The 41,041-nt window shown below is 72.1% G+C and carries 35 protein-coding genes and 1 pseudogene; 13 read left to right on the forward strand and 23 right to left on the reverse strand.

Going from position 1 to position 41,041, the window contains the following annotated elements:
* Positions 1 to 367 precede the first annotated feature (367 nt).
* Positions 368 to 937, forward strand: coding sequence for a hypothetical protein (locus AB0C35_RS42470; protein WP_358469092.1), 570 nt, complete (start codon positions 368 to 370; stop codon positions 935 to 937).
* An 86-nt stretch (positions 938 to 1,023) separates the two neighbouring features.
* Here AB0C35_RS42470 and AB0C35_RS42475 read toward each other — a convergent pair whose 3' ends face one another.
* On the reverse strand, positions 1,024 to 1,773 hold the full coding sequence (locus AB0C35_RS42475) for a hypothetical protein (protein WP_358469095.1): 750 nt from the start codon (positions 1,771 to 1,773) through the stop codon (positions 1,024 to 1,026).
* Between the two features lie 17 nt (positions 1,774 to 1,790).
* On the reverse strand, positions 1,791 to 2,441 hold the full coding sequence (locus AB0C35_RS42480) for a hypothetical protein (protein ID WP_358469097.1): 651 nt from the start codon (positions 2,439 to 2,441) through the stop codon (positions 1,791 to 1,793).
* Between the two features lie 178 nt (positions 2,442 to 2,619).
* Here AB0C35_RS42480 and AB0C35_RS42485 point away from each other — a divergent pair, with 178 nt between their 5' ends.
* The 5 genes from AB0C35_RS42485 to AB0C35_RS42505 all read left to right on the forward strand — a co-directional run bounded on the left by AB0C35_RS42485 (position 2,620) and on the right by AB0C35_RS42505 (position 6,957).
* On the forward strand, positions 2,620 to 2,955 hold the full coding sequence (locus AB0C35_RS42485; RefSeq protein ID WP_358469190.1) for a TetR/AcrR family transcriptional regulator: 336 nt from the start codon (positions 2,620 to 2,622) through the stop codon (positions 2,953 to 2,955).
* A gap of 219 nt (positions 2,956 to 3,174) precedes the next feature.
* Positions 3,175 to 4,239 (forward strand): hypothetical protein, encoded by a 1,065-nt coding sequence (locus tag AB0C35_RS42490; protein WP_358469100.1) that lies wholly within the window; start codon positions 3,175 to 3,177, stop codon positions 4,237 to 4,239.
* Positions 4,240 to 4,325: 86 nt separating this feature from the next.
* Positions 4,326 to 5,006, forward strand: a complete 681-nt coding sequence (locus AB0C35_RS42495; protein WP_358469103.1) for a hypothetical protein — start codon at positions 4,326 to 4,328, stop codon at positions 5,004 to 5,006.
* A gap of 36 nt (positions 5,007 to 5,042) precedes the next feature.
* Positions 5,043 to 5,531 carry a hypothetical protein gene (locus AB0C35_RS42500; protein WP_358469106.1) on the forward strand — a complete coding sequence of 163 codons (489 nt, stop codon included), beginning with the start codon at positions 5,043 to 5,045 and terminating at the stop codon, positions 5,529 to 5,531.
* 169 nt (positions 5,532 to 5,700) lie between these two features.
* Positions 5,701 to 6,957: a hypothetical protein gene (locus AB0C35_RS42505; RefSeq protein WP_358469109.1), complete on the forward strand. Its 1,257-nt coding sequence runs from the start codon at positions 5,701 to 5,703 to the stop codon at positions 6,955 to 6,957.
* Between the two features lie 162 nt (positions 6,958 to 7,119).
* Here AB0C35_RS42505 and mftD read toward each other — a convergent pair whose 3' ends face one another.
* Complete coding sequence (gene mftD / locus AB0C35_RS42510) at positions 7,120 to 8,319, reverse strand: pre-mycofactocin synthase MftD (protein WP_358469112.1); 1,200 nt, start codon at positions 8,317 to 8,319, stop codon at positions 7,120 to 7,122.
* A gap of 423 nt (positions 8,320 to 8,742) precedes the next feature.
* Between mftD and AB0C35_RS42515 the strand changes: the two genes are divergently transcribed.
* Positions 8,743 to 10,353, forward strand: coding sequence for an alkaline phosphatase D family protein (locus AB0C35_RS42515; protein ID WP_358469115.1), 1,611 nt, complete (start codon positions 8,743 to 8,745; stop codon positions 10,351 to 10,353).
* Positions 10,354 to 10,690: 337 nt separating this feature from the next.
* A complete protein-coding gene (locus AB0C35_RS42520) occupies positions 10,691 to 12,082 on the forward strand; it encodes a GntP family permease (protein WP_358469118.1) in 1,392 nt (463 codons plus the stop codon).
* 11 nt (positions 12,083 to 12,093) lie between these two features.
* Here the strand turns inward: AB0C35_RS42520 and AB0C35_RS42525 are convergent, their stop codons facing one another.
* Positions 12,094 to 12,801, reverse strand: a complete 708-nt coding sequence (locus AB0C35_RS42525; protein ID WP_358469121.1) for an FCD domain-containing protein — start codon at positions 12,799 to 12,801, stop codon at positions 12,094 to 12,096.
* 33 nt (positions 12,802 to 12,834) lie between these two features.
* Here AB0C35_RS42525 and AB0C35_RS42530 point away from each other — a divergent pair, with 33 nt between their 5' ends.
* The 3 genes from AB0C35_RS42530 (at position 12,835) to AB0C35_RS42540 (ending at position 16,578) form a co-directional block, all read left to right on the forward strand.
* Positions 12,835 to 13,371 (forward strand): gluconokinase, encoded by a 537-nt coding sequence (locus AB0C35_RS42530; protein ID WP_358469124.1) that lies wholly within the window; start codon positions 12,835 to 12,837, stop codon positions 13,369 to 13,371.
* A 142-nt stretch (positions 13,372 to 13,513) separates the two neighbouring features.
* On the forward strand, positions 13,514 to 14,080 hold the full coding sequence (locus AB0C35_RS42535; RefSeq protein WP_358469127.1) for a DUF4303 domain-containing protein: 567 nt from the start codon (positions 13,514 to 13,516) through the stop codon (positions 14,078 to 14,080).
* 179 nt (positions 14,081 to 14,259) lie between these two features.
* Positions 14,260 to 16,578, forward strand: coding sequence for a hypothetical protein (locus AB0C35_RS42540; RefSeq protein WP_358469129.1), 2,319 nt, complete (start codon positions 14,260 to 14,262; stop codon positions 16,576 to 16,578).
* A 48-nt stretch (positions 16,579 to 16,626) separates the two neighbouring features.
* Here the strand turns inward: AB0C35_RS42540 and AB0C35_RS42545 are convergent, their stop codons facing one another.
* Entirely contained in the window at positions 16,627 to 17,697 is a 1,071-nt protein-coding gene (locus AB0C35_RS42545; RefSeq protein ID WP_358469132.1) for a hypothetical protein, read from the reverse strand.
* Positions 17,698 to 18,053: 356 nt separating this feature from the next.
* Here AB0C35_RS42545 and AB0C35_RS42550 point away from each other — a divergent pair, with 356 nt between their 5' ends.
* Complete coding sequence (locus AB0C35_RS42550) at positions 18,054 to 19,286, forward strand: hypothetical protein (protein WP_358469135.1); 1,233 nt, start codon at positions 18,054 to 18,056, stop codon at positions 19,284 to 19,286.
* A gap of 109 nt (positions 19,287 to 19,395) precedes the next feature.
* On the opposite strand, the gene AB0C35_RS42555 is transcribed toward AB0C35_RS42550, so the two are convergent.
* From AB0C35_RS42555 to AB0C35_RS42615, 13 genes are all read right to left on the reverse strand, one after another.
* Positions 19,396 to 22,290 carry a M36 family metallopeptidase gene (locus tag AB0C35_RS42555; protein ID WP_358469138.1) on the reverse strand — a complete coding sequence of 965 codons (2,895 nt, stop codon included), beginning with the start codon at positions 22,288 to 22,290 and terminating at the stop codon, positions 19,396 to 19,398.
* Positions 22,291 to 22,511: 221 nt separating this feature from the next.
* On the reverse strand, positions 22,512 to 23,651 hold the full coding sequence (gene alc / locus AB0C35_RS42560) for an allantoicase (protein WP_358469141.1): 1,140 nt from the start codon (positions 23,649 to 23,651) through the stop codon (positions 22,512 to 22,514).
* The gene (allB, locus tag AB0C35_RS42565; RefSeq protein ID WP_358469144.1) at positions 23,648 to 24,985 is read right to left on the reverse strand and encodes an allantoinase AllB; all 1,338 of its coding nucleotides are present in this window, start codon (positions 24,983 to 24,985) and stop codon (positions 23,648 to 23,650) included. Before allB ends, alc begins: the two co-directional genes overlap by 4 nt.
* A complete protein-coding gene (locus AB0C35_RS42570) occupies positions 24,982 to 26,124 on the reverse strand; it encodes a glycerate kinase (protein ID WP_358469147.1) in 1,143 nt (380 codons plus the stop codon). The genes allB and AB0C35_RS42570 overlap by 4 nt, the downstream gene beginning before the upstream one ends.
* Before the next feature lie 9 nt (positions 26,125 to 26,133).
* A complete protein-coding gene (gene pucL, locus AB0C35_RS42575) occupies positions 26,134 to 27,036 on the reverse strand; it encodes a factor-independent urate hydroxylase (RefSeq protein ID WP_358469150.1) in 903 nt (300 codons plus the stop codon).
* A 39-nt stretch (positions 27,037 to 27,075) separates the two neighbouring features.
* The gene (gene uraD, locus AB0C35_RS42580) at positions 27,076 to 27,603 is read right to left on the reverse strand and encodes a 2-oxo-4-hydroxy-4-carboxy-5-ureidoimidazoline decarboxylase (RefSeq protein ID WP_358469152.1); all 528 of its coding nucleotides are present in this window, start codon (positions 27,601 to 27,603) and stop codon (positions 27,076 to 27,078) included.
* Positions 27,604 to 27,644: 41 nt separating this feature from the next.
* Positions 27,645 to 29,171: an NADH-quinone oxidoreductase subunit C gene (locus tag AB0C35_RS42585; RefSeq protein ID WP_358469155.1), complete on the reverse strand. Its 1,527-nt coding sequence runs from the start codon at positions 29,169 to 29,171 to the stop codon at positions 27,645 to 27,647.
* Between the two features lie 13 nt (positions 29,172 to 29,184).
* A complete protein-coding gene (locus AB0C35_RS42590; RefSeq protein ID WP_358469158.1) occupies positions 29,185 to 30,672 on the reverse strand; it encodes a proton-conducting transporter membrane subunit in 1,488 nt (495 codons plus the stop codon).
* Complete coding sequence (locus AB0C35_RS42595) at positions 30,672 to 31,331, reverse strand: hypothetical protein (protein WP_358469160.1); 660 nt, start codon at positions 31,329 to 31,331, stop codon at positions 30,672 to 30,674. Before AB0C35_RS42595 ends, AB0C35_RS42590 begins: the two co-directional genes overlap by 1 nt.
* A complete protein-coding gene (locus AB0C35_RS42600; RefSeq protein ID WP_358469163.1) occupies positions 31,328 to 32,278 on the reverse strand; it encodes an NADH-quinone oxidoreductase subunit H in 951 nt (316 codons plus the stop codon). The genes AB0C35_RS42595 and AB0C35_RS42600 overlap by 4 nt, the downstream gene beginning before the upstream one ends.
* On the reverse strand, positions 32,275 to 34,329 hold the full coding sequence (locus tag AB0C35_RS42605) for a proton-conducting transporter membrane subunit (protein ID WP_358469166.1): 2,055 nt from the start codon (positions 34,327 to 34,329) through the stop codon (positions 32,275 to 32,277). Before AB0C35_RS42605 ends, AB0C35_RS42600 begins: the two co-directional genes overlap by 4 nt.
* Positions 34,326 to 34,874: an NADH-quinone oxidoreductase subunit B family protein gene (locus tag AB0C35_RS42610; protein ID WP_358469169.1), complete on the reverse strand. Its 549-nt coding sequence runs from the start codon at positions 34,872 to 34,874 to the stop codon at positions 34,326 to 34,328. Before AB0C35_RS42610 ends, AB0C35_RS42605 begins: the two co-directional genes overlap by 4 nt.
* Positions 34,875 to 34,957: 83 nt before the next feature.
* Positions 34,958 to 35,317, reverse strand: coding sequence for a metalloregulator ArsR/SmtB family transcription factor (locus AB0C35_RS42615; protein ID WP_358469172.1), 360 nt, complete (start codon positions 35,315 to 35,317; stop codon positions 34,958 to 34,960).
* Between the two features lie 188 nt (positions 35,318 to 35,505).
* On the opposite strand from AB0C35_RS42615, the gene AB0C35_RS42620 reads away from it, so the two are divergent.
* Positions 35,506 to 36,324 (forward strand): NAD-dependent epimerase/dehydratase family protein, encoded by an 819-nt coding sequence (locus tag AB0C35_RS42620; protein ID WP_358469175.1) that lies wholly within the window; start codon positions 35,506 to 35,508, stop codon positions 36,322 to 36,324.
* A 64-nt stretch (positions 36,325 to 36,388) separates the two neighbouring features.
* On the opposite strand, the gene AB0C35_RS42625 is transcribed toward AB0C35_RS42620, so the two are convergent.
* The 5 genes and pseudogenes from AB0C35_RS42625 to AB0C35_RS42645 all read right to left on the reverse strand — a co-directional run.
* Complete coding sequence (locus AB0C35_RS42625; RefSeq protein ID WP_358469178.1) at positions 36,389 to 37,459, reverse strand: C45 family peptidase; 1,071 nt, start codon at positions 37,457 to 37,459, stop codon at positions 36,389 to 36,391.
* A complete protein-coding gene (locus tag AB0C35_RS42630) occupies positions 37,456 to 38,574 on the reverse strand; it encodes a hypothetical protein (protein ID WP_358469181.1) in 1,119 nt (372 codons plus the stop codon). The genes AB0C35_RS42625 and AB0C35_RS42630 overlap by 4 nt, the downstream gene beginning before the upstream one ends.
* Positions 38,571 to 39,614 carry a DUF916 domain-containing protein gene (locus tag AB0C35_RS42635; protein WP_358469184.1) on the reverse strand — a complete coding sequence of 348 codons (1,044 nt, stop codon included), beginning with the start codon at positions 39,612 to 39,614 and terminating at the stop codon, positions 38,571 to 38,573. The genes AB0C35_RS42630 and AB0C35_RS42635 overlap by 4 nt, the downstream gene beginning before the upstream one ends.
* 97 nt (positions 39,615 to 39,711) lie before the next feature.
* Positions 39,712 to 40,713, reverse strand: coding sequence for a WxL domain-containing protein (locus AB0C35_RS42640; RefSeq protein ID WP_358469187.1), 1,002 nt, complete (start codon positions 40,711 to 40,713; stop codon positions 39,712 to 39,714).
* A 103-nt stretch (positions 40,714 to 40,816) separates the two neighbouring features.
* Positions 40,817 to 41,041, reverse strand: a pseudogene (locus AB0C35_RS42645) (hypothetical protein); the annotation flags it as partial.

Here is a 41,041-nt window from a genome sequence, read left to right on the forward strand (position 1 = left end):
GCCTGGATCAACGAACCGCCCAAGGACGAGAACAAGGAGAACAAGCAGGCACAACCCGCAGCCTGAGCTGTCTCAACGAGTTTGACAGGCTCCGCCTGGCTGCGAAACTGCGAGATCGCCGATCGTCCGGGCCTATCACTCAACACGTCGATATTGCTGGCGCATGCGATTTCCGGGGACGGTGGCGCAGTGGAATCACTCTCGGCGCAGGCCGCCGCCCCCTCGCGCGGCAAGCGCAACGACGCTGAGCATGCCATCGAGGCGCTGATCAGGTCGCAGGGCTATTCCGCCGTTCTGACCAATGGTGGCGAGGAAGGCATACGACCTGTGCACCGAAGAGGTGGAGCCTGATCCGATACTCCTGGCGATGGTCCAGGAACGGCGGCCCGGTTACCTCTGGGCGCTGGCCGTCCTCCATGAGCTGTGCTGCGAAATCCGGCCCATGTGGGAGGAACTCGGCTCACCCCGAGTCGAGGTTCCGGGCATCCCGCCGGACGTCAGGGAGGCGATCGTCCGTCAGTACGCCCCGGGCGAACGTGACACCGACCCTCGATGGCTGATCGAGGCGGCCCTTCTCGCCCTCTCCGAAAACCGGGACGAACTCGAAGAGCAACGACTCCACCTCGCCATCCGGGCGCTCGCCGCCGCGGGACTGGAACCAGGAGAACCGCTGTCGGCGGGCGACGCCTATCGTCAAGGCGAGGGCACCTTCCACATCATCACTACCAATGCGGGCATGATCTCGGTGAGCACGCTCGGACCGTTCTTCCGCCTCCGGAACGACAACGCCCGTGGCAGGACGGCCCTACGGGACGCGGGCTTCCGCCACATCGGCGCGGAACTCGGCGCCACCGAGTTCACCGGGCTGCACGTCTACTTCTTCGGTAGGCGCGACCCTCTTCCAGTCAATGACCTGCTGTTCTACTGGCAGGACTGACCGGGCCCATCAAGATGGCGGGCGGGCCTTGCCCACCACTGGCCGATACCCGGATGTCACCAACCGCGGCCCAGGGACGAACGAACCTAGCGGTCGCCGACGGCCTCGTCCAGGTACACCACGTGGTGCGAGAGCAGGAAGTGCAAGGCGCCCAGCACCCGCGTCAACACACGTTCGGTTTTGGTCGAGTGGGATGATTCCCGCTCTGCTGGGGCGGCGGTGGCGGCGGTACCCGCCAGCAATTCGCATGCCGCCCAGAGGTCGGAGCGCGGGGAAAGCTGCCATAGCCGGTACAGGTCTCCCGAAAGCTCCACTACTGGCTCGTCGGAATAGCCGAGACCGAAACTGGACGGCCGCTCCGCGGTGTCGCCGAAGCCGACCATCAACGGGCACAGCCGGTGCCGGCGCGCGAACGCGACGGCATCCGCCCTTGCGGGGGACGCCTCAGCGAGAACGCCTCGTTCGAGAAGCCCATCGATCAGCCGGCCGGGCCGGCGATGTCCGACGGCCCGGGCCTGCTCGTCGAGCACCGTCCGAGTCCACAGCCGGTTCTCGGCACCGGACGCCGGGCCATGAGCCAGCCGCCAGATCGCGACCTCCTCGCCGGAAAGCCTGACCGACCGGCGAGCGACCCGTACCCGGTGATCATCTAGCTCGACCTCCACACGAAGCGGACGGGGGCGGGGCGCGCCCATGGGGTCGACGGACCTTGGAACAGCGGGCTCGTACTCGCGCTCAAGGTATGCGTGGGGACTCGGGCGTACCCGGTACACGGCACCCATGTCGTGGCCTACCGGGAAGATCAGTTTGACGTCGTCCCGGCCCGGTTCGCTCATGCGGACAAGGGTAGGCGTCAGGAGGCGATTCCAGATCGTCGCGCCACGTCGAGGTACGCGGCCGAGTTCGAGGTGAACAAGTGCAGCGACCCGACCAGGCGCGCGAGCACGCGCCGCGGGTCGGTGTGGTCGCGGTCCGTTCCGCCTGCTGCGACCTCCACGTCGGCGTAGGTTCGGCAGGCCTGCCATAGGTTGTCTTCGCCGTTCGCCCATTCCCAGATGCCGAACAGATCGCGCCGGACCCGCAGCACCGGCTGCTCACCGAATCCGATGCCGAACAGCCACGGTTCGTCCTTCGAGTTCCCGAGACCGAGCATCAGCGGGTGCAGCTGGTGGGCGAGGGCGAACCGGTAGGCCGCCTTCCGACCAGGAGCCACCTCAGTGATCAGGCCGGCGCTGATCAACTCGTCGACGATCGCCCCCGGCGCGGTGACACCGAGCCGGCGCGCCTCCTGCACCACCGCACCGCGGGTCCACCTGCGCCGATCGAGTGCGTCCTTCACGCCCCGCGCCGTCGTCCACACGTGGAACTGCCGGCGAGTGACCTCGACCAGGTCGCCGTCCCGCCGGATGAAGTGTGAGCGGCCATGGCCGGCCCCCGGCGCACTGGTCTCGCCCAGGTCGTGGCCGATCGGAAAAAGGAGAGGCTGCCCGAACCCGATGTGCATGTAGGCATTTCACATCAGGTCGATTCCAGGTGCCACGGCCTCCGGCCAACCGGAGCGGACCAGCCGCATCCGGCCGTACGCCTTGACCCGGCGCAGGGCCGTACCTATTCTGCCTAACCGTGAGCGCTCTTCCTAATCGCGATAGGCGGGCCGAACGGCTGAGGCTGCACAACGTGAGATCGTCGACGCCGTCTGGGAAATCGCCCGGCACGAAGGGCTGGCCCAGATCACCCTCCGTGAAGTCGCGCGTCGGGTCGGGATGCGCTCACCGTCCCTGTACTCGCACTCCGATTCCAAGAACTCCATCTACGACGCGATGTTCGCAGAGGCCTACACCGATCTGCGAAGGACGTTCGATGCGATGGAGCTACCGGCGGAACCGCGGCGCTGGACCGTTCTCGTCGTGGCCGAGACGTACTTCGACTTTTGCGTGGCTGATCTCGCCCGCTACCAGCTGATGAACCAGCGGACGATCCCGGCGGCACGCGCCGGCGCCGTCAACTGTGCCGCCTGATGGACATGTACTGCGACGAGGTCGGTGTTCCCGGCCCGCGCCTGAGGAACGGTCAATGATCACGCTGGAGCGGGCGCGTGCGGCGGCACCCCATTGGGGCGGCGATGTAGCAGCCGGGAATGGATCGACACGAGCAGGACGGTCACGGCCGCCGCGAACGGGTGCTGAGCGCCCCGTCCACGGGCCGGCCAGCGGGGGCGCGCAGGTGAACGAGGCGGGGTGCTGAAAGTGCTGCGGGTTGTGTTCACACGGGACGACGTGATGCGTGTGAGGGTCGCCGACCACATCGATCCGATGTGGGAGATCGTACTAAGCCTGCACCAGTTGGTTGCGCGCCATCCCCACGACGGCCCCTACCGCACCTGGGCCGCCTGGATTCGAACCATGGTCCGCGATCGGGTGGCTCCTGCCGCGGCAGCCCTCTATGAACTGGTGCCCCCGAAACGCTACTTCCCTGACTTCGTCACCCCTGTACCACCGAGCACCAGCCTCGACCATGGCATAGACGCCGTGTTGCACGCGCCACTAACTCGTCTGCGTGATGAAATGGATCGGGCGAAGGCCCCGACCAGTGAGTCGTCCTGGTTAGCCGGCATCGCCGCCGGCGAAACCCGCCAGTTGCACCGGCTCGCGGACGTCCTGCGCGCTTACCACACCCACGCGCTGGCGCCGTTTTACGACCAGATCACAAGCCAAGTGGCGGCTCACCGGCACAGCATCATTCAACGACTCGCCGGCGGCGGCGTCCACGAACTGCTGGGGAACCTGGCCGGCTGCATCCGCTGGGAACCACCCGTGTTAACGGCCCCCTATCCCGGTGACCTCACAGTCGATCTCGCCGGCCGCGGTGTGACCCTGATCCCCTCGTTCTTCTGCCAAGGGGCCCCGGTAACGGTGGCCAACGCCGAACTCGACCCGATACTCGTCTACCCGATAGACCCGCCGCGGCAATGGATGCAACCACCGGACGGCGAAAGCGGCACCGACCGGCACCTTACCGCGCTCATCGGCACACCGCGCGCCGCCCTGCTCAGGGCATTGACGGCCCCGCTCGACACCACCCAGCTGGCCGCACGCGCCGGCCTGGCCCTATCGTCGGCAAGCGAGCACACCACGATTCTACGGAACTGCGACCTGGTGACCTCGACCCGGAAAGGCCGGGCCGTGGTGCACAGCCTCACGCCACTCGGCCGACAGCTGCTCGCCGGCGGCCACACGTGGATGTCATCGATTCAGAATCCGACGCCGGAAACAACCACACAGCGACTCTCCGCCCACCGATAGCGAGCCTCCCCCCTTCGCTTCAGCCTCGTTTCGGCTCCAGCCGAAACGACTCGACCGGTCCGAGCCCGCGATCCCACAATCGTCATATGACGACCAGCAGGACACGCATGGACTTCCCAGATTTCCTCTCCACCGCCTGGGCCACCGGCCTAGCACTTGGGGGGCTCGGCCTGCTGGCGACCTTGTTGCTGTTCCTGCTTCCCTCCCCGGCAGGATCAATCGCCGGGCGGCCGCTCGGGTACACCACGGGGACCTCCACAATGGTGGAGCTACCCGAGGAATGCGAAATCCGGGTGTCAAGCAACGGTGGGAGCAGCGCTACCTGCCCTGGGGCCACCTGGTCGGTCGACGGCCGCGAGGGCAGCGGCACCCTGTACGGACGACCCGACCAGCTATCGCAGCGGGAAACAGGCAACCAGGTCGAGGCCCGGGTGTTCAACGGCTCCGCCTATCTTCGTCCATCAGCAGCACAATACGGGGCCACTGCGGCGGCGCTGGCACTCGTCGCGATCGGCCTGCTGGCCGCCGTGCTCACCATTCCGCTTTGGACCGCCCGCTTTCTGAGCAGCGCCTGGGATGGCGACTGGGACGTTGACGACGTCATGGCATTCGGCGTCGTCGGGATCGCCTTGGCGGCGGCGGCCGGTGCCGCGGCGGGATACCTGGCGGCCGAGGACTCCACGGACCGTCTCACGGCCGGTGCGGTCGTGGCCGCCGCCGCCATAGGGGCCGTGGTGAAAGTGCGCAAATGGCATTCCGGCCCGTGACGAGGCGGAACTCGGTGTCGTGTCGAAGGATGACCAGTGGGTCTTGACCATGAGACAGGCGCCAGATCGGGGCCGGTGCTGAGCGAGCGGTCCACGGAGGGGCGGGCGAAGGAAATGGCCGCACTGGGCCGGAGTCAGGGCTGGAGGTTCACCCCGGAGAACCCGGAGCTGGTGCCGCTCGTACAACGGCTTCCCGAGGCGACAGGACACGCACGCGACGTGGTCTTGAGCGGCGTGATGAGGATGGAGCCGGCGCAGGGCACCGGAGCCGGCCGGGCGGCACTGGCGTATCTGCACACCGTCTGGGCCATCCCACTGCCTCGTCTCCCGTTCTGTGCTCAGGCGGCCAGTAGGGGACAACCCCATGACGCCTGGCGGCCCGGCCATGCATTCCGCACCGACGACGAGGCTTTCGACAAGAGATGCCTCACCACCGCCGATGACGCGGCCCACGTACACACCGGACTCTCCCCGCAGACGATCCTGCTGCCGGCCGAGGCCATCGCGCACTCCCGCGGCTCGTGATGGCGGTGCCCATGGAGAAGGGCAGGCCACGGGAGGTGGGCGCCGCGCGGCTTCTCGCCCCGCCGACCGCCAAAGCCACCGGACTGGTCGTGCCCTCCATTTTCTTGCCACCCAGGGCTGTAGGACGAGACGACGCGGTCATCAGGATCGGCAGGATCGGAGGCCTGTGGTGATCATCGATGCGCTCTGCGGCCGCACGGCCGAGCTTCCGGCCGATCCCGGACGCGCCGGCGCGCTGGCCGCACTCATGGTGAGGGAGCTGGCGCATCGGATCTTCCTCGACGACGCCGACGTGCGCATCGCGGATTTCGTCCACCGGCTGCACCGGCAGACCGGGGCGGACCCGCACCTGCTGGACGCCGTACTCCGCGGCCTGCTCGGTGCGCCCTTGCCGGCGGTAGCCGACCCGCTGACCCCACTGCTGGTACTGGGACGCGGGCTAGTGCTCGCGCTCGAACTGGACGACCAAGCGGTAGCCGAGCTGGCCGCACGTTTCGAACAGCGGCTACCCGATCGGCTGCCCACCTCGGTGGCACCGCCGAACCCGCAGGCACCTTCCGTGGCGATCCCGGCAATGTCCCCGACGCTGCAGCCACCTGTCGAAGCGACCTCGGCAGCGGACCCGAGGCCGGTGCCGTCCACCACTCCGGTGGCGCCGCGCTCAGCGAAGGCCCTCTACATCGTCGCCGGAATGGTGGCCACCTTCGGGGTGTTCACCTTGTTCGCCGGTCTCCTCGTCCTCCTTGGAACCGGCGGCGACGACGTGGGGTCCGACGACACCACTGCACCCCCGAACGGCGATCCCAGCCGGGTCATTCATGCCTTCGCCGAAGCGATCAACAGCCGGCGATTCGACCGGGCCTCCACGTTGTTGTGCGGGGAGTCCAGCAGCATGACCAGGCACGTCGCCAGGGGGCAGCTCCAGGTCAAGGGCTTCACCGTGGACAGCGTCGAAACGCGGAATTCCACGACGGCGTATCTCCTGGCGAAGGCGACCATCGGCTCCCAGTCCGAACCTCTGGTCTGGCGGGGAACTCTACGAACCAGAGGAGGAAGCTGGTGTGTGCTCGATATCCATCCGGAGGACAACTCGCCCCCGATGCAGCCGGAAAGCCGGGACGTTGCTCTGGAGAAGATGCGCAAATTCATCGCCCTGGTCGGCCAAGGCGACTCGGCCAAGGCCATGACCTATGCCTGCGGTACGCATCAGAGAACATCCATTAATACGAAGATCGGCATAGTGATCGGCACCCGGGCGCGGCTGACCGTGAAGCCTGATCACGGCCCGGAAGGCGCCTCCACCTATACCGGCGACCTTTCCGGACGCTCCCGGGTATTGGGACAAGAAATCAGCGGTAGCGTGACCGTCAGCCGTAGCGACGACGGGACCTATTGCATCAGCCACATCGAGTTCAGGTACGAATGAGACCTGACTCGCGTCACTTCAGTGCGCAGATCCGCGGTCGGCGTTGACGCTGATCGGCGGAGGCGGTGACTTCAGCCTGGCCGCGGCGCCTGTTCGCGGGCGGGGTCTTTGCGCGGAGTTGCGCCGGACCCCGCGCCGCGACCAGGAGCCTGAGCCCCATGCTCAGCTGGAGGCCATCTCAACGTCGGGGGCGGTGTTGAGGAAGTAGCCCTTGGGTGCGATGACGTCGTCCGGGGTGAGTTCGTGGATCGAGGACTTGCCCAGTCCGAGCAGCGTCCGGTCGATGCTGACCCGGTAGGCGTCGAGCACCTCGCGGACACCGCGCTCGCCGTCGGCGGCCAGCCCGAAGAACCACGACCGCCCGATCAGCGCGGCCTTCGCGCCCAGTGCCAGAGCCTTCACCACGTCCGCACCGCGCCGGATGCCGCTGTCGAACGTGATCTCGGCCTGGTCGCCGACCGCGTCGACCACGGCGGGCAGGAAGCGCAACGGTGACGGAGTGGTGTCGAGGTTGTTCCCCCCGTGGTTGGAGACGCCGATGGCGGTGGCGCCGGAATCGACCGCGCGGCGTGCGTCGTCCGCGCTCAGGATGCCCTTGACCATCAAGGGACCTCCCCAGACGTCCGCCAGCCACGCGACGTCACTCCAAGTCGGGACCGGGGTTCCCAGCCACTCGACCATTCCCTCGACCATCGACGGCACCGGCTTACCGGGGTGCTGCAGGTTGGGCACGCCCAGGTCGGGCAGCTTCCCGCTGCGGATGAAGCGCATCACCCAGGTGGGGTTGCCGATCCCCATCGGGGAGTACCGGATCAGGGTCGGCAGGTCGATCTTCTGCGGGATGACCGGGGTGCCCCAGTCGCGAGCCGTGACCCCGGCGTTGTCGAGGGTGAGGATCAGGCCCTTCGCGCCGGCGCGGCGGAATCGCTCGACCCGCTCGGCGAGCACCTCCCTGGACCCGGACCAGTAGAGCTGGACGAACGACTTCGGGTTGGCCGCGGCGACGTCCTCGAACCGTGTCGGTGCGAAGTTGCTGTGGCCGATCGCCGTGCCGGCGCTCGCCGCCGCCCTGGCCACCGCGATCTCACCCTCCGGGTGGAGCGCCTGGGCTCCCGCCGGGGAGATCACCACCGGCAGGTCGATGCTCTCGCCGAGGATCGACGTCCTCATGTCCCGCTCCGGTGCCACCTGAGCACCGATCCTCGGGACGAACTCGACCAGTTTGAACGCCTCGACGTTGGTCTTGATGGTCGTGCCGCCCTCGTTTCCGGCCACGATCGAGGTGTAGACCGCCTTGGGCAGCGTCCTCTTCGCCCGTCGCTGAGCATCCGCCACAGTCTCGATTGGCTTGCGTGAAAACATGTCGTCCTCACTCCCCCCGTCTTCGACGATTTTGTTTGCTTGCGTAGCGCTTTCGGCGCTGGGTCTCGGCTTTTATTCTGCCGACCCATGATTTGGCTAGTTTAATGTTCAACAAACTTTTTCCCGTGTTATTCCCGCGACGGAATGGGGGCCTCTCGATCGGTCGAGGGCGGGTCCTGGGCCGTCGCATCCGGTGGGACGCCGTTGGCGGGGCTTGCACGGCGTGGTCGTTCTGTGGGGCATGGGGCTGGACGGCTGATCCGTTCTCAGGTTGTTCACGCGTATCACTGGGATGTTCGCAAGACAAGACGTTATATTTCTCGCCGGTCTGGCTTATGATCAACGCTGGCCGGCCGACCACCGCCCTCCCGCCCCGGCGGCGGAGGGCTTCTTGCTCCACCCCCGAAGCAGCAGGAGGTCCGAATGTCCACGCATGCCGACCCGTTGTCGCGGCGCCGGTTCCTGGGATGGGGCGGGGCCGGCGCGGCCACCGTCCTGCTCGGCACCGGCGCGCTGGGCGCGACCGCCGCGCACGCCTACACGCTGCGCAAGTCGGGGCTGTTCACCCTGGGCATCGCGTCCGGCGACCCCTCTCCGGACGGCTTCGTGCTCTGGACCCGGCTGGCGCCCGAGCCGTTCGCCGCCGACGGCAAGGCCGGGATGCCCGGCCGCCGTATCAAGGTGGAGTACGAGGTGGCGCGGGACGAACGGTTCAGGCGGATCGCGCGGCGCGGTGAGGCCGTGGCCACGCCCGAACTCGGTCACTCGGTGCACCCCGAGATCTCCGGGCTCGCCCCCGGCCGCGAGTACTTCTACCGCTTCCGCGCCGCCGGGGAGATCTCACCGGTCGGACGTACCCGCACCATGCCCGCCGCCAGTTCGCTGCCGCGCGAGCTGAGGTTCGGCGTCGCGTCCTGCCAGGCGTGGCAGGACGGGTTCTTCACGGCCTTCGACCACATGGCCGACGAGGACTTCGACTTGATCCTCCATCTCGGCGACTACATCTATGAGTACGAGATCACCGGCAACAACCGGCGCGGGGTCAGCGTGCCGCCGCAGTTCGGCACGGAGACCTTCGACCTGGCCCGGTACCGTCTGCAGTACTCGCTGTACAAGGCCGAGGAGCCGCTGCAGAGGGCGCACGCGCAGTGCCCGTGGATCCACACTCTGGACGACCACGAGGTGGTGAACGACTGGGCCGACGACACGGTCATCATGGGCCGCGACCCGAACCCCGACCCGGCCGAGTTCGCCGCCCGCAAGGCCGCGGCCTTCCAGGCGTTCTACGAGAACCTGCCGCTGCGCCGCGCCCAGATGCCCTCGGGTCCGGACGTCCGGCTGCACCGCCGGCTGTCCTACGGCGGGCTCGCCGACATCGCGATGATCGACACCCGCGGCCACCGCGACATCCAGGCCTGCTCGTACGGCGACGGGACGGGCCGCACCGCCTCCTGCGACGAGCGTTTCGACGCCTCTCGCACCATCCTGGGCGCCGAACAGCGCCGCTGGCTGCTGGACGGCTTCGCCCGGTCGCGGGCCCGCTGGCAGATCCTCGGCAACCAGGTCCCGATGACCGAGACCGACTGGGACCCGGGCCCGGGCAAGGACGTGTGGGTCGACCCGTGGGACGGCTACGTGGCCGACCGCAACAAGGTGCTGGCCGCCGCGCACGAGCACGGCGTGCGGAATCTGGTCGTGCTCAGCGGCGACCGGCACCAGAACTACGCCGTCGACCTCAAGCGGGACTTCGACGAGCCCGGTTCACCGACCGTCGCCGCCGAGTTCGTCACGACGTCCGTCACCAGCGGCGGCGACGGCGCCGACATGGACGACCTCGGCCGCACCTTCCTGGCCGCGAACCCGCACATGCGGTTCTTCAACGCCCAGCGCGGTTACATCAGGGTCGACGTCGACCGCGAACGCTGGCGCAGCGACTTCCGCGTGCTGCCGTACGTCACGCGGCCGGGTGCTCCGGTCTCCACGCGGGCGTCGTTCGTCGTCGAGGACCGCCGCCCGGGGGTCCAGCCGGTCTGACCGGACGCGGGCCGGCCACCGCATCTGCGATGGATCGTTGCATTCCTCGTGATCATCCGCTGGATTGTGCATTCACGATGCGTTGTTATCACGCTCGGATGTTATGACGCCGATGGCAGGCTCCGCGCCGGTCACCGTCGCCCAGGCCGGGCGACCATGCCACGCAGGGCGGACGGGGGCGGATCGGTGTCACGAACGCGCGGCATCCCGCCGGCCACGCCGCAGCCGGCGGTCGCCGCGGACAACCGTCCGCGATGGGTCTTGTAAAGGTAATACCTTTGCGGCAAGGTGTGCGTACGCGCCCGAGACCGGCCGGGCGAAGAGTATCGGAGTCGCCGTGGAAGCGATCGAACCCCAGTTCGGCACCGTCACGCTGTTGCTGATAGCGGCCGGCGCCGTAGCGGTGCTGTTGTTCCTGATCATGAAGGTGAAACTGCACGCCTTCATCTCCCTGGTCCTGGTGAGCGTGCTGACGGCCATCGCCGTCGGGTTCAAGCCCGGTGACATCCCCGACGTGCTGATGTTCGGGTTCGCCGACACCATCGGCTCGGTGGCCCTGCTGGTCGCGTTCGGCGTCATGCTCGGCCGGCTGCTGGAGGTGACCGGCGGCGCGCAGACGCTGGCGGACACGCTCATCGGCCGGTTCGGCGAGAAACGGGCTCCCCTCGCGCTGGGCGTCGCGTCCCTGCTGTTCGGGTTCCCGATCTTCTTCGATGCCGGGCTCGTCGTCTTCGTCCCGATCATCCTCACCGTGGCGCGGCGCTTCGGCGGATCCGTGCTCTACTACGCGTTGCCCGCGGCGGGCGCGTTCGCCGCGATGCACGCGGTCGTCCCGCCCCACCCGGGGCCCGTCGCCGCGGCGAACCTGATCGGCGCCAACGTCGGGCTCACGCTGCTCGTCGGCATCCCGATCGCGGTGGTCGCGTGGTACGTCGGCGTCATGCTGGTCTCCCGCTTCCTCGCCGGGCGGGTCAACGTGCCGGTGTCAGACGTGATCTTCGGCGAGGTGGAGGACGGCGAGAAGGCGGAGGGGCCCGACTGGCGGAAGCCGTCCTTCGCCGCGGTCCTCACGCTGCTGCTCATCCCGCTCGTGCTGATCTCCTTCAACACGGTGCTGTCGACGCTGGTCGACAGCGGCGTGCTCGCCGAGGGGCAGGACTGGGTCGGCTTCCTCAGCCTGCTCGGCATCACGCCGGTGGCACTGATGATCACGGTCATCGCCGCGATCCTGGTGCTCGGCCGGCCCAACGCGTCGATGGCCACCGTCACCAAGATCGTCGATCAGGCGCTCGGTCCGGTGTGCGCCATCATCCTGATCACCGGCGCGGGCGGCATGTTCGGCGGGGTGCTGGAGCTCAGCGGCATCGGCGACGCGTTGAGCGGGAGCCTGTCCGATCTCGGCATCTCCCTGATCCTGCAGGCCTTCATCATCGCGACGCTGCTGCGCGTCGCGCAGGGCTCCGCCACCGTCGCGCTGACCACGACCGGCGGGCTCATCGCCGGGGCCGTCGCCGACGCCAACCTGAACGACTTCAAGCTGGCCCTCCTCGTCGTCGCCATCGCGGCGGGCGCCACCGTGCTCTCGCACGTGAACGACTCGGGCTTCTGGCTGGTGAGCCGGCTGTTCGGGATGGACGAGAAGACCACGCTGAAGACCTGGACCGTCATGGAGACGACGCTCGGTCTGTCGGTGTTCGTGATCGCCTACCTTCTGTGGCTCGTCACCTGAGTCCGTGCGGGTCAGGGGGCCGGGGCTCCGTCCCCGGCCACCTGGCCCATCTCGTCGGCGACCTCGACGCAGATCGCCGTCATCGCGGCCCTGGCGACCTCGGACTCGCGACCGGCGACGGCCTCGGCCACCACGAGATGGAGCCGGCGCGCCTCGGGCTTGGGCTGCGGCGGCATCAGATGGTGGAGCGTGCGCCCGCGCAGGACCTCCTCCACGACGTAGGCGAGGCCGGCGAACATCACGTTGCCCGAGGCTTCGAGCAGCAGCCGGTGATAGGCGATGTCGTGCTCGAGGAACGTGGTCAGGTCACCGGCCGCGCCCGTCGCCTCCATCGCCTCTCCGAGCTCCATGATCCGGTCCCGCTGGCGGTCGTCGGCGTACCGGGCGGCCAGCGCGGCGGCGGGGGGTTCGATCGCGGTGCGCAGCTGCGAGAGCTGGTGCAGCTGCGTGCCCCGCTCCGGCCCGTCGAGCCGCCACCTGATCACGGCGCGGTCGTAGGAGTCCCACTCGTCCTTCGGCAGCACCGTGACACCGGTCCGCCGGCGGCTGGCGACCAACCGCATCGACGCGAGCACCTGCACCGCCTCGCGGGCGACCGTCCGCGACACGCCGAACTCCTGCTGCACCCACTCCAGATTGACCTTCGACCCCGGCGCGAGGGAGCCCGAGATGATCAACGGCCCGAGCTTCGCGAGGACCTCCTCGTGCAGAGTCGACATGTGCGCCAGCGTACCCGCGGACGGAGCGGCTCCTTGATCACGAGCGTCCATGTCGTGGTGATGGGAGTGGCCGGCAGCGGCAAGAGCACGATCGCGCGGCACCTCCGGGACGAGTTCGGGCTGGGGATGGCCGAGGCCGACGACTTCCACCCGCCCGCGAACATCGCGAAGATGTCCGGCGGCGAACCGCTGACCGACGGCGACAGGTGGCCGTGGCTCGAGGCGCTCGCCCGGTGGACGGCCGATCGGCGGGCGTCCGGGACGTCCACGGTCCTCGCCTGCTCGGCGCTCAAGCGGTCCTACCGCGACGTGCTCCGCCGCCCGGTGCCGGACACCTACTTCCTCCACCTGCACGGTGCGGAGGACCTGCTGCACCAGCGGATGCGAGGCCGCGACCACTTCATGCCGCCTGCGTTGCTGCGCTCGCAGTTCGAGACCCTGGAGGCTCTCCAGCCGGACGAGCACGGCGCCGTGTTGGACGTCGCGCCGGCCGTCGGCGAGCTGGTCCGGCAGGCCGTGCGGCTCGTCCGGCCGCTCATCCCGGCCGGGCCCGGCACGACGCGAGGCTGAGACGCTCCCAGTCGCCCCGCCCCTGGCTCACCGTCCCCCGGAAACCGCGCCCGACGCCGCCGGCGATCACGACCGTCGTCCGACGGGCCGCCCGGGGGCGCCGCGGATCTGTGGTTGGCTTGGCCGGGTGGGCGATGATTCCGTGTCCGATCTTTCGGCGCTGCAGGAGCGGATCACGCTCTCCATCGTCTCCGCCTCCGACCAGATGCTGGGGTCCAGAGCGGCGGAGCGGCTCTACGTCGTCGCTCTCACCACCGACAGCGACGTGATGACGGTCAGCCTCGCCGCCCACACGGAGGAAGGCCTCGCCGCTCTCCTCGCCGGCCCCGGCGACGAGGACGACCCCGACTGGACCGAGTACTTCCGGTGGTGGCCGGACGAGTGGCGGATCGGCGACGACGGCGTCCCGGCGGCTGGTGCCGGTCCACTGGTCGCGCGCAGCCGGGAACTGGCGGACGCGATGGAAGCCGCGCACGACCATGCGCAGTGGCGGACGCGCGCACGCGCCATGCTCGATCGCGCCTTGGGAGACGTGCGCGTGGCCGCCGCACTCGCCGCGATCGACCCCGGGTGGCGGCCCGTGCTCTTCGTCACCGACACCGACGGCGACATGCGGCCCACCGTGCACAGCATCGACGTGCTCAACGCCGGCCACGCGAGCCCGGCTTTTGTCGCGTCAGCACGCGCGTTCTTCTCCGGCCAGGACTGACGGCGCTCGACGGTCGTGCACGGCGACGCCACCGCGATGCCGTTCGGGGCGGGGCGGTTCAGCGGCGCGCCGCGAGCTCAAGCCGACCTGACCGGGTCGACCGGGAGCCTGACGGGAGGATCACTGATCGTGCCTTCGGACGTGCAGTGGGGCGGCGATACTCTGCCTCGGAGGCGCCCATGGAGATCGGACGGTGGAGGGCCGCGCGGCTGATGCGTCAGGCGGCGGAGCCGGGTGGTGAGCCGCGGCTGGCGAAGCTGGCCCGGCGTGCCGCGGCGGGTGGCCCGGAGCTGACGCTGGTCGTCGCGGCGGCGACCAAGGAGGCATATCGCGCGCACCCGCTGCGTGCCTGGTCACGTGACGTGATCCCGCGCGTGTGGGTGCGCAACCGCGATCCCGCGCTCCGCGCCGTCGTGCGGAAGCACGGTCTCCTGCCCGCCGACGGCAGTGCGCGCTGGACGGTCGCGGCGCTGCACGACCGCCTGCTCGACCACTGGGACGAAGGCGCCGAACAGGCGTTGGCCGCGCTGCTCACCGACGCGGACGAGGACGTGCGCTCGGGTGCGCGGAACGCGTGCCGAAGCGCCGCCGAGCCCGTGCTCGGCACCCTGTGGCGGGCGCTCGGCGAGGCGCCGGGGCAGGTCCGCCCGGCGCTGCTGGACGCGCTGTTGAGCAACCCCCGTCCTCTCGGCGGCGTCTCACTCGCCCACGCCTGGCGGTGCTGGATCGACGGGCCTGTACCAGAGCTGTGGACTGTCCTCCGGGAGACCGGGCGGGAGGCACCCGAGGGCGAGGGCGAGGGCGACGAAACATGGCGGCTGAGCAGGCTGGCGCTGGGCACGGCCGCGCCGGACGAGCTGTGCCGCGCCGTCCTGGCCGACAGCACGCCCGAACATGTGCGCCAGATCGTCGTCAAAACCTGCGCGGACCGCGGGCACGTCCCCGACGATGCGGTGGAACGCGCAGCGTACCTGCTGGTCACCGGACGGTACGAGGACTACCGGGCGGCCGACCCGGACGGGGGACTGCTTGCCGCCGCGTACGCGGGCGGACCGGCCGGGCTGCGCGCCCGCGTGGGCTCCGCGGTCGCCGCCGCGGGCGAACTCGACCTGGTGCGGGTCCTGGCCGCGACGAGGCCGCCGCGGGCGATGAGCGTCCGGGAGCGCGGGTTCCTGGGCGGGCGGCTTGCCGCCGAGGAGGCGTGGCCGGAACTGTGGCGGCTCGCCCGCGACCTTCCGCTCGCCGAGGCGATCACGGCGCTCCGGCCCGTCCGGGGGTGGTGCCCGCCCGGCCTGTCCCCCGGCGCGTTCGACCGGCTGCGGACCATGCCGTCCGACCGCGTCCGGGCGGCGCTGTCCTCCCTCGACCTGCCGGGCCCCCTGCGGCCCGTGCACGACATCACCGTCGTCGAGCAGTGCGCCCTGTCACCGGACGGGACGCGCCTCGCCGTCGCGGGCCGCAGCCGCGCCACCGACGACCACCTCCTGCTCGATTACGCCCTGCCGGAGGGAACGGTCGTCGCCTCCTACACCAGCGAGGGCCGCACAGAGCAGTGGCGGAAACTGGTCCACACGGGCGACGCGGTGATCGCGATCGTGGGCCACCCGGCCGGACGGCTGGTCCGGTACGCCGGCGGTGAACGCCTGTGCCTCATCGACCCGCCGCACATCACCGGTCACGTCCGCGACGACATCTGCGCCGCCGTGCTCGCGCCCGACGGGAGCCTGGTCGCCGCGAGCATGCGCGACCTGCACGTCTTCGCACCACCCCACGACGGCACGCGGCGCACCGTCTCGTTCGGCGACCTGGGGCTGGCGGAGGTGTGGGGCTTCGCGCTGGACGTGGAGCCGCAGACCGGGCTGATCGCGGTGGGCGGCTCGATGCCGGCGGTGCTCGACGCGCAGGCCGAGCGGGTGGTCGCACGCGGTGAAGGCGGCCCCTTCAAGGTCGAGGGGCTGGTCTTCACCGCACCGTCCGGCCTGGTCACCACGGGCATGTCCGGCAACCTGCACGGCTGGCGGCTCGCCGACGGCACCCTGCGGCGCGAGGTGTCCGGAACCTACGGCCACGGCGGTTCCGCGCTGACCGCCTTGCCCGCGCACGGCCGGGTCTGGGCCAGGTCGGGGAACGTGTACGTCGACGCCGAGGACCTGCGGCGGACGAGCCCACCGGACGGGGCGCGCCCCGACCCCTTGTCCGTCTGGAGCACGCCGTCCGGCGCGCACTTCGCCGTCGCCGGACTCGACGGGCTCGACGTCCACGGGCGGTACCGGGACCCGGTGGCGCGGCTGCTCGACCGGCCGCTCGCCGACACCGCCCCGAGCGACCTCGCGCGGGCCGACGCGTTCCTCGCCGGCGGGCGCTACGACGGCGACACCGGCGAACTGCTGACCCTGCTGCACATCTGCCTGGAAGAGCGCTACGGCACCGAGATCGTGCTGGGCCCGGCCGTCTCCCCCGGCACCGACACCGACATAGCCCTCGGCCGAAAAACCTGACGGCGACGCCTCACCGGCCGGCACCGCACGCCGCGCGGACCGGGTGGGTTACGACAATTCGCGCACGACCACCCGGCGGATCAGGTGCACGTCCGTCAGGGGTCCCGTGGACGCGGCGAACCCGAACTTGACGGTGTCCGGGAGGGGTTCGGGGGCGCGGAACCTCAGCACCCGCCGGAAGCCTTCGCCGTCCTGGAAGTCGATGTCGACCGTCACCACCGGGTCCGGCTCGGGCGACACCGTGACACGGACGGTCCGTTTCACCCGTTCCAGCAGCTTCTCGGCGCGCGCGGGGGTGACGCCGGCGGGCATCCTCCGCAGATCGCCGTGGAGTCGTCCGGGAAGCGTCGAACGCCGAGTGCCCGCGGTCCTCGCGCTGCTCGCCGTGGCCGCGAGAAAGCAGTACCCTTCGACGCTGTCTCCCGGACCGCGGGCGGTGACGACGTTGGGGCCGGGAGGGGGCGGCCGGAACGCCGTCCCGGCCGGGGAACGCCGGTCACAGCCGAACCCGCGCCTTTCTCCGTCGCCGAAATATTCGCCCAGCACGTCGAGTCCGATACCGAGATATCCGCCGTCGACGCCCGGGACGGTTTGTGCGCCGATTCTGCCGCCCGGCAGCTTCTGGGCGTAGCCGAGGCTTCCGCCGAACGCGCCCGGTGTGGTGAGCCGTCCGGCGCCGTCGGTGAGGAAGAAGGAGATCCCGTCCGCCGGCGCCCGCGTGGTGTTGCCGTACTGCCACTGCTCGAAGGTCACCTCCAGCCCGTCCTCCGCCGGGATCGGCGAGTCGAACATCACGGCGCCGGTCTCTTCGGGGTGGGCGTCGGTGAGCTGGAGATGGCCGCGCGGCGCCGCACCGGCCGGCGGGACGGGGCCGGCGGGGTCCGGGTGGCACCCGCCGAGCGGGTGGTTCGCGGCCTCTTCGACGGGCCCGCCGCGCGAGGCGCCGGTCAGGCAGGCGGCCCCGTATCCGATGAAACGCGGGTCCGCGGCGGCCCCGGTGAACGACTCCTCGACCAGCACCGCGCCCGGAGCCCGGTGCGCCGCCGAGGCATGCCCGGACGACACGACGGCCGCGACGGCACCGATCGCCGCGATGCCGCGAACCATCCCACGTCTCATATCGTCTCTTTCTCGAGTTCGGGTCGAAATCCTGGCCGTTCATGTGACCACGAATTCACGACGGACATCATGCATTACGGCGCTCATGGCGGCCTGCTGGCCAGATCATTACGGAAATGCGGGCCGCGGCATGGCCGGCCCATGACGGCCACCGCCGCCACCGACGAGAGGGCGGCACCACGGTCCCCGGCCGGTGGCGGCACCGGCGATTTCACCGATTTCCATTTCCGAGATTCCGGTTTGAATCGGCATAGGCCGATTCCGGAACGGACGTCGGCGATCGAGAGCAGGACACGAACGCACTCGCCACAACGGCCAGGTCGCGGTCATCATCGCGGCCAGAAAGGATCTCGGACATGTCTCGCATCCGCAAGCGCCTGCGAATACTCGGCGCAGTGGCCCTCAGCATCGTGGCCATGGGCGGTGCCATCACGCCCGCCTCCGCCGCCACCACGATCTACAGCGAGGACTTCTCCGGAGGGCTCGGCACCTTCACCGCCTCCGGCTCCGTCACGACCGGCGCATACGGCGCCCGGATGAGCGGGTCCCCGTGGTCCGACCCGTCCATGACGTCCGCGCCCATCGACCTGACCGGGCACAGCGACGTGACGGTCTCCTACACCCGGGCGGCGTCCGGGCTGGACGTCGGCGAGTCCTTCACCGTGGCCTACTCGGTCGGCGGCGGCACGTTCACGCCGCTGGAGTCGGCGCGCACCGCCGCGGGTGCGGCGTCGTTCCGCCTGCCGGCCTCGGTCGAGGGCAGCGACCTGCGGCTGCGGTTCTCCCTGGACGCCGGCAGCTTCCTGGAGACGCTGACCGTTGACGACGTGCGCGTCGAGGCCGGCGGCGACCAGGAGCCGCCGCCCGGGTCGCTGCCCCCGGTGGACGACGTCACCGCGCCCGGGCCGTACGCGGTGACCGTCGACAGGTCCGCCGGTCCCGGCGACGACGGGTGGCTGGTGTACCCGGCCAACGCCGGCCAGAACGGTGTGGACCATCCGATCTTCGTCTGGGGCCCGGGCGCGGGGTCCGGCCCCGCCGACTACGAGGACATGCTGCGCCAGTGGGCCTCCCACGGGTTCGTCGTCTACAGCGAGGTCTCCTCCAGCAGCGGCGACTACATGGTCGACGCCCTCGACTGGCTGGAGAGCCAGAACGCCGCGCCGAGCAGCCCGCTGTACCAGGATCTCGACACCTCCGAGGTGGCCTTCGGCGGCCATTCCCGCGGGTCGATCGGAACGTTCGACGCGGCCGGCGAGCCGCGGCTCGAGACCACCATCCACGTGGCCGGCGGCTCCTTCGACGGCGACGGCCCGGAGAGTCTCCGGAACCCGACCCTCTACATCGGCGGTGACGAGGACTTCGCGACCGCGAACATGGAGCGCGACTACACCAACACCGATGTGCCGGTGTGGTTCAACATCCTCGACAACACCGACCACATCTACGCCACCCGCAATGGTCAGCACATCATCACCGCGTGGCTGCGGTGGCACCTGGCCGACGAGGAGTTCCGCCGCACGGAGGACTTCCTGAGCTCCGGCTGCACCTTCTGCGGCCTCGGCGAGGTCGAGTACAAGAACTGGTGACAGCGCGGTTGACACCGTGGTGACCGGCCGGTGCCATGTGCGACGCACAAGCGCGGCCACGAGGACGCGGGGGCGGCTTCGCCCCCGCGTCTTCGCGTCGCGGCCTCGGCTATCGGGCGAAGGCCTGGAGTTCGGCGGCTCGGACTAGGCCGGCCCGGGGGGAGGCGGTGGTGCAGTCGGTGTCGGAGCGCGGGTCGTTGTCCTGCTCGCCCGCGTAGGCGGGGGAGCCGGTGCACTGGCTGGAGACCACCTGCAGCCGCAGGTGCGTCGCGGTGAAGTCGCGGGTGTCGAACGAGCGCAGGGCGATGTCGGGTGCCGTGGGTCGCGGCCGGTCGGCGGGGAAGGCGTCGTCCGGGCTGGTGTAGACGGTGCGGTACGAGGTGTTCTGCGAGCAGTCGGCCTTGGTGGAGTCGCAGGCCAGCAGCCGGAAGGCACGCAGAGCGGTGAAGCGGTTCTGGGAAGTGTCGGGGCCCTCCGGGTCACCGGCCACCGTGGGGCGCAGCATCGCGCTGACCTGGACCCGGCCGATCCTGACCGGGCGGTCGCCGGCCAGGTCGACGGTCACCTGGCGGCCGGCGGCCGGGGCCTCGACCGACTGCCAGTTGGTCGCCTCGGTCTCGTCCAGCAGCGCCTGGTGCGACAGGCCGTCGCCGGTGGCGGTGGCGCCGTTGGCGCTCGCGGCCTGGTTGCGGTGCATCGCGACCGGCAAGGTGCGCCGTGCCCCTCTGATCGTGGCGGTGAACTTCTTGTGGCCGACGCCCTCGCCGACCGCGACGAAGGAGTAGCGGCCGGGTGCAATGGAGAAGGCGGCGCCGAGCGGGGTCGCCGGGTCGGTGTCGGCCACCGGGACGGCGCGGGCCTCGTAGTCGCCCACGTACAGCCGGACCTTCGCGTCCTCGGCGTCGCCGCGTGGTTCGAGCGTGACCCTGGTGTTGCGCGAGAGCGGGGAGGCGAAGCTCGGCGTGGGGTCGGCGTCGGCGGGGCCGTTGCTGGCGGCGGCCTCGCCCAGGCCGTGCTGGGCGAAGACCTTCCACATCATCGCCTGGTTCTTGCCGCCGAAGCGGATGTCGTCGGCGGCCAGCAGGGCGTTGCGGTGGTCGACGTAGCTGACCGCTCCGGTGGCCATCAGCAGGAGCGCGTCGAACGACAGCTGCGCCCACCGCCTGTTCCCCGGGCATTTGTCCACCGGCACCTCCCCGTCGGCGCATTTGCGCTGCAGCGCCGCGTTGCCGTCGCCGTACCGCCGGACGAAAGCCTGACGCAGGTCGAACTGGGTGGCGGTCCAGATCTCACCGTCGGCGTGGACCTGGGTGCCGGTCAGGTCGTAGCCGAGATCGCTGTAGTTGAGCGGGCTGCGGCTCATGTCGTAGTTGCGGATTCCGGCGCGCGGTTCGCCGGTGACGTACCCGCCGATGACGTACGGCGTCCGGCCGGGAGAGCGCAGCCCGTACTCGCTGAGGTACTCCATCGCGAGCAGGTCGGACGTGCTCTCGTTCATGGCCCCGGCCTGGGGCCCGTTCCATCCGGTGTCCGGCCCGGCGACCATGCGGCCGGAGATGGCGTGGCCGTACTCGTGCCCGATGACGGTCATGTCGAAGTCGCCGTCGACGCACGGCGGGTAGAACGCGCCCGCGATCGGCTGCCACAGGTACATGTTGGTGATGGCGGCGACGCCGTCGGGCGGTGTGATCTGGTTCGCGTTGTCGCGGATGGCGGGGAACCTGGCGCCGGCCTGCGCGTTGCCCTGCTCCGGGTCGCCGCCCAGGCCGCCGCGGTCGCCGTTGTCGACCTGCATGTTCCAGGCCGACTCGGTGAAGCCGAGCCGGTAGGACCAGTCGTGCATCCGGTTGTGCTGGACGAACAGGTTGGACATGGCGGCTTCGACGTCGGCCTCCTGCGGGCTGTCCAGCGTCGCCGGGTCGCATTTGCTCGTGTGCCACTGGTTGGCCCAGGGGTAGGTGTAGTTGCGGTCCGGCTTGGACGCGTTGGTGCGGGTGCCGACGGTGAAGGGGTCGTCGCTCGCGCGGTTCTCGTACGTCCTGGCCGCGTTGCCCAGGCTGGTGGTGGTGGACGCGCCGGTCGCGGGGTCGGCGTCCCACGGCAACCCGCTGGAGGGGTCGCCGCCCACGACCATGTTGCATCCCGCCGCGGGGACGAAGCACCAGGCCTGCCGGGTGTCACGGGACGAGTAGTCGCCGGGCGGGGTGGCCGGGAAGGCCGACCAGCGCGGGTCGTCGCCGTCGTGGTCGACGAGGTTCTCCCGCACGAGTACCGCGCCGGAGCGGGCGTCGACGTAGGACGTGACCGCCTTGGGCTCCGTTCCGGAGGAGTCCATGAGGACGACCTGGTAGGCGCTGCGGACGCCCTCGGGGGTGGGGACGGCGACGAGCCGCACCCTGCGGACGTCGCCTGCGGAGACGGCCATGCCCGCGTCGCGGCCGGCGGCGGCCACCGCGTCGTCCTTGGAGAGCGTCGCGGGCGCTGGGGGCTCGTCGTCACGGGACAGCGTCGAGGTGACCGAGACGACCTTGCCGCCGGTCACGCCGACCGCCACCAGCCCGTCGTGGCCGGCGGGCAGATCGCCGAAGCGCTGGCGCAGCAGCACCGCGGCGCCCTCGCCGATGGGGTTGACGGCGACCTTCTCAAGGTCGGCCACGGCGGCGGCGTCCAGGCCGAACAGGTCCCGATGGCCGGCCAGGTAGGCGCGCGCGGCCTTCTCGGGGTCGTCGGCGAGCCCGGCGGCCAGGGGGCCGGTTCCGGTCACCGAGGCGGGGGTGCCGAGCCTGTTCCAGCGCACGGTCGCGCCGCGGGCGGCGCTCTCCTGCCGGGTGGTGGGCGCCAAGCGGCCGGTGCGGGCGTCCTTGTCGGGCAGTTCGGTGTGTTCGCCCGGGGGCTGGGAGCGGGGAGTTCGTGTCTCGGCTTGTCCGGGGACCGTGAGTCCCGATGTGAGGAGTGTTCCGGCGACCGCGAGCGCGGTCGCGGCGATCCAGCGTGTCCTGGGCACCTTTGCCTCCTGGATGCGGGCGGACGACCCGTGGGGGGATCGGCCGGTTGATCACCCGCCGCTTCACGAGACAAGCACCGCACCAGGAGCACAACTATGGCGATTTAAGACACGAAGCATGCATCAGTGGGGGGCGATCCTCGCCGTTGACAGGGGCCGCTTCACATGGATGCAGTGACCACACGGCCGCGCCCGTGGGCATCGGGCCTTCGTGGGGCCCTTCAGGGGTTCTGGAGGAGGCGGTCCAGGATGTGGGCGGGGAGTGTGGCGGGGCGGCCGGTGACGAGGGCCCTGGCCTCGGCTTCGGGGAGGCCCGCGCCGGTGGTGAGGACTTCGATGGCGTGGTCGTCGGGCAGGAGGTTCAGGAAACGTGTGGTCGCGGCGGCTCGGCTTTCGGGGGTCAGGGTGCCGTGGACGCGCAGGCGGGCTATGCCGCCGTCGGGGTAGACGTCCAAGCGGACGTGGGTCACGGGGGCCGTGGCCGCCGAGCGGAGGTGATGGCGGGTGTCGGGCTGCAGGCGGGTCTTCGGGATGAGGTCCACGCGGGTGTCGTCCCGTGCGTCGATGCCCGTGAGGGAGGCCCAGCCGGGGGCGTTGCCCACGTAGTAGGACGTGTCGATCTCCACGCGGTGGACGTGGGCGCGGCCGGCGAGCGCGACGGTGACGTGGTCGTTTCCGTCGTCGCGGCGGCGGGCGTTCTCCCAGCCGTCGCCCATGAGCCGTGACCGTCCGGGCAGGAGGATGTTGCGCGGTGAGCTGTAGAACATGTTGGAGCAGTCCACGACGTCGCCGCCGGACTCCAGCGCCGCAAGGTCGACGGTGCCGTCCATGAGGCGGGGGTCGGGTACCGGCTCGCCGTGGACGCGGAACCGCGCCACGCCCCCGTCGGGATAGATGGTGAGGCGGACGTGGGTGAAGCGGTGGGGGTCGGTGACCGGGAACGGGTTCTCCGTGTCGCCCTTGATGGGTGATCTGCCGACGAGCGTCACCCAGGTCGCCCGATGCAGCTCCTCGGGTGAGGGGTAGCCCTCGGCGCTGGTCGCCTCCACGGAGGCCAGGGGCGGGTAGTTGCCCTTGAACCAGGCGGTGTCGATGACGACGCCCTTCACCACGCCGGGTACGCCGAGGCGCACGATCGCGTGGTCGCCGCCGGTGCCCGGTTCGCGGCGGCGGCGCGTCTCCCAGCCGTCGTAGGTCTTGCCCTTGTGCCCGAAGTCCTCGGCGGAGAAGACGGCGGGTCCGGGTTTGATGAGGTTCTCGCGCTCGGCGAAGAACTCGTCGTTGGCGAAGACGACGCCGGCGGCGAGGTCCCGGCAGGCGAGGTCGGGCAGGGCGGTGAAGCCGATGGCATCGGACGTCATGCTTCTCCTCTCGTCAGGAGCCGGCCGCGCGGCTCCCCGGCGATGTCGACCGGTGCGCCGCGCAGCCAGGTGGCGCGCACGGTGCCGGTCAGCGGGCAGCCGTCGTACGGGGAGATCCGGTTGCGGTGGTGCAGGCGCCGGACGTCCACGGTGAACGCTTCGTCGGGGGCGAAGACGCAGAAGTCGGCCTGGTGGCCCAGGGCGATCCGCCCCCTGCGGAGACCGGCCTGCCGCGCGGGACGTTCGGCCGTCCAGCGGACGACGTCGGTGAGCGGGTGGCCGCGGCGGCGGGCCTCGGTCCACACGGCGGGCAGGACCACCTGGAGGGAGGCGATGCCGCCCCAGGCCTCGCCGAAGTCGCCGGTGTCGAGACGCTTCAGCTCCGGTGTGCAGGGCGAGTGGTCGGAGACGACCATGTCGATCGTCCCGTCGGCGAGGCCCTGCCACAGCAGTTCGCGGTTGCGGGCCTCCCGGATGGGCGGGCAGCACTTGAACTGGGTGGCGCCGTCGGCGATCTGCTCCGCCGCGAACGTCAGGTAGTGGGGGCAGGTCTCCACGGTGATCCGGACGCCGTCGCGCTTGGCGGAGCGGATCATCGGGAGGGCGTCCGAGCTGGACAGGTGCAGGATGTGCGCGCGTGCGCCCGTCGACCGCGCCAGCCCGATGACCCGGGCGATGGCGAGGTTCTCGGCGGCGCGGGGGCGGGACGCCAGGAAGTCGCGGTATCCGGGGCCGTGTGCGGCCGGCGCCCGGTCGACGGCGTGGGAGTCCTCGGCGTGGACGATCATCAGCGCGTCGAGGCCGCGCAGCGCCCGCAGCGCCCGGCGGAGGTCGTCGCCGGTGAGGGGCGGGAACTCCTCGACGCCCGAGTGCAGCAGGAACGCCTTGAAGCCGAACACCCCGGCCTCGTGCAGCTCCGGGAGGTCCTGCAGGTTGCCGGGGACGGCGCCGCCCCAGAAGCCGACGTCCACCCAGGCCCGCGCCGCGGCGGTCTTGCGTTTGACGTCGAGCGCGTCGGCGTTCACGGTCGGGGGGATGCTGTTCAGCGGCATGTCGATGATCGTGGTGATGCCGCCGGCGGCGGCGGCGCGGGTGGCCGTGGCGAATCCCTCCCACTCGGTGCGGCCGGGGTCGTTGACGTGGACGTGGGTGTCGACCAGGCCCGGCAGGAGGACCTCGTCGTCGCCGAGTTCCACGGTCCGGGACGCCGCGGGCGCCGAGTCCGGCGGGTCGATCGCGACGATCACGCCGTCCCTGACCCCGACGCAGCGGGGCGCCTCGCCCTCGGCGGTGATCGCCCGCGGGGCGCGGATGAGGAGATCGAGTTCGGTCATGCGTCGCCTCCGGGGCGGGCGAGGCCGAGGTCCGCGGCGAGCCGCGCCGCCAGCCGTTCCAGCAGCGGCCCGGCCTCGGTCATGCTGCGCCGCCGGTCGGGTTCGAGGTCGCTGAGGGCGTAGACGCGGGAGATCCCGGCCGCGGCGAGGTCGGGCGCGGCCAGGGTCGTGCGCCCCGCGACGGCGGCCACGGGGACGCCGGCCCGTGCGGCGGCCGCGGCGACGCCGGCGGGGGCCTTGCCGCTGAGGGTCTGCTCGTCCAGCGAGCCCTCGCCGGTGATCACGAGCCTGGCTCCGCGGAGCCGGTCGGCGTAACCCACGAGTTCGAGGACGATGTCGATGCCGGGACGCGGTGCCGCGCCCAGCAGGGCCAGCGCCGCGAACCCCACTCCTCCCGCGGCGCCCGCTCCCGGGGTGGCCGCGTGGTCGGCGCCGGTGGCGCGGGCCACCTGCGCGGCCCAGCGGGCCAGCGCACGGTCGAGGACGGCGACGTCGCCGGGGCCGGCCCCCTTCTGCGGGCCGTAGACGGCGGCCGCGCCCCGCGGGCCCAGCAGGGGGTTGTCGACGTCGCAGGCCACGATGAACTCCGTGTCGGCGATCTTCGGGTGCAGGCCGCGCAGATCGACCTCGGCGACGTCGAGGAGGCCCGCTCCCCCGCGCTCGACGTCGCGTCCGTCGTCCCGCCGGACGCGGGCACCGAGCGCCTGCGCGAGGCCGGCGCCTCCGTCGGTGGACGCGCTGCCGCCGAGTCCCAGCACGACGGTGCGCGCTCCCGCGTCCAGTGCCGCCCGCACGACCTGGCCGGTGCCGCGGCTGCCTGCGCGGAGGGGGTCGAGCCGCCCGCCGGGCAGCCGGGACAGGCCGGAGACGTCGGCCATCTCGACGACGGCGACGCCGTCGCGCAGCGCGAACGCGGTGGTGACCGGTTCGCCGGTGGGGCCTTCGGCGATGACCGGGACGCTGCGGAAACCCGCGGACAGCGCGGCGTCGACGGTTCCGTCGCCGCCGTCGGCCACGGGCAGTTCGACGACGTCCAGGCCGGGGGCGGCGACGCGCAGGCCGGCCGCGACGTGCCCGGCGACCCGCCGGGCGGTCAGGCTTCCCTTGAACTTGTCGGGGGCGACGACGACATGGCTCATGGCGGGTCCTCAGCAGAAGCCGGGGACGCTGAGCCAGGCCTGCCCGGCGTCCGGGGCGTCGTCGCGGGTCACGGTGGCCTCGATCAGGCCGTACGGGCGGTCGGCCGCGATGTAGACCTCGCCGGGGTTCTCCAGGCCGAACGGCGACAGGTCGACCTCGAAATGATGTTTGTTCGGCGCGGAGAAGCGGATCTCGGCGACCTCCGGGTGACGTTCGAGCACGGCGCTGCCCATGGCGTACAGCGACTGCTGCAGCGCGAGGCTGTGGACGTCGGCGAACCGCTCCAGCAGCACCGAGCGGATCGAGGCGTGGCATTCGTCGAAGTCGACGTCCGTGCCGCCGTAGCGCCATCTGGCCACCAGCGACGTGGCGAGGACGCGGTCGGTGGTCTCGGCGAGCGTGGTGTACTCGTCCTTGAGGAACCCGGAGAACTCCGATCCGGTGGTCTTGGCGATCACGAGGTCCTGGAGGCCGGACACGACCCAGGCCCGCCGGGCGGCGCCCTGGCCCGCGACCGTGACGACCGTGGTGCGGGTGTCCCCGCCGCGCCGGACGAACGCGTGGTCATGGCCGGCCCCTCCGGACGGGATGCGGTCCCAGGCGTACTCCTCGATCTCGATGCGGGCGCCGTCGGCGGCGGGGACCTGCGCGACGAAGTGGTCGGCGAGGGCCAGGCCGAACTCCTCGATCGCGCCGACGCCCCGCTTGGCGAAGGCGAACACGGTGTTCTTCTGGGTGTCGGTCGGCAGGACGCCGGACTGGTCGCCGGGGTCGTGCGCGGCGGCGAAGTCTCCGCGCAGGGAGGTCGACACGTTGAGGTCGCGTATCTCGTGCCGGGCGGTCTCGCGGCGGACGCGGAAGACCCGGTTCTGCGCCTTGCCGTACTGGTTGGGGCCCAGGACGATGCCCATGGGATCAGCTCCCTCGGTAGGTGGAGTGGGCGGAGGGGCTCATGAGCCGATGACCTTCCGCAGGCGCAGCAGGGCGATCTTGCGAAGTTCCCCGGCGACGACCCGCCGCTCGGTCTCGTCGTCGTTGCCGAGGCGGGCGCGGGCGGCGTCGAGGACGTGTTCGGCGTCCAGCCCCGTGGCGCAGATGAGGAACACCCGGCCGAAGCGCTCCTCGTAGCGGCGGTTGGCCTCGGCGAGGGCCGCCTGGACGCCGGTGTCGCCGCCGACCCCGGACTGCTCACCGCGCGACCAGCGGGCCCGGGTCCCGGCTCCGGCGGGACGCTCCCCGATCCTCGGGTGCGCGGCGAGGGCCTGTTCGATCTCGTCGGGGGCGAGTTTCCGGGCGGCCGTGCCGGCGTGTTCGAGGAGCGCGTCCAGATCGGTGTAGGGCCGGGCGGACAGCAGGGCGTCCGCCCATGCGGGTACATCGAGGCAGGCCAGGAGCGACTTCCGCGCCTGCGCGTCCGGCAGCGCGTTGAACCGGTGGAGGCCGATGGCCTCGTCGGGGGACTCTGCCCGGGGTCTCATGCAGGCAGGCTAGCCGCCGCCGTCGCCGCCGCCGTCTCCGGTCAGAGGTCGTTGCCCGCGTAGGAGAGGTTGAAGCTCTTGTTGACGAGGGGGAAGTCGGGGACGATCGTGCCGGTCAGGGCGACGGGCAGGGCGGGCCAGTTGAAGAAGGACGGGTCGACGATCTTGGTGCGGGTGAGGGAGCCGTCCCGCGCCAGTTCGACGCGGTGGACGATGGTGCCGCGCCAGCCCTCGACGACGCCGGCGCCGGAGACGGGGCCGTCGAGCGGGGCCAGCGGCGGCCAGTACGTGACGACGCCCGGGGACATGCCGTACGCAAGGTCCTCGATGATCGCGGCGGAGACGGCGATCTCCTGGGCGCGGACCTGGAAGCGGGCGAGCACGTCGCCGGTGGTCCGGGTGGCGACGCCGAGGGCGGGCCGCAGGTCGGTGAACGGGTGGTCGCGGCGGGCGTCGGCGTCGACGCCGCTCGCGCGGGCGACGTAGCCGAGCGCGCCCAGGTCGCGGGCGGCCTGGACGGGCAGTTCCGCGGTGCCGGTGAAGCGGTCGGCGACCACGGTGTGGGAGAGGGCGAGGCCGGCGAGCTCGGCGGCGTCCTCGGCGATGGCGGCCAGCCGCGCGGGGGCGGGGACGGTGCGCATGGCGGCGCCGCCGAGCACGATCCCGCCGCGCAGGAGGCGGTGGCCGGTGACCTCGCGGTTGAGGCGCAGCAGGTGTTCGCGGATGCGGCCGAACTGGGAGTTGAGGACGGAGTGGCCCACGTCGTTGCACAGGGCGCCCAGGTCGGTGACGTGGTTGTAGAGGCGTTCGAGTTCCAGGAGCAGCGCCCGCATCCGCTGCGCGCCCGGAGAGACCTCGACGCCGGTGGCCTCCTCGACGGCCATGCAGAACGCGAGGGTGTGCCCGACGGTGGTGTCGCCGCTGACGCGTTCCGCCAGCGGCACCGCGTCGGCGGGGGCGCGGCCGTGGAACAGCTTCTCCAGGCCCCTGTGCACGAACCACAGCCGTGCCTTCAGCTTGAGGATGCTCTCGCCGACGACCGAGAACCGGAAGTGGCCGGGTTCGATCATCCCCGCGTGGACGGGCCCGACCGGGATCTCGTACACGCCGGCGCCCTCGACGTTGACGAACGGGTAGGGCCCCTCCGGGTCGCCGAACTCCGGCGCGGGACCGGCGTCGTCCCGCATCGGGTACCAGCCGCGGGGCCAGTGGTGATGCCGGACGAGACGGCGCGGCAGCGGATGGTCCTCGGGGACGATCCCGTACAGGTCGCGCATCTCCCGTTCGAAGCGTCCGGCGGGGAAGCTGACCGCGGCCAGGCTCGGGACGGCCGGGGCGTCCGGGTCCAGCCGGACGTGCAGTTCGGTGCGCCGGTCCGGGGACGCGGCGGTGAACAGGTACACCACCCGCAGCGCGCCGGGGTCGTGGTGGGCGGCGACCAGCGCGAGCCGGTGCCCGTCGTCCAGGAGCGCCGCGGCCCGTGCCGGGAGCGCACCGGCGTCGATGCCGGTGATCGTGCGGGGCGGGACGGCGGGCCGGTCGCCCGCGGGCCGGTCGTCGCTGCTCATCGGGACACCTCCTTCAGAAGGCCGTGAGGATCTCGGCGGCGGCGTCCAGCAGCGGCCGCAGCGGCCACGCGGTGACGCCGATGACTGCGCAGGCGGCGAGTCCGGCGCCCAGCGCCGCGGTGAGCGCGAACGGCGGTTTCAGGCCGGTCGGGATCGTGGCCGCTCCGGGGCCGTCCGGACGGGAGCCCAGCAGCATCCCCGCCATCCGCGCGGAGACGGCGGCCATGATGAGGAGTGTCAGGACCAGGGCGATCGTCACCGCCCAGCCGAGCCCGGCGGAGAACCCCGCGCGCACCATGGCGATCTCCCCGGCGAACAGGGTGAACGGCGGGAATCCGAGCAGGGCCAGAAGGCCGGCGCCCAGCGCGGCGGCGAGCACGGGGGCCCGGCCGCCGAGGCCGCGGACGGCGTCGATGCGGCTGGTGGCCAGGGCCTGGTGGACGCGTCCCGCGGCGAGGAACGAGACCGCCTTGGCCAGCCCGTGGCCGAGGATGTGCAGCAGCACCGCGCCCATGGCCAGGCGCGTCCCGATCGCGGCGCCGAGGGCCAGCAGGCCCATGTGCTCGATGCTGGAGTAGGCGAGCATCCGTTTGAGGTCGCGCTGGCCGAGCAGCAGCGCGGCGGCCACCGCCACCGAGGCCAGCGCGACGATCAGGAGCAGCGTCCGGGCGAAGCCGGTGCCGAGCGCGATGTCGGCGATCACCTTCACCCGCAGGACGGCGTACAGCGCCACCGACAGCAGCACACCCGACATCAGCGCGGAGACCGGCGCGGGCGCCTGGCTGTGCGCGTCGGGCAGCCAGGCGTGCAGCGGCGCGAGCCCGGCCTTGGCGCCGAAGCCGATGATCAGCAGCGCCACGGCGATCCGGGTGACGCCGGGGTCCAGGGCGGCGGCGTGCTCGGCCAGCCTGACCCAGTCCAGCGCGCCGGACGACGGGACGTGCGCGTGCCGCGCCGCGAAGTGCAGCAGGACGATGCCGAGCAGGGCGAGCCCGATCCCGGCCGAGCAGATCACCACGTACTTCCAGGCCGCCTCGGTGGCGTTGCGGGTGCGGCGGTGCCCGACGAGGAACGCCGTCACGATCGTGGTGGCCTCGACCGCGACCCACAGCACGCCGAGGCTGGAGGCCAGCACGGCCAGCGCCATCGCGGCCACGAACGCCTGCGTCAGCACCCCGTACCGGCGCATGTCGGCGGGCGTGGCGTGGCCCGCCGCCCGCTCGGCCTCCAGGTATGAGGGGCTGGCGAGCATCGCCAGCAGCGCCACGGCGCCGATCACGATCAGCATGAAGGCGGTGAGGGCGTCGGCGCGCAGCAGCCCGCCGAGGCCGGTCCGCGGCCGGTCGACGGCCAGTAGGGCCAGCCACACCGCCGCGGCCAGCACGCCGGCCGCCGCGGCCGAGGCCAGCCACGCCGTGCCGCGCCGCCAGCCGAACGCGGCGTATGCGGCGGCGGCCAGCGCGGGCACGCCGACCGGGGCGATCAGCAGGGTCGTCGTCATCAGTCGTGCAGCTCCCGCAGGTCGTCCAGGTCGCTGTCGCCGAACGCGGCGCGGATGCGGGCGGTGAGGATCTGCAGCACCAGCACCGCCAGCAGCACGTCCAGCGACACTCCGAGCTCCACGATGAGCGGCACGCCCGAGGTGGTGAGGAACGCGACGGCGGTGATGCCGTTGTCCATCATCAGGAACCCCGCCACCTGGGACAGCGCGCGTCGCCGGGTCACGAGCAGGAAGAAGCCGAGCAGCACCACCGTGAGCGCCACCGGGACGGCGCGGGTGGCGGGCGACGGCGACAGCGCGATCACGGGACGCATCACGGCGAACGACAGCAGTGCCAGCAGCGCGGCGGCGACCAGCGAGGACGCCACGTTCACCAGCGGCTCGGTCTCCCGGAACGCGCCGCCGGCCCGCATCGCCCGCCGCAGCATCAGCGGCAGGACGGCGCCGCGCAGGACGGCGATGCCGGCGGCCAGCGCGATCGTCCCCGCGTGGCCCTCGTACACGCCGAGCACGGCGACCAGGGCACCCAAGGCGGCTCCCTGGACGGCGAACAGCCGGACGATGGCCGCCAGGTCGCGCCGCCACAACGCGAGGACGCCCGCCAGCAGCAGCGCGCTGCACGACACGTCGAGGAGCTGGACGTAGAGGGTCTCGCTCATGGGGCGGCCAGGAAGAAGGACGCGGCGACGGCCAGCAGCGCCAGCAGGAACGACCCGGCGAGCAGCTCGGGCACGCGGAACATCCGCAGCTTGGCCATGAACACCTCGCCGGCGGCGAGCAGGCCGCCCAGGACCACGGCCTTGGCGGCGAACGCCGCCACCGCGACCGGCAGCATCGCCATCGAGGTCCCGGCGATGCCCCAGGGCGCGAAGAGGCCGGCGAACAGGCCGAGCAGCACCGTCAGCCGCATCGCCGACGCCCACTCGACCAGTGCCAGGTCCGGCCCGGAGTACTCCAGCACCATCGCCTCGTGGATCATCGTCAGTTCGAGGTGGGTGGACGGGTTGTCCACCGGGATCCGGCCCGTCTCGGCGATGGTGACCACGGCCAGTGCGACCGCCGCGAGCAGGCTCACCGGGGAGATCACCAGCAGCGGCTCGTGCAGGGTGGCGGTGACGATCGCCCCCAGGTTGGTCGAGCCGACCCGCGCCGACAGCGCGAACACCGACAGCAGGATCGTCGGCTCCACCAGCGCCAGCACGACCATCTCGCGGCTGGCGCCCATGCCGCCGAACGCGGTGGCGGTGTCCAGGCCCGCGAGCGCGAGGAACACGGTGCCGAGCGCCAGCAGCGCGGCCACCGCGAACAGGTCGGCCGTCCCGTCCAGCGGCGAGGCCGTGGTCACGATCGGGACCACCGCGCTGACGACCAGCGCCGTGCCCGCCAGCACCAGCGGCGCCGCGCGGAACAGCACACCGGTCCCGTGCGGGGTGATCGGCTCCTTGCGCAGCAGCTTGCGCAGGTCACGCCACGGCTGCGCGACGCCCGCGCCGGCCCGTCCCTCAAGGCGGGCCCGGACCTGCCGCATGAACCCGACCAGCAGCGGCGCGCCGAACGCGACCAGCGCCACCTGGGTGACCGCCCCGACGACCCCGGCCGCGCTCACCGCGTCACCGCCAGCAGGATGAGCATGCCGGTGAAGGCGTAGAAGCCGTATCCGACGTAGCGGTGGACGCTGCCGTTGGCCAGGGGCCGGGCCGCCCGCCCGACCCAGGCGACCGCCGCCAGCACCGGCCGGTACAGGCGGTGCTCGATCCGGTCGCCGACCGTCGTCCGGTAGCGGACGCTGTCGACCAGGTAGGCCGACTCCTTGACGGGTGTGACGTCCAGGTCGGTCTCGGGGGCCAGCACGTCGTCGAACACCCGCACCAGCGGCTCGGCGAACGAGGTCGCGGTGTACTCCATCCGCGCCGTAGCGGGCCCGGCACCGCAGTCCCACAGCCTGGCCCGGCGGCGGGCGCGGCGGGTCGTGACCGCCCGGAGCACCGCCATCAGCACGACGACCGCCACCAGCAGCGCCACGGTGATCAGCAGCGGGGACATGGTGCTCGGCATCCCGGCCGGCCGGAGCGTCACCGGGCCCGTGACGGGGTCGCCGCCCGGTCCCGCCACCGCCGCCGCGACGCCGGCGGCACGCGAGAGGCCGCCGGCCACCAGGCCCGGCGCCAGCGCGGCGGCGACGCAGGCCAGCGCGGCCAGGACCATTCCGGCGATCATCGCCGGGGAGCTCTCGCGGGCCCGCTCGGCGGCGGCGCTGCGGGGACGCGCCAGGAACCCGACGCCGAACGCCTTGACGAACGCGGCGATCGCCAGCCCCGCCGACAGCGCCACCACCGCGACCGCGACCGGCATGGTGACGGCCGCGAGCGTCCCGCCCTCGGGCAGTGCGTGGACGAGGCTCTGCAGCAGCAGCCATTCGCTGACGAAGGCGCTGCCCGGCGGCAGCGCCGACGCCATCAGCGCCCCGATCCCGAACAGCGCGGTCGTGGCCGGCATCGGCGAGCGCAGGCCGCCGAGGGCGTCCAGGTCCCGCGTGCCGGTGGCGTGCAGCACCGACCCGGCCGCGAGGAACAGCAGCGTCTTGAAGCCCGCGTGGTTGACCACGTGCAGCAGCGCGGCGGTCAGCGCGAGCGCCGCGATGGCGCGGGCGCCGGACACCGACAGCAGGCCCGCCGCGCCCACGCCGATCAGGACGAGACCCATGTTCTCGCAGGTCGAATAGGCCAGAAGCCGTTTCATGTCGGTGGCGACCACGGCCTGGAGGACCCCGTACAGGGCCGAAACGCCGCCGGAGGCCAGCACCACCAGCCACCACCACGCGGGTCCGCCGCCGAGCAGGTCCAGCCCCACCCGGACGATCCCGTACACGCCCATGTTCACCATCGCCGCGCTCATCAGCGCGGACACGTGGCTGGGCGCCTCGGGGTGGGCGCGCGGCAGCCAGACGTGCAGCGGCACGATGCCCGCCTTCGAGGCGAACCCGGCCAGCGTCGCCACGAACACCGCGCTCCGCACGGCCGGGGAAAGCCCTTCCGCCGCCGCCCGGAGCCGCTCGAAGGACTCGCCGTGCGACGCGGCGGCGAACCCGGCCAGGCCCGCCATGATCGCGATCAGTCCCAGGTGGGTCATCACCGCGTACCACAGGCCGGCCTCGCCCACCGACGCGCGCCGCCGGTGCTCGGCCACCACGAGCAGCAGCGACGTGACCGCCATGAGCTCCCAGGCCAGCAGGAACGTGCTCACGCTGGCCGCCGCGGGCACCAGCAGCATCGCCACCACGAACAGCGGAAGCATGGCCTGCACGGCCCGTCCGTCCAGGCCCGGCGCGTCGTCCGTCCCGTCGCGGGCCGGACGCGTGTAGCCGATCGCGTACACGGCGGCGCACACCGCCACGGCGCCGGTGACGGCGATGAACAGTCCGCTCAGCGGGTCGACCGCCAGGCGGACGCCGGCCAGGGGCAGCAGGTCCGGCAGCCACACCGACCAGGGGTGCCCCGCCATCGCCGCGAGGCCCGCGACGACCGCGGCGGCGCCCGCGGCGGCGGTCCCTCCCCCGGCGGCGGCCGGGCGGGCACGGCGCGGCAGCAGTGCCCCGGCGGCGGCGAGCAGTCCCAGACCCAGGGCCGCGCAGAACGCGGCACCGGTCACAGTCGTCATCGGCCGGTGAGCCCCCGCAGCGCGTCCACGATCGCCTCCGGCTCCGGCGGGCAGCCCCGCACCTCGACGTCGACGGGGACCACGTCGTGCACGGCGCCGACCACCCCGTACGCGTCGGCGAACACCCCGCAGCCGCGGGCGCAGTCGCCCAGCGCCACCACGACCTTCGGCTCCGGCACCGCTTCATGGGTGCGGCGGAGCGCCATCTGCATGTTGCGCGTCACCGGCCCGGTCACCAGCAGCGCGTCGGCGTGCCGGGGCGAGGCCACCAGGCGCGCCCCGTACCGCTCGGCGTCGTGGACGGGCCCGAACGCCGAGGCGATCTCGACCTCGCAGCCGTTGCACGACCCGGCGTCCACGTGGCGGATCTGGACCGACCCCCGCAGCTCGGCCGCGCGTTCGGGCACGGCGCCCTCGGGACGCGGAGGCGGAGGCTCGGCGACCCGCCCGGTCCTCATGATCTTGCGGAGTAGATCCTTCACCCGGTTCCCGACGTTGCGACGGCAGAGCTGCGACCCGCGCAGGAAAACTAGCGTCCTGCGCAATTGCCAATATTAGCAATCGATGAGGTATGAGCGGGACACGGTCGCCCGAGGGCGGTGACGGCCGCGGCTCGTCGCCGGACGCGCTACCCGGACGGGCGTTCCCGGCCCGCCGGCGCGCCGCCGGAGCGCAGGTCGTCCAGGAGCTCCGCCTGCCCCGCGAGCACGCCGGTGAGGATCGACCGCGCGACGGCGAGGAGATCCGCGACCTGTGGGCTGGTCAGCGAGTAGACGACCGTCGCCCCCTCCTTGCGGGAGACGACCAGCCCGGCCCGGCGCAGCACGGCGAGCTGCTGGGACAGGTGCGCCGGCTCGATCCCGACCTCCGGCAGCATCTCGGCGACCGCGTGGTCGCGCTCGCTCAGCAGCTCCAGCACCCGGATCCGGGCCGGATGCCCCAGCGTCTTGAAGAACTCTGCCTTGAGCTGGTAGAGCGGAGTGCTCACGGCGGGCGGCCCCTCACAGGGTTTCCGCAGCGGCCGGCGCGGTGGCACGGAACGAACCACACTCCGGCGCCCTGCTGGACGGATCGTTGTTTACGACGTTGGCAATTGCCAATTCTAGCAACGCCGCCGGAGCACCCGCGGGCGATCCATGACAGGATGGAAACGCCGTTTCCTTATGGAGGTCGCCCGTGCGGTACCTGATCATCGGCTGTGGACACATCGGCTCGGAGCTGGCCCGGCGCTGGACGTCCGCCGGTCACCACGTCGTCGGCACCACCACCTCGCCCGTCCGGGTCGCCGAGCTCGGCGAGATCTGCGCCGACGTGGCCGTCCTGCGCGGCGCCGACCGGGAGGCCGTCGCCCGCGCCGCCGACGGCGCCGACGCGGTCGTCCTGACCGTGAGCCCCCGGCTGCAGCGCTCCTTCGACGCCGCCCAGCGCGTCGCCGAATACGCCGACACGCTCACCGCGAGCGCCCGGACGGCCGTCGCCGCGCACCCGCGGGTGGTGTTCACCAGCTCGTCCTCGGTGTACGGGGCGGGCGGCGGCGCCGTGATCGACGAGGAGTCCCCGACCACCGCCGACACCGACGCCTCCCCGCGCAACTTCATCGCCGCGGAGCAGGCCGTGCTGTCCTCGCCGCGCGGCGCCGTCGTGCGGATCCCCGACGTCTACGGCCACCCGGACGACATCGACTACCCCACCCGGGTGAAGTTCGCGCACGACGTCCTGGGCGGCAGCGTCCCCTTCTCCGCGGACGCCCTGCTGTACCGCGTCGACTACCGCGACGCCGCAGCCGCACTCGACTTCGTCGTGACCCGCGACCTGACCGGCGTGTACAACGCCGTCCCGGACGCGGCCGTCCCGCCGACGAACGCGGCGGCCTTCGGCGAGATCTGCGAGGCCGCGAACCTGCCCGCGCTCACCTACCGCGGCGAGATCAAGACCCCGGCCGTCCCCGTCACCTCCGCGAAGCTGCGCGCCACCGGCTTCACCTTCACCCACTAGCCGGCGCGACTACCGGGCGGCGCGTCGTCCGGGGCCGAACATGCTGCGGCCCGTGCCGAACGTTTTAGTACCGCTGCCAGGAGGTCGGGGTGGCCTGGCAGGGGCCGCCCTTGTGGACGTCCAGGGCGCCTGAGGCGACGTCCAGGCTGATGGTCGCGAGGGTTTCCCAGCGAGTCCGGTCGGCGGACGTGGGATGCGCGCAGACCGGGGCGTCATCGGGGGCGTGGCCGGCCAAGGCACTGGCACGCTCCAGAGGGGTCGGGGCCGACAGGGCGTCCGTGTGGGAGCGAAGGTGGCCGAGGCGGGCGCGGGAGCCGGGGAGTTCGTCGCCGATCGCTTCACCGGCCGCGAGACCGGGGTCCTCGAAGTGGTTGGTGTGCAGGAGGACACCGTCCGGGTTCGCCGGGATCACGCCCACTCCGGCCGGGCAGATCTCCAGGGTGGCGGCCCGGCCGCGGACGCCGTCGTAGGTGACGACGGTGATCGCGGTGGACGCGGACGTGCGGGCCGAGCGGGCGATCCGCTCGGCGTCCTCGATCGTCGCCGCCTCGTCCAGGATGCGGCGCGCGATCATGTGGACGGGGACGCCGGCCGCGCCGCCGTCGGACGCGTGCCCCAGGATGTTGAAGTGCACGCCGAGCCCCGCGCCGTTCACCCCGATCTTGGCGAGGGCGCCGAACTCGGTGAAGGTCCGCACGCGGTGGCCGGGGCGCGGCTCGTACGTCCACACGACGGGGACGTCGCGCATCACGTCGTGCCAGTCCCAGGTCTGGACGGTGCGGGGCGGCGCGCCGTCCGGCAGGGTCACGGCGGTGCTGCACTCGCTCCGGCCCGCCGCGTTCAGGGCCGCGAGGATCTCGGTGCGGGCGTTGATGGACGCGACTTGCCAGGGTTCGAGGCCGGCGCCGCCGGCGATGGCGTTGATCTCGGTGCCGAGCGCCGGCGCCCACGCGCTCGTCTCCGCCAGGGCCTCTTCGCTCAGTGAGCGGACGCGGCCGGGGTCGCCGCCGAGGGTCTCGAACAGGTTCATGTAGCCGGTGTGCGCGGCGGCGATCTCGGTGCTCCAGTGTGCGCCGAACGCCCGGCCGCGGTCGGCGGCGCCGGACTGCGCGGAGACGAATGCGGGGACGGTCACGTCTCTCTCCTCGGGTCGCCTCCGTTCATCATGCCCTCTGGCGGCGCGAGCAGCAGGGCCGGGATCGGGACGTCCAGAGCGCGGCTGAATGCGAGCAGTTCGTCGGCGTCGAACCGGCGGGGCGGCGTGAAGGTCTCCGCGCTCTCGATCTGGTCCGCGGTCCAGGCGGTGCCGGTGAGCGAGGTCAGGGTGTCGGCGAGCGCCGTCCTCGGCAGGTTCCGGACGCGGCGCCACTGGCCGATGTTCGCGGCGACGACCTCGTTCATCGTGGTCGGGGGCGACTGGGGCGGGACGGCGGCGGGACGGTGCCCTCCCCTGTTCCGGAGTCCCCTGACGACCGTCGCGGGCAGGGCGAGGGCGAGCAGGACCGGCAGCCCCCACGGGTAGGAGGACGTGCGGGCGGTGAAGCGGGCGGGACGGTCGATGCCGGTCAGCTCGCCGACGACCGTGTAGCGGCCGAACGCCGGGCCCGGCAGCTTCACCCCGACCTCGAACGTGCGTTCCTGGCCTGGGGCGAGCGTTCCGATCGCCGGGGCGTCCAGGATCCCGGTGGGTGCGGCGCCGCGTCCGGCGGCCAGGGTGAGGGGCGGGTCGGTGACGGGCGCCCGGCCGGTGTTGCGGACGGTGAACGTCACCGTCCGTTCGGCCGGGCCGCCGAGCCATGCGGTGGACGGTCCGCCGCCGCTCACCCGGATCCCGGAGACGGTCAGGTCGCGGGCGGGCGCGGCGGAGACGGTGCGGCGCTGGGCCGCCGTGAGCACCGGTACGCCCTTGATCTTCAGCGGGACGGTGCGGGCCCTGCCCCCGGTGACGGGACGGGCGGAGACGACGCAGGGGCAGCCGATCGGCGGTTTCACGATGGTGATCATCGCGGTGCCGCGACCCTCCTCGCCCACGAACGTGGTGGCCGCCGCGGCGACGGCGCAGTCGGCGGAGCCGCGCTCGCCGCCGTTGCCGCACAGCTCGATCAGCACGTTCCCGGTCGGCCAGGCGGCGAGGTCGACGGTGACGGTCTGCCCCACTTCGGCCTCGGTGCGGTCGATCTCGACGGCCGGTCCCGGGGCGGCGAACACGAGCGCCGGGACGGCGAGCGTCCCGGCCAGCAGCGCCATCATGACCGGCTCCGGCGGCGGCGCAGCACGGAGAGGGCGGCGGCGACGGCGATCACGAACGCGGCGGCGGCCGCCCACGGGGTGGCCCACCACCCGGCGGTCCGGACGGTCGGGCGCGCCTCGGACGGTCCGGCCTCCGCCGGGCCGAGCGGCGTCAGCCGCAGGGTCGCGGTGAGCGGGCCGGCCGGGTACACGCCCCGGACCTGGTCGGTGAACGTGTAGGCGTTGCCCGGCAGCAGCTCGGGCACCCGCCGGGTGACGGGGTCGCCGAGTCGGGTGCCGAACGGGCCGGTCACGCCGATCCGCGAGGTGGCGGCGAGCCGCACGTTGCCGGCGTTCCGGATCCGGTAGGTGACCTCGACACCGCCGGTGCCGAGCAGCGGGCTCTCGGGCGCGACCTTCAGCGACTCCACCTGGAGGGACGGGGACAGCGCCCCGTTGACGCGGGCGTAGACCCGGGCGGCGACGCGGCGGTCGACGTTGACGCGCTGCCCCTGCGCGCCGGTCGTCTGTTCGGTGACGGCGGCGATCACGCCGCCGGAGTGGTCGCCGGGGGTGGCGCCGGACGGGACGGTCAGGGTGAACGGCAGCTCCGCCGACGTGCCGGGTTTCACCGTCCGGGTGGGGGCGCCCGCGACCGAGATCCAGGTGCCGAGGTCGGTGGCCTGCCGGTCGGCGGTGAGGAGGGCGAACGAGCCGTCGGCGGTGTTGAAGGCGTCGGTGGCGTACACGCGGAAGGTGAGCGGGCGGCGGCTCATGTTGGTGATCACCACCTTGTCGCGCACCCGCTGGCCCGGGGAGAGCGTGTAGACGAAGTAGTCGCGCCGCGACCGGCCCTCGGCGCCGGCCGGTTTGACCGACCAGGTGAGGCCGCCGCCCGGCGCGGGCGCGGCGGGCGCGGCGGGCACGGCGGGTGTGGCGGGCACGGCGGGTGTGGCGGGCACGGCGGGTGTGGCGGGCACGGCGGCGTGTGCCGGGACGGTGGTGAAGGCGGCCAGCGCGATCATCGCCGCCAGGAGGGACCCGCCACGGAAGGCGTTCATCAGATGGGCTCCGCGTACTCTTTTTCAGGGCGGGGTGGGGATGCTTCGACCATTCCCACCCCGCCTCTGCTCCGTCCTGGGACGAAGTCTTGTTTCTCTAGGAGAGGGTCAGGGTGAGCGTCGCGGTGTAGTCGCCCGGCGAGGTTCCCGCCGGGACGCTCAGGTCCAGCCCGGCGCCCGCCTGGAACACGCCGCCGCTGCTTCCCGCGGCGGACGACGCCAGCGTCCGCGCCGCTCCGAGCGGGCCCGCCGCGCCCGGGGTCACCGTGCCCTGCGAGCCATCGGCGACCACCTGGGCGGCCGGGGCCCAGGCCAGGTTGGCCCGCGGGATCGTCCCGCCCTGCGCGTGGCTGAAGTCGGTGACCTCGCCGACCAGGTTCCAGCCCGCCTGGGTGCCGCGCGCGTCGGTGACCGTGGCGGTGCGCAGGGCGCCCGTGGAGTGCTCGCCCGGCGCGACCGTGCTCAGCTGCGCGGTGTCACCGTCCAGGGAGAGGGTGAGGGCGCCGTTGTTCACCTTGGTGGACAGCGTCTGCTGTCCCGACCCCGCCGGCGGGTCCGTCCCGGGGTCGGTGCCCGGGTCGCCGTCGCCCGGGTCGGTCGGGTTCTCGCCGCCGGTGAACGTGACGGGGGTGAAGGTGTCCTGGCTGCGGTCGGGGACGCCATGCGCGGCTATCGTGATGACGTAGCACTGCGTCACCTGGCAGTCGACCTCCTTGCCGCTGCCGTCGGTGTACTTGGCCTTGACGCCGGTGAGGGTGACGTTGAAGGTGCCGTCGGCGTTCATCACGCCCTGCCCGGGGCTGGACGCCCCGTTCTTGTGCACCCACTTGGACGACTGGAAGGCGCCGGCGTTGGTGGCGTAGTCGGCGTTCTTCGGCCCGAACACGACGTAGACGCCTAGGCCGTTGTTGGCGGCGGGGTCGAACCCGCTGCCCTGGACGGTGAGGTCCTGGCCTGCGGGGTCGGCCCCGGTATCGGGGGTGACGGTGGTCGCCGGACCGGCGGCGAACGCGGGTACCGCGCCGAGCCCGATCGTGATCAGCCCGGCGGCGGCGAGTACCGCGCCGCCGCGGGTGATCCGTGTGGTCGCCTGCTTCATGGCTTCCTCTCGCGGGGAGAACGAAGGCAAGAACTTAGGTAAGCCTTACCTAAATCGAGGACTGTAGCGGAGTTCCACCGGGAATCAAGGGCCGGGAGCGGGGTCAGCCCCGCCGCGCATACCGTCCTGACCGGCGGCGCAGCGCGGACCGCGCGACCAGCACGGCCGTCCCGGCGGCGACGGTGGCGGCCCAGAACGGCCACGGCGAACCGGCCTCGCCGCCCGACGGCGTCTGCTCGAACGCCGCCGCCGGCGCGGCGCCGGCGAGCGTCCCGCCGTCCGGCGGCGCCGGCGCCGCGGGCGGCCCCGGCGAGGCGCCGGGCGCGGG

It is taken from the genome of Spirillospora sp. NPDC048819, from assembly GCF_040650055.1.
Taxonomy (GTDB): Bacteria; Actinomycetota; Actinomycetes; order Streptosporangiales; family Streptosporangiaceae; genus Spirillospora.

Coding starts and splice junctions, on each gene's coding strand:
- AB0C35_RS42470 (WP_358469092.1), top strand. CDS start 368: ATGGTCCAGGAACGGCGGCCCGGTTACCTCTGGGCGCTGGCCGTCCTC.
- AB0C35_RS42475 (WP_358469095.1), bottom strand. CDS start 1,773: ATGAGCGAACCGGGCCGGGACGACGTCAAACTGATCTTCCCGGTAGGC.
- AB0C35_RS42480 (WP_358469097.1), bottom strand. CDS start 2,441: ATGCACATCGGGTTCGGGCAGCCTCTCCTTTTTCCGATCGGCCACGAC.
- AB0C35_RS42495 (WP_358469103.1), top strand. CDS start 4,326: ATGACGACCAGCAGGACACGCATGGACTTCCCAGATTTCCTCTCCACC.
- mftD (WP_358469112.1), bottom strand. CDS start 8,319: ATGTTTTCACGCAAGCCAATCGAGACTGTGGCGGATGCTCAGCGACGG.
- AB0C35_RS42515 (WP_358469115.1), top strand. CDS start 8,743: ATGTCCACGCATGCCGACCCGTTGTCGCGGCGCCGGTTCCTGGGATGG.
- AB0C35_RS42525 (WP_358469121.1), bottom strand. CDS start 12,801: ATGTCGACTCTGCACGAGGAGGTCCTCGCGAAGCTCGGGCCGTTGATC.
- AB0C35_RS42540 (WP_358469129.1), top strand. CDS start 14,260: ATGGAGATCGGACGGTGGAGGGCCGCGCGGCTGATGCGTCAGGCGGCG.
- AB0C35_RS42545 (WP_358469132.1), bottom strand. CDS start 17,697: ATGAGACGTGGGATGGTTCGCGGCATCGCGGCGATCGGTGCCGTCGCG.
- AB0C35_RS42550 (WP_358469135.1), top strand. CDS start 18,054: ATGTCTCGCATCCGCAAGCGCCTGCGAATACTCGGCGCAGTGGCCCTC.
- alc (WP_358469141.1), bottom strand. CDS start 23,651: ATGACGTCCGATGCCATCGGCTTCACCGCCCTGCCCGACCTCGCCTGC.
- allB (WP_358469144.1), bottom strand. CDS start 24,985: ATGACCGAACTCGATCTCCTCATCCGCGCCCCGCGGGCGATCACCGCC.
- AB0C35_RS42570 (WP_358469147.1), bottom strand. CDS start 26,124: ATGAGCCATGTCGTCGTCGCCCCCGACAAGTTCAAGGGAAGCCTGACC.
- pucL (WP_358469150.1), bottom strand. CDS start 27,036: ATGGGCATCGTCCTGGGCCCCAACCAGTACGGCAAGGCGCAGAACCGG.
- uraD (WP_358469152.1), bottom strand. CDS start 27,603: ATGAGACCCCGGGCAGAGTCCCCCGACGAGGCCATCGGCCTCCACCGG.
- AB0C35_RS42585 (WP_358469155.1), bottom strand. CDS start 29,171: ATGAGCAGCGACGACCGGCCCGCGGGCGACCGGCCCGCCGTCCCGCCC.
- AB0C35_RS42590 (WP_358469158.1), bottom strand. CDS start 30,672: ATGACGACGACCCTGCTGATCGCCCCGGTCGGCGTGCCCGCGCTGGCC.
- AB0C35_RS42595 (WP_358469160.1), bottom strand. CDS start 31,331: ATGAGCGAGACCCTCTACGTCCAGCTCCTCGACGTGTCGTGCAGCGCG.
- AB0C35_RS42605 (WP_358469166.1), bottom strand. CDS start 34,329: ATGACGACTGTGACCGGTGCCGCGTTCTGCGCGGCCCTGGGTCTGGGA.
- AB0C35_RS42630 (WP_358469181.1), bottom strand. CDS start 38,574: ATGATGGCGCTGCTGGCCGGGACGCTCGCCGTCCCGGCGCTCGTGTTC.
- AB0C35_RS42635 (WP_358469184.1), bottom strand. CDS start 39,614: ATGAACGCCTTCCGTGGCGGGTCCCTCCTGGCGGCGATGATCGCGCTG.
- AB0C35_RS42640 (WP_358469187.1), bottom strand. CDS start 40,713: ATGAAGCAGGCGACCACACGGATCACCCGCGGCGGCGCGGTACTCGCC.